Source organism: Granulicella sp. L60, from assembly GCF_009765825.1.
In the GTDB taxonomy this organism is placed as follows: domain Bacteria; phylum Acidobacteriota; class Terriglobia; order Terriglobales; family Acidobacteriaceae; genus Edaphobacter.
Genome location: NZ_LMUR01000018.1, coordinates 1,815,591 through 1,868,486, shown reverse-complemented (window position 1 = coordinate 1,868,486; position 52,896 = coordinate 1,815,591). Strand labels below are relative to the sequence as shown.

Sequence of the window (52,896 nt, the reverse complement as noted above, 5' to 3'; positions counted from 1 at the left end):
GGGGGGGCGGGTGCGGTGGAGGGGTTGTCGGGGGTGGAGGAGTCGGCCTCGATGGCCTGGGCGGACTCGCTTCCGAAGTGGACGGGGATGTCGTTTGGCGGGGGTGCGGAGGCTTCGGCTAGCTTGACTTCGGCTTGCTCTTTGGAGGACAGGGCGGGGAGGGCGTAGATCTCGATGGCGTCGGCGTGGACGACGGCGAGGGAGAGGCCGTCGGGAGCGAGGGCGAAGTTCTGGCCGGCGCGTTCGACGGGGGAGCACTCGGCGCGGAGGATCTGTTTGCCGGAGTTGGTCTGGTAGACGACGACGGTCTGGGACTGGATCTCGTCGGCGCTGACGGGCTGGTCGGGGACGAGGGTGGAGTGGGCGAGGATGCGGCTGAAGGCGAAGCGTCCACTGGCGGGGGCGAAGACGAGGGAGGGGGCGAGGTAGTCTCCGTAGAGGTTCTGCTCCCACATCTCTTCACCGCGCATATTGAAGCCGCCGAGGACGTGGAGGCCCTGGCCTTCGTGACAGGCGAAGGCGATGAACTCGCTGTGGCTGACGAAGAGGGGGGCTGGGGGGCAGGTGGAGTCGAGCGGGGCGAGCTCGTCGATCTTGCCGGTGTAAGAGTGGAAGTCGAAGGCGAAGTGTTGGCGGCCCTGGTCGACGATGGCGAGATAGCCGGAGGCGGTGGCGGGGATCATGCCGGTGGATCGGGTGACGACGCGGCCGGCGGATTTGGGGATCACGGTGTCGTCCTGCCAGAGGAGACGGTAGAAGTTGACCTGGACGGGAGCGCGGTAGGGTTCGCGTTCGATGAGTCCGGTCTGGCGGGGGGTGGAGAGCGGGTCGACAGGCTTGGGCGCGGGTGGGGTGCGTTTGCGGGATTCGATGATGAGGAGGTCGGCGTCGGGCGAGAGGAGGATGGTGGCGATGGTGCGGTCGACGGAGTTGAGGAACTTGCGCTCGGCGAAGGGCTGGCCGGAGACGAGGTTGGCGAGGGGCGCGAAGAGGGTGAGGGAGTCGCGGACGCGGAGGATGAATTGGCCGTGGCCAAGGCTCCAGAGGTACTGGCCGTGATCGTGCAGGCGCCAGGTGGTGCGGGCGAGGATGTGGCCTGAGGGAAGCTCGAGGAGGACGGCGTCGACGTTGCGGTCCATGTCGTCTTCGGGCTCGTCGGGCAGGCGGGTCATGAGGTGGCGGGCGTTGAAGGTGATGAGGAGGTGCTGGCCGTCGACGTAGTGGAGCGTGAGCATGGAGCTGCCGCTGAGGAGGAATTGCGGGGAGAGACTCTGGAAGCCGAGGCTGTCGAGGGGGATGCGCTGGGGGGCGGCGGGGCCTTTGGCGTGGAGTGGGGCTGAGGCGAGGATGCCGAAGAGGATCAGACTGAATAGGGACAGACCGGGCAACGGGAGACGGGAGCGGCGGTGTGGGGTCGAATTTGGGTGCGTGGGAACCAACATGGCGGAGGGCGCGTATCCCTGTTTATTCGATCGTTCGTACACTAATGTTTCACAGACGAAGGAACTGCGCCAAGGTGTGCATCGGGAGCCGTGAAGTTGGTGGGTGGTATGGGCCAGGTGATACAAAAGCTTTGTAGCAAATAGGAGAAGAAATGATGATTGGACGGGAGTTAGCGGCAGGCAAGGACGGACGCCGGGCTGCGTTGCGTGTGGCGGTTGCGTTGATGGCGGCTGGAGCTTGGAGCACGGGCGTTGCGCAACGAGTCGAGATCGCGGTCGACAGCAGCAAGCCGACGCAGGTTTATCTGCCCGTTCCAGGCTTCGATAAGACGTCGATTGATACGACGGTGGACCCCTGCAACGACTTCTACAAGTTTGCGTGCGGAAAGTTTGCGGCGAACCATCCGATTCCTGCGGACCAGGCGGGAGTGGACCAGTTTTATGAGCTGTACAACGTGAATACGCAGTCGCTGAATGGGATTTTGAACAAGGCGGCGGCGGGAGGCGCGGGCCGGTCACCGGATGAGCAGAAGATCGGCGACTACTACAAGGCGTGCATGAATACGGACCTGATCGAACAGAAGGGACTGGCTCCGGTGGAGCCTCTGCTGCATGAGATCGATGCGTTGAAGAGCAAGGACCAGCTGCCGGCGGTGGTGGGCAAGCTACAGCGGATGGGCGTGACTGTTTTCTTCGGCTATGGCGAACAGCAGGACCTAAAGGATGCGGCGAAGCAGATTGCGGCAGTGCAGCAGGGCGGGCTGGGATTGCCGGAGAGGGACTACTACCTGCGCACGGGCGCGAAGGATGTAGAGCTGCGGCAGCAGTATGTGGACCATGTGGCGAAGATGCTGACGCTGGCGGGAAGCACGCCGGAGCAGGCGAAGAAGGATGCCGACGCGATGATGGCGTTTGAGACGACGCTGGCGAAGGCTTCGATGACAGTAACGGAGATGAGAGATCCGGAGAAGACGTATCATCTGCAGCCGATCGCTACGTTCGAGGCGACGATACCGGGCGTGGACTTTGGGGCGTTTCAGGATGCGGTTCACTCGCCGCGTGTGAGCGAGTTGAACAATGCGACGCCGGATTTCTTCCCTGCGCTGGTGAAGGAGGTCAACGCGACGGACCTGGAGACGCTGAAGGCTTATATGCGGTACCAGTTGCTGACGGCGATGGCTGGGCGGATGCCGAAGCGGTTCGATGAAGAGAACTTCGACTTCTATGGCCGCAAGCTTGAAGGACAGCCGGAGCAGGCGGCACGATGGAAGCGCTGCTCGAACTCCGTAAACGGCGCGCTGGGCGAGGCGCTGGGCAAGGTGTATGTGGCGCAGTACTTTGCTGGAGACAGCAAGGCGAAGATGCTGGAGATGGTTCATGACATTGAGGCCGCGATGGAGCAGGACATCGACCAGAGCGAGTGGATGTCGGCTGAGACGAAGGTGAAGGCGAAGGAGAAGCTGCACCTGGTGGCGAACAAGATCGGCTATCCGGACAAGTGGAGAGACTATACGAAGCTGGAGATTAAGCCGGAAGATCCGCTGGGCAACAAGATACGCGCGGATGAGTTTGAGAACGACCGTCAGCTGGCGAAGATCGGCAAGCCGGTGGACCATGGCGAGTGGGGGATGACGCCGCCGACGGTGAACGCGTACTACGATCCGAGCATGAATGACATCAACTTCCCTGCCGGGATTCTGCAGCCGGCGTTCTATGACTCGAAGGAAGACGATGCGGTGAACTATGGACACATCGGTGCGGTGATTGGGCACGAGCTGACGCATGGGTTCGACGATGAGGGCAAGAAGTTCGACGGCAAGGGCAACCTGAACGACTGGTGGACGGCGGACGATACGAAGAACTTCGTGGCGCGCACCGACTGCCTGGTGAACGAGTACGGCAGCTTTACGGCGGTCGATGATGTGAAGGTGAACGGCAAGCTGACGCTGGGCGAGAACACCGCGGATAACGGTGGGCTGGTGCTGGCGTATATCGCTTATCTGGACCGGGCGAAGAAGGAGGGTGTGGACCTTGCGGCGAAGAAGGACGGCTATACGTCTCCGCAGCGGTTCTACATCGGCTTCGCGCAGAACTACTGCGAGAACTCGCGGCCGGAGCAGGTGAGGAATCAGGTGCTGACGGATCCCCACTCTCCAGACCACTTCCGCGCGAATGGCGCGATTGTGAATCAGCCGGGATTTGCGGCGGCATTTGGATGCAAGAAGGGTTCGCCGATGGTGCCGGTGCAGAGTTGCAGGGTCTGGTAGCGGCAGCTTAGAGACTAGTAGCTTGGTTGTGATCGGGAGAGCGGCTTCGGCTTGCTCTCCCGTTTTCTTTTGTGGGGTGTGCGAGAGTGAATGTATGGCGGTTTTAGAGAAGAGGCGGGCGCTGGGGTTTGCGGCGTGCGCGATGGCTAGTTCGTTGTGGGGGTGCGGATTTTTCTTCGGCAAGATTGCGCTGATGGAGATGGGCTTCGCGCATATGGTACTGTACCGGTTTTTGTTTGCGCTGGTGGTGCTGCTGCCGTTGCTGGTGACGCATCGGCCGGGGTTGAACGGGGGCGAGTGGGGATTGCTGCTGATCGCTTCGTTTCTTGGGGTGCCGCTGCAGTTTCTGATTCAGTTTTATGCGCTGTCGATTACGACGGTGAGCCACGCTTCGCTGATGGTGGGGACGATGCCGGTGCTGTTGGCGGTGGGGGCGGCGGCGTTTGCGCATGAGCGGATGGACCGGGTGGGATGGATGGCGCTGGCGGGGTCGACGTGCGGGGCGGCGCTGATTGCGCTGGGAGGAAAGCATGGTGTGGGCGGGGCTTCGTTGAAGGGAGATCTGCTGGTGGTGGTGTCGCTGACGATTGCGCTGTTCTGGATTCTGCTGAATAAGCGGTTGATGGAGAGGCACTCGCCGGTGGTGGTGACGGCGTATGGGTTGCTGCTGGGGACGTTGATGCTGATGGTGTGGGTGCCGGTGAAGTATGGGATGCCGCCGGTGCATGGGGTGTCGGTGAAGGCGTGGCTGGCGTTGGCGGGGAGCGGGGTGTTGTGTACGGCGACGACGACGCTGCTGTGGAACTGGGGGATGACGCAGGTTCCGGCTTCGCAGGCGGGTGTGTTGTTGAATATGGAGCCGCTGATGGGGAGTCTGCTGGGGGTGTTTGTGCTGGGAGAGCGGCTGGGGCCGAGTGCTTGGGTTGGGGGAGGATTGATTGTGGCTTCGGCGGTGACATTGACGACACGGTCGAAGACGCGGGTGGGGCTGGAGGTTGAGGGGCTGGGGCCTTAGGTTGCGGCTTTAGATTTTTGAGAGTTGGTGGGGGAGGGTGGCGCGGAGTTTTTTGGTGGTGTGGCGCCAGGTGGCGGTGAGGGTAAGGCCGGCGACGACGAGTCCGGCGCAGAGACCGAGCCAGAGGCCTACGGCTCCGTAGTGGAGGCGGAAGGCGAAGAGGTAGCCGATGGGGAGGCCGATGATCCAGTAGCCGACGATCTGGATGTAGAGGCCGGCGTGGGTGTTGCCTGCGCCGCGGAGGGCTCCGGTGGCGGTGATCTGGAGGCCGTCGAAGAACTGGAAGATGGCGGCGACGAAGAGCAGGGGGACGGTGGCGGCGATAACGGCCTGGTCGGTGGTGAAAGAGCCGGCGATGGCGCGGGGGAAGGTGAGGAGAACCGCGGAGAAGATGGCCATGGCTGTGGCTCCGAGGAGGATGGCGGCCCAGCCTGCGGAGGCGGCTTCGGTGGGTGCTTTGCGTCCGATGGCCTGGCCTACGCGGACGGCGGCTGCGGCGGAGATGGCGAAGGGGACCATGAAGGTGAAGCTGGCGCAGTTGAGGGCGATCTCGTGGCCTGCGAGCGGGAGTCGGCCCATGGTGCCGATGAGGAAGGTGACCATACCGAAGATGGAGATTTCGACGAAGATCTGGCTGCCTGCGGGTGCTCCGAGGAGCGCGAGGCGGCGGAGGCGGTGGGGTTCAAAGTGGAGCTGCATGCTGCGGAGGCCGTAGTGGTGGCGGCGTTCGATGCGCCAGAGGCCAAGGACCATGAAGAGGGCGAGGTAGCAGCGGGAGATGGAGGTGGAGAGGCCGGATCCGGTGACGCCGAGAGCGGGGATGTGGATGGGGCCGAAGGAGTGGCCGTAGATGAGGAGCCAGTTGCCTACGACGTTGATGAGGTTTGCGGTGACGAGAGCGAGGGCGATAGGGCGGACGTGGTTGAAGGCCTGGAGGTAGCGGCGGAGGGTGAAGTAGAGGAAGAGTGCGGGGGTGCCGTAGTTGAGCGCGCGGAGGAAGGCGACGGAACCGGTGAGGACCTGGTGGTCGATGGGCAGGCGCAGCATGAGGATGGGGGCGCAGAGGACGATGAGGATGAGGGTGAGGGCAAGACCGGCGGCGAGGATGAGGCCGTGGAGAAGCCAGCGGTTGGCCTCGTCGAAGCGGCCTGCACCGTGGGACTGGGAGAGGAAGGTGTCGAGGCTGAGGAGGACGCCGGAGATGCCGAAGGCGATGGTGTTGTAGAGGACCTGACCGAGGGCGGCGGCGGAGATGGCGAGGGCTGGGTTGGCCATGTGTCCGACCATGACGGTGTCGACGATGCCCATGGACATCCAGCCGAGTTCGGCAAGGATGAGCGGGAGGGCAAGGGTGAGCACCGGACGGATTTGCTGGCGAACGGACATGATGGTGCGGGTACTCCCCTCCCTACTTTGGTGTGTAAAGTCTTCGAAACAGGTGATTTGACAGTGTACTTCGGATGCAGACGGATGGGGGAATCTTCTTGTGGAGGATTCGCGACCAACGCCCTGGGTGGTATCGACCTATAGCACGATGCGGAACTGTTCCGGATGTGGTGCGAGATGAGGAGAGAGTATTGGCACGCCGAGTCCATTGCAGGTCCTTCGACTGCGCCTCTCGCGATGAAACTGCGAGAGGGCTCCGCTCAGGATGACGCTTCTATATCAATCCATCACTTACGATCCATCACTTTCTAATATCAGTCCATCACTTCCGCTCAGGCTATATCTCGATACTGCCTTGGGTAAAACGAAGAAGCCCCGGTGATGGCCCGGGGCTTCTTCTGTTCCTGTATCCTGTATAGCTGTCGGAAGGTATCTTCTACGCCACGTGATTGGCCGCGACTGGCGCGGGGTTGGAGGGTTTCGGGGCTTGACAGCTACTCCGATTTGGTGACTGGCCGCTCGGCGGGGGCGAGGCGGGCGGCACCCTGGAAGGGGAGCATCCAGCCGGGGTACTCGGGTGGCAGGGCGCTGACCTGGTCGAGCTGCTTGAGCTCGTCGGGGGTGAGCTTGAGTTCGATGGCGGCCAGGTTGTCGGTGAGTTGGTCGAGGCGCTTGGCTCCGATGATGATGGAGGTGACGACGGGCTTGGAGAGCAGCCAGGCGAGGGAGATGCGGGCGGGGCTGCAGTCGTGAGCTTTGGCGATGGGGGCCATGGCGTCGAGGATCTTCCAGGTGCGCTCCTTATCGACGAGGGGGAAATCGAACTCGGAGCGGCGGGTGCCTGCGGGTTTCTGGTTTTCGCGGCTGAACTTGCCGGAGAGGATGCCGCCGGCGAGTGGGCTCCAGACGAGGAGGCCGGTCTTTTCGGCTTCGAGCAGGGGAACGAGATCGCGCTCGAGATCGCGGCCAGCGATGGAGTAGTAGGCCTGAAGGCTGTCGAAGCGGGCGAGGTTTTTGAACTCGGAGATGCCTAGGGCTTTGGCGATCTTCCAGGCCTGCCAGTTGGAGACGCCGATGTAGCGGACCTTGCCTTGCTGGACGAGGGTGTCTAGGGCGCGGAGGGTCTCTTCGACGGGGGTGACGGTGTCGTTGCCGTGGATCTGGTAGAGGTCGATGTGGTCTGTCTGGAGGCGGCGGAGGCTGGCGTTTACGGCGTCCATGATGTGTCCGCGGGATGCGCCAACGTCATTGCGTCCGGGGCCGACGCGACCGTAGACCTTGGTGGCGATGATGACGTCTTTGCGGGCGATGTTGAGGTTCTTGAGGGACTGGCCGAGGGCCTTTTCGCTCTCGCCTTCGGAGTAGACGTCGGCGGTGTCGAAGAAGTTGATGCCGGCGTCGATGGAGGCCTTCATGAGCTCGTCGGCTTCGGCCTGGCTGGCGGTGCCGACGACCTTCCAGAAGCCGTCGCCGCCGTGGAAGGTCATGGTGCCGAAGCAGAGGGTGGAGACGAGGAGGCCGGTGTTGCCCAGGGTTTTGTATTCCATGATGATGTGGATCCTTTGGCCGAGAGGGTCGGCACCTTGGCGTTAGATGGTGGGCGGAAGAGTGACGATTCAGCGTGGGGATGGGGCTGCGGCCTATGTGTACGCGAAGGTGCTACATTCACGCGGCGTTCACATTTGAAGGGAGGTTATTCCATAGACTTTGATCCATGCGCGATGAACCTTTGACTTATAGCTTTACCGATGGACGGAGTGAAGGAACGAAGATTCTGAAGCTAGACGGGCCGCTTACGCTGTCTACAATGTTTGCGTTGCAGGATGAGCTGCGGGCGCTGAAGCCGCAGAGGATGATCGTGGACCTGAGCGATACGCCGTATATGGATTCGGCGGGGCTGGGGTTGATTATGAACAGCTATGTGTCGGCGGAGAGCCATGGGGGATCGGTGGTGCTGGCGGGGACGAACGAACGGGTGGCATCGCTGATCGTGATGACGAAGGTAGATATGGTTCTGAAGAGCTTTGCTACGGTGGATGAGGCTGAGGCTGGTCTTTAGGCCAGCCCCGTTCTCGAATCTTCTGTTTTGCGACGCTGATTATTGCGGTGTGATGATGCCGCCGACGGGCATGCTGGTGGGGAGCGCGGTGGGGCGGCGAAGGTGCATGGCTTCGGCGGTCATGTCGGTGTACTTGAGGCCGGCGCCGGTGTTGAAGAGGACGACCTTGTCGGTGGGCTTGAGTTCGCCTGCGGCGAGGAGCTGGTCGTAGGCAGCGGTGGCGGCTGCGCCCTCGGGTGAGAGGAAGATGCCTTCGTGGCGAGCCCAGTCGAGTATGCTGGCGAGGATGACCTCGTCGGTGGAGGCGAGGGCTTTGCCTCCGGACTTTTCGAGGATGTCGAGGATGATGGCATCGCCGTAGGGCTTGGGGACGCGGAGGCCAGCAGCGAAGGTGGATGCGTTCTGGAAGAACTCGCTGACGGGCTGGTGCTGGTCGTAGGCTTTGACGATGGGAGCGCAGCCTGCAGCCTGGAGGGCGTACATCTTCGGGCGCTTGCTTCCCTTCTCGACCCAGCCGAGTTGCTCCATCTCTTCGAAGGCCTTCCACATGCCGATGAGGCCTACGCCGCCGCCGGTTGGGTAGAAGACGGCGTCGGGATAGGTCCAGCCGAGCTGCTCGACGAGCTCGTAGCCAAGGGTTTTTTTGCCTTCGACGCGGAAGGGTTCTTTGAGGGTGGAGACGTCAAACCAGACCTGGCTGGCGGGGGTATTGGCTTCGCGCTGGGCCTTGATGTTTTCGCCGACCATGCGGGCGCAGTCGGAGATGAGACCGTCGACCATGGTGACGTCGGCGCCGTAGAGGACGCCTTCGAGGTAGTTGGCGAAGGGGACGTCCTGCGGCATGAATATGTGGGCGGAGATGCCGGCGGCGGCGCAGTAGGCTGCGAGTGCTCCGGCGGCGTTGCCTGCGGAGGGAACGGCAAGGTGCTGGAGGCCGTAGTGACGGGCCATGGTGACGGCGAGTCCGAGGCCGCGGGCTTTGAAGCTGCCGGTGGGGTTGGCTCCTTCTTCTTTGACGTAGAGGCCGGGGTAGCGCTTGCTGTGGAGCATGGGCGTCCAGCCTTCGCCGAGGGTGACAGGGGTGACGTCGGGCAGGACGCTGGAGTAGCGCCACATGCCGAGGCTGGCGGGTGAGGCGGCGGCGCGGGCGGTGATGTCTTCACGCCGGGCGGTGCGCTTGAGCTGGTCCATGTCGTAACGGACATAGAGGGAGCCGGAGCAGAGGGGGCAGAGGGTTTGTGGTGTGTCGGCGGAGAGCTGGTGTTGGCAACGGACACATTCCAGAAAAGCAATCGCGGGCATATATCAGATGTTACCGGAATTATTTGCAAAAGAATTTTAATGCTGTCGACGAGTGTCCGAAGGCAGCGGGATTAGAGGTTGAGAGACAGGGATTCGACAGCGAACTAGTGACGCTTGAGCCAGCGGCGAGACGAGAAGTCGGTGGCGATGCTGGCGGCGAGCAGAAGGAGGCTGATGGTGAAGGCGCTGACGACCCAGTTGAGTTCCATGCGGCCCTTGAGCATGAAGCGGTCGAGGAGAGCCAGTACGAGGACCAGCACGGCTGCTTCGGCGAAGAAGGAGGAGCACCGGTGCGCGGCGATGGCGACCAAATCGAAGAGTGGGGATGGACTCTTTTTAGGGGCTCCGCCGCCAGGGGGAAGGAGGATAAGTTGCGGGGCGGTGGTCTGGACTGACTGGAGTTGCTGGGATGGAACACTCCGGAGGGAGCTTAGAACATTTTTGTGAAACATAAACAAGCCTTTGTGGTGCCTGCTTTCAGTCTGCGGGGGGCGTGGATGAAAGTCCAGTGAATTTCCTGTAAATGCATGTTTTTGAACGGGTTATGGATATTTATGCAGGACGAATGAGAGAATATGCAGAAGTTGAGGTGGCTATGCGGCTGATTGCGGTGGACATGGACGGGACGCTGGTGGGGCCGGATGGCGGGGTGAGCGCGCGGAATCTGAAGGCGATGAAGGCGGCCGAGCGGGCGGGTGTGGAGGTGGTGGTGGCGACGGGGAGGCGGCACTCGTATGCGATGCGGGTGTTGCGGGGGTTGGGGCTGCGGGAGGAGGATGCGCTGATCAGCTCGAATGGGACGGTGACGAGGACGATTGGGGGGAGGCTGGTGGAGAGGACGCTGTTGCCGGTGGAGACGGCGCGGTGGCTGTGCGGGCATCTGGATGAGTTTCGCAATGCGCTGGTGGTGACCTTCGATAAGGTGGGGGCGGATGGCGAGGACGCTCGCGGGGCGCTGGTGGTGGAGCGAATGGAGGAGCTGACGGCGAGTATAGGGCGATGGATGGCGGCGAATGAGCCTTATATTGTGCGGATGGTTCCGATTGAGCAGGCGCTGGAGGGCGATGCTCCGATACAGATGATGCTGTGCGGGACAATTGAGCGGATGCGGCGGGCGGAGGCGAGGCTGCTGGAGCATCCGGGGGTGTCGGCTGTGGGGGTGACGCCGCTACGGAGGGATGAGGTGCGGAGGCTGGAGAGCCTGGGGCGGGCGGAGGGCGGGATCTCGCCGCAGGAGCGGGCGCCGGGTGCGGAGGCGGCGTTGCATCGGACGGAGTATCCGGAGAGGGATTTGAGTATTGTGGATATTTTGCCGGCGGGGTGCAGCAAGGGTTCGGCGCTGCTGCGGCTGGCGGAGGGGCGCGGGATTGGGGCCACGGAGATTCTGGCGATTGGGGATAACTGGAACGATGTGTCTATGCTGGAGATTGCGGGGCAGGCGGTGCTAATGGGGAATGCTCCGGAGGATCTGAAGGCTGCGGCGGCGGAGCGTGGGTGGAGGATGGGGCTGCGGCATGATGAGGATGGGGTGGCGGAGGCGATTGAGTCGGCGTTGGCGGGGATTTAAGGCTGGTTTACTGATTTTTTAAAAGATAGGTCCTGCCGGACGGGCCTCCTGCACGGAGGGTGGTCACTTCGTGACTTGTATACCCCTTCGGGTGCGGCTCCCGTTGGTCGCTTGAGAATTTTTGTGCCGACCATCGGGAGGATCGTGCGAAGCGGTATACGCTCCACGAAGTGGGCGCTCGGTGCGCAGGCGCTTGGGTTTGATGGCACGAAGGTGGGAGTTTTGTGCGGGCCGTGGCGGGGTGGACGGTGGTAGCCTTTGAAGGTGGCGATGTTATCGAGATTTCGACTTGGCGCGATGGGCTTTGGGCTGGTGCTGACGGCGGTGTGTCCGCTGGCGCGCGGGGCTGAGCATGTGACGCTGAGGAACGGGTTTGAGCTGGATTGCGTACGGCGCGAGATGGTAGGGGATAAGGTTCGGCTGTATCTCGCGGATAAGGGTGTGGCGGCAGCGGACGACACGAACTATCTGGAGGTCGCAGCCGATGCGGTAGTGAGGGTGGAGACGGTGCCCGATGTTCCGGAGCCGGTGAGTGCGGTGAAGGTGCCTTCGCCGACGGCGGTGATGACTGCTCCGACAAAGGAAGAGATGCACGAGATGTTGGCGCATGCGGGTGCGGCACACCACATCGATGAAGATCTGCTGGCGAGCGTGGTGCGGGCTGAGAGCGGCGGGCAGGTGAGGGCAGTGTCGCGGACAGGTGCGCAGGGGCTGATGCAGTTGATGCCTGGGACGGCGAGTGCGATGGGAGTGGAGGATGCGTTTCGGCCGGAGCAGAATATTGCGGGCGGTACAGCGTATCTGGATGAGCTGCTGACGCGGTATCGCGATAATGTGGCGCTGGCGCTCGCGGCTTATAACGCAGGGCCGGGGGCGGTGGATAAGTACCATGGGGTGCCTCCGTATCGGGAGACGCGGGAGTATGTGGCTCGGGTGATTCGCGAGTTCAACCGGCGGAAACAGATGGCGCTGATGGCTCAGGCGAAGTAGATTCATCCACGGATGTACTGCGCTGGTGTTCAGGTTGCGCTGGCTTACCCATTGCCGAAGTTTCATAGAAGAGAGAGACGATGACGAAGCGGAGTGCGGTTCTGTGGTCGGTGGCGGTCGTTGCGCTGGTTGTGCTGGTGTTTGTGTTTCGAAGCAGGGTGCAGTTTGACTGGGGGACGTTCTGGCAGCAGCTGCGGCTGGTGAGCGTAGGGCACATCGTGGCTGGGATTGTGCTGATTTATGTCACATATTTTTTAAGGGCTTTGCGTTGGTCGGTGTTTGTGTCGCCGACGAAGAAGGTGTCGCCCACTTCCCTGCTGGGGTCGCAGTTTATCGGATTTACGGCGGTGGCGCTGTTTGGGCGGCTGGCGGATCTGACGCGGCCTTTTCTTGTTGCGAGGCGGATCAGTCTTCCGCTGAGCTCGCAGATTGCGGTGTACACGATTGAACGGATGTTCGATCTGGGTGCGGCGGCGCTGATCTTTTCGAGTGCGCTGGCGTTTACGCCGAAGGGTCTGCCGCACCATGAGGTGTTTGTGAAGGCGGGCGTGGTGAGCATGGGATTGACGCTGGCGATTGCGATCTTTGCTGGCGTGGTGCGGACGGCGGGTGGTACGGTGGCGTCGTTTGCGCGGGGGACGGTGGGCCTAGTGTCGAAGGCCGCGGGAGAGAGTCTTGCGACGAAGATTATTGGGTTTCGCGATGGGTTGAATGCGCTGTCGTCGGTACGGGACTTTGGCGTGGTGGTGGCGATTTCGCTGACGATGTGGGTGATGATCGGGTTTGCGTATATGCAGACGGCGCATGCGTTTGTGCATACTCCGGAGCTGGCGGGAGTGACGTTTTCGCGGACGATGCTGTTGATGGCGGCGAGTATTGGCGGGTCGTTGCTGCAGTTGCCGATTATTGGGTGGTTTACGCAGATTGCGATTACGGCGGCGGCGATGCATACGTTCTATGGGGCTCCGATTGAGGCGGCTACGGCGTGTGGAGCGATGCTTCTGGTGGTTACGTTTATCTGCATCATTCCTGCGGGGCTGGTGTATTCGCGGGTGGAGCATGTGAGTTTGAAGAAGGTGGCTGAGGAGAGCGAAGCTGCGGGGGCGGCGGAGTTGTAAAAGATATGTCCTGCCGGACGGGCCTCCTACACGGAGGGTGGTCACTTCGTGACTTTTGTACTCCTTCGGGTGGGCCTCCCGTTGGTCGGCAATAAAGATTATGCCGACCAACGGGAGGATCTTTGTCGCTTGCGCGGGCTTGACAAGGTATACGCGTCACGAAGTGACCTCACGCTGAGTAAGCGGCCCGGCCGGCAGGACATGATCTTTAAACGCACTGTTAGAATCGGTATATTCCGATGAAGTGCCCCTACTGTGGTTTTGCCCAGGACCGAGTTGTCGATTCACGCGAGAGTAAAGACGCGGACTCGATACGCCGGCGACGGGAGTGCGAAGGCTGTAACAAGCGATTTACGACGTACGAGCGGATCGATGAGATTCCGTACATGGTAGTGAAAAAAGATGGGCGGCGGGAGAAGTTCGATCGGCAGAAGGTGCTGAGCGGGCTGCTGCATGCGTGCGAGAAGAGGCCGGTGGCCGCGGTGAATCTGGAACGGATTGTGGATGAGACCGAGGCGTATGTGGTGGATTCGCCGGAGCGGGAGCGGACGACGAATGAGGTCGGCGAACTGATTATGTCGCGGCTGAAGGATATCGATACGGTTGCTTATATCCGGTTTGCGAGCGTGTATCGCGACTTCAAGGATGTGCGTGAGTTCAAGGCGGAGCTGGAAGAGTTGTTGGATGGAAAAGACCCCAAGAAAAGGCGGTAGTGGATGACGGCAGCAAAGAAGACGCACAGGATTACGTTGATTCCGGGAGATGGAATCGGGCCCGAGGTTTCGAGCGCGGTAGTAAAGATTCTGGAGGCCGCGGGTGCGGCTACGGGCGTGGCGTTTGAATGGCACCCGTACGATGCGGGAGCGACGGCGTTTGAGAAGACGGGTGAGTACATCCCGAAGGTGCTGTACGACTCGATTGAGAAGAACAGGGTGGCTCTGAAGGGGCCGGTGACGACGCCGATTGGCGGAGGGTTTGCTTCGATCAACGTGACGCTACGGAAGAAGTTCGAACTGTTTGCGAACTTCCGGCCGGTGAAGAGTCTGCCGGGGTTGAAGACGAACTATCCGAATCTCGATCTGATGATTGTGCGCGAGAACATGGAGGACCTGTACGCGGGACTGGAGCACGAGGTGGTGCCGGGCGTGGTTCAGGCGTTGAAGATTATTACGGAGAAGGGTTCGACGCGGATTGCGAAGTTTGCGTTCGACTATGCGCGCAAGCATGGACGGAAGAAGATTCATGCGATTCATAAAGCGAACATTATGAAGCTCTCGGATGGATTGTTTCTGAAGTGCTGCAGGACGGTGGCGGAGGGCTTTCCCGAGGTGGCGTACCACGAGCATATTGTGGACAACACGTGTATGCAGCTGGTGATGAATCCTTACCAGTACGATATTTTGCTGACGGAGAATCTCTACGGCGATATTCTGAGCGACCTTTGCAGCGCGTTTGTGGGCGGGCTAGGGCTGGTTCCGGGCGCGAACCTGGGGACGGAGTGCGCGATCTTCGAGGCAGTGCATGGGTCGGCTCCGGATATTGCGGGCAAGGATATGGCGAACCCGACGGCGCTGCTACAGAGCGCGGTGTTGATGCTGCATTATATCGACGAGCCGGAGACTGCGGAGCGAGTGCAGAACGGGCTGGAGCTGGTGTATCGCGAAGGTAAGACGCTGACGAAGGATGTTGGCGGTACGAGCGGGACGAAGGCGTTTGCGGATGCGGTGCTGGCAGCGATGGAGGCTCCGGTTCAGGCTTAGGTTGTTGCCATGACGACAGAGCGTAGTGCAGGATGGTCCGGTGCGCTTGGAGAGACTTCGGTTTTTCTGAGCGCACCGCGATGTTTGAGATTGAGTTGGAGTGAGGTTGTATGAGGCGGATGTGCGGTGGTTGGATGACGATGTTGGCGGTGGGTGCGGTGCTGGCAGGTTTGGCTGGATGCAAGCCGAGTGATGCGGTGAAGCAGGCGCAGGTGATCGGCAACGGAACCAAGGATGCTGCGCCGCCTGCGGTTGCGCCGATTGTGCCGCTGGATCAGGCGACGGAGGGCATGGTGAGCGGGACGGTGCACTTTGCGGGGAAGGCTCCGGAGCGGGTGAAGATCGATATGAGCATGGACCCGGTGTGCTCGATGATGGGCGGGGATAACTACTCCGAGCAGTATGTGGTGGCGGATGGCAAGCTGGCGAATGTGTATGTGTACATCAAGAGCGGGCCTCCGGCGGCGATGATGGCGGGAGGACCGACGCCTGCGCCGGTGGTGATGGACCAGGTGGGGTGTAAGTATGTGCCGCATGTGGTCGCGGTGACGAGGGGCGGATCGGTGGAGTTCCGCAACTCGGATGGGACGATGCATAACATCCACACCATGCCTACGGCGGAAGGGGCACATGCGGTCGATATCTCGCAGGGAGCAAAGGGCGCGCCGCAGGTGAAGCAGTTTAACCAGGTGGAGACGATGATTCCGGTGCGTTGCAATAACCATCCCTGGATGAATGCGTTCATCAATGTTTCGGCTACGCCGTTTTTTGCGGTGACGGATAAGGATGGACACTTCGGGATCAGCGGGCTGCCGGCGGGGACGTATACGATTGTCGCGGTACACGAGAAGATGGGCGAGCAGGTGATGACCGTGACGGTTGACGCGCATAAGACGGTCAAGGCGGATTTCAGCTTCAGCTCGAAGTAGAGGACTTGAAATAAAGGACGGGGGCGCGATGAGTGCAGGACTGGCGATGTTGGCGGTAGCGGTGCAGGAGCATGTGCAGTTCCGGCTCGAGTTTGTGGTGCACCGGCTGCCGTTCTGGTTTTTGGTGTTTGCGCTGTTTCTGCCCAGGCTGACGCTGGTAGTGGCGTGGTTTCAGGGTGTGCTGGTGCCGTTTCATCTGGAGAGCTGGCTGGCGCCGTATCGCCTGCAGGGTTGGCTGGTGCCGCTGCTGGTGTGGGCGCTGCTGCCGCGTGCGCTGGTACTGTTTCTGATCTATCTCGACCAGGGGGTGAGCCTGTGGTTCCTGGTTCATCTGGTGGTGGCGGTGCTGGTGTGGGGTGGGTCGGGTGGGTACCACTCGAGACGCAGACGCGATAACTGATTCGCCGGTTCGCAGGATGAGGATTGCGAATGAAGACTCTGGACAAGGCGCCGTGTTGCGAGGAGATTCTGAAGCGGATTGAAGAGCTGACCGTGTTGGATAGGCCGCGATGGGGAACGATGTCGGCGCATGGGATGGTATGTCATCTGTCGGACGCGCTTCGATTGACGCTGAGGGAGAAGAGTGCGGAGGATGCGTCGAGCTGGTTTCTGCGGACGGTGGTGAAGTGGGGCGCGCTGCGGGTTCCGATGAAGTGGCCGAAGAATGTACCGACGCGGCCGGAGTTGAAGCAGGGTGGGGGCGGGACGTGCCCGACGGAGTTCGATGCGGATCGGCGGGAGCTGCTTGCGCTGGTGGAACGGTTTAGGCGGACTCCGGTGGAGGCGATGCCGGGTCATCCGATGTTCGGCAGGATGACGGAGTTCGAGTGGAGGCGGTGGGGATATCTGCATGCGGACCATCATCTGAGGCAGTTTGGGCGGTGAGGGGTGTTCGCGCGCGGCATGGCGCGTTATTCTAAATGGATAACCAGATCGCACTTTGGGGCGTGAAGCAATGGAACGGCGTAAGGTTGGGATTCTTGGCGCGACCGGCATGGTCGGGCAACGATTCATTCAGTTATTGAGCAATCATCCGTGGTTCGAGATTGCGTGGCTGGCAGCGAGCGATCGGAGCGCGGGTAAGACCTACGCCGATGCGTGCCGGTGGAAGCTGGACACTCCGCTGCCTGCGGGGATTGCGGCGATGACGCTGCAGCCGAATGTTCCTGAGGGCTCGGCGGTTGAGCTGCCGAAGATTATCTTTGCTGCGCTGGACTCGGATATTGCGCGGGAGCTGGAGCCGAAGTTTGCCGCTGCGGGATGTGCGGTGATCTCGAACTCGAGCGCGTTCCGGATGACCGAGGATGTGCCGCTGGTGGTACCGGAGGTGAATGCGGATCACCTGGCGATGCTGGAGACGCAGAGCTGGCGGCGGGAGAGCGGCGGATACATTGTGACGAATCCGAACTGCAGCGCGATTGGGCTGGTGCTGGCGCTGAAACCGCTGGAGGAGAGGTTCGGGATTGAGAGCCTGTTTGTGAGCACGATGCAGGCGGTGAGCGGTGCGGGATATCCGGGCGTGGCTTCGCTGGATATTCTAGGGAACGTGGTGCCGTTTATCAAGAATGAGGAAGAGAAGCTGCAGGAGGAGGTCGGCAAGCTGCTGGGTCGTTTGAACGGCGCGAAGGTTGACCTGCTGGATGCGAAGGTGAGTGCGCACTGCAATCGCGTGGCGGTGGAGGATGGGCATACCGAGTGCGTAAGTATCAAGTTCAAGAAGAAGGCTACGCGCGAGGAGGTTCTGGCGGCATGGAGCGAGTTTGCGCCGCTGGAGGGACAGCATCTGCCTACGGCTCCGACGCAGCCGGTTGAGTTCGATGCGGGTGTGGATCGTCCGCAGCCACGGCTGGACAGGATGCGCGGGAGTGGAATGGCCGCGACGGTGGGGCGGTTGCGCGAGTGCACACTGCTGGACTGGAAGTTCGTGGTGTTGTCGCACAATACGATTCGCGGGGCAGCGGGAGCGGCTGTGTTGAACGCTGAGGTGCTGGCGCGCATGGGGAAGCTGGATAAGCTTGGGGTGCCGGTGACCGGGGCGACGCAGCGGGCAGTGGCGGTGACGGCTTGAGCGTAGAGCGTCGGAGTCTGGTGGTGATGAAGTTTGGCGGTACGTCGGTGGAGGATGCGCCGGCGATGAAGCGGACGGCTGAGATTGTTCGCGGGCGACGGGATAAGGGGCTGGAGGCTGTCGTTGTGGTATCGGCGATGGCGAAGGTGACGGACCTGTTGCTGGCTGCTGCTGCGGCGGCGGGACGTGGAGATAAGGCGGGCGCGCTGGCAATTGGTGCGCGACTGCGGCATCGGCATATCGATACGGCGGCGGCGCTGCTGGAGACGGAACGGTTTGCGAAGTTGCAGCTTGCGCTGCATGCGGAGTTCGATGCGCTGGATGATCTGCTGCGAGGAATTTCCGCGGTGGGCGAGTTGACGCCGAGGACAAACGATCTGGTGGTGAGTTTCGGGGAGCGGCTTTCGAGCAGGGTAATGGCCGAGGCTCTGCAGGAGCGCGGGATGCAGGGCGCGCATGTGGATGCTCGACGTTGCATTGTGACGGACGCGAACTACGGCAAGGCGGCGCCGGTGGAGAGTGCGATTGAGGGCAAGCTGGCAGAGGTAGTGCTGCCGCTGATCGAGGCTGGGAAGACTCCGGTGATGGGTGGGTTTATCGGAGCGACGGTGGAGGGCGTCACGACGACGCTGGGGCGCGGCGGAAGCGACTACACGGCGGCGCTGGTGGGTGGCGGGATGCATGCCGGTGCGATCGAGATCTGGACGGACGTGAACGGGATTATGACGACCGATCCGCGGATCTGCCCGGATGCGCTACGGGTGAAGACGATCAGCTTCGAGGAGGCGGCGGAGCTCGCGTACTTTGGCGCGAAGGTGCTGCACCCGGCGACGATTTTGCCGGCGGTGCAGAAGAGTATTCCGGTGTGGGTGCTGAACTCGCGCAATGCGGCGAATGAAGGCACGAAGATTACGGCGATGGCGGATAAGTGCGCGAGTCCGTTCAAGAGCATTGCGGCGAAGAAGAGACTGACAATTGTGGATGTGGTCGCGAGCCGGATGTTGATGTCGCATGGATATCTGAAGGCCGTGTTCGATGTGTTCGATAAGTACAAGTGCGCGATTGATATGGTATCGACGAGCGAGGTGAGCATCTCACTCACTGTGGACAGCAATCAACAACTGCCGGAGATCTGCTCTGACCTGAGCAAGATTGCGGATGTGAAGATGGAGGGCAATAAGGCGCTGGTGTGCCTGGTGGGCGAGGATATTCGCGGACACAACGGGATTGCGGGGCAGGTGTTTTCGGCGATCAGCCATGTGAATGTGCGCATGATCTCGCAAGGTGCGAGCGAGATCAATATGAGCTTCATGATCGATGAGGAGGATGTAGAAGAGGCAGTACGGAGTTTGCACAAGCACTTCTTCACGAACCCGGATGAGACCGTGTTTGACGTAACGGGCAGGGATAATGCGAACCGGATAGAACAAGAGAGCAAGGCTTAGGAAGGCACACGATGCGGGTATTGGTTTTGGGAATGGGTAAGACGGGCAAGCTGGTGGCGTCGATTGCGGCGGAGCGCGGACATGGTGTGCATGTACTGGATGCGAAGGAGAACGCGGGCGCTTCGGCGCTGACGCCTCCGTTCGTTGCGGGGTTCGATGTGGTGATTGATTTCACGACGGCTGAGTCTGCGGTGCAGAATATGCGTGCGTGCCTGGCGACGGGCGCGAAGATGGTGATTGGAACGACGGGCTGGTACGACAGGCTTGGGGACATGCGTGCACTGGCGGAACGGAAGCAGGCGGGCCTGTTGTATGGCACGAATTTTTCGGTGAGCGTGCAGGTAATGATGCAGATGGCGGCCATGATGGGCAGGGCGCTGAAGAACACCGGGTACAAGTTTTCGATCGTCGAGACGCACCATACGAGCAAGCTGGATTCGCCTTCAGGAACGGCGATCAGCCTGGCGAAGGCAGTGACGTCTGAGACTGGTTCAGAGGTGCCGATTGAGGCCATCCGTGACGGCGATGTGATGGGATTGCATACGCTGGAAGCGCGGAGCGAGGCGGATCGGCTGGTGCTGACGCATGAGGCGTTTTCGCGGCGAGGGTTTGCCGAGGGCGCGGTGCGTGCGGCCGAGTGGCTTGCGACGCGTACGGGATGCTATGACTTTCGGGATGTTTACACAGAGATTTAGCGGAGTGGAAGGATTGACTATGAGCGTTGCGGCAGTGGCGGATAAGACGAAGTTTGCGAGCCTTACGTTCGAGGAGAAGCTGGACCGTCTGGCCGAGGTTGCGGTGAAGGTGGGGCTGGGATTGCGCGCGGGGCAAGAGCTGATCATGTCTGCTCCTATGGAGGCGTTGCCGCTGGTGCGCAGAATTACAGAGTACGCGTACAAGGCCGGGGCGCTGTTGGTGACTACGTTCTACTCCGACGATCCGAGCGTGCTGGCGCGGTTTGAGTATGCGAGTGATGCGAGCTTCGACTATGCGCCGGTGTGGCTGCAGGATGGGATCGCGGCGGGTTTTCGCAGTGGCGCGGCGCGGCTGGCGATTGCGGGAGCGAACCCTGCGCTGCTGGCGAAGCAGGATCCGGCGAAGGTCTCGCGGGCGAATATTGCGGCGTCGAAGGCGGGTAAGCCGGCGATGGAGTTAATTACAAAGCACGAGATTAACTGGACGATTGTGGCTTATGCGACGCCGGAGTGGGCGAAGCTGGTGTTTCCGGGAGAGCAGGAGCATATCGCCGTCGCGAAGCTGTGGGAGGCGATTTTTGTGGCCTCGCGCGTGGCGGTGGACGATCCCGTGCAGGAGTGGCGGGAGCATGGGGCGCGGCTGAAGAAGCGGATGGATCTGTTGAATGCGAAGCGATTTTCGGCGCTGCACTTCAAGGGGCCTGGCACGGACCTGACGGTTGGGTTAGCGGACGATCATCTGTGGGCGGGCGGTGGGACTACGGCGGGGAATGGAATCTACTGCCAGCCGAATATTCCTACGGAAGAGTGCTTTACGACGCCGCATAAGGATCGCGTGGACGGCACGGTGCGGGCTTCGAAGCCGCTGTCGCACCAGGGAACGCTGATTGAGAATATTGCGGTGCGGTTTGAAGGTGGCAGGATTGTGGAGGCCACGGCGACCGCGGGCGAGGATGTGCTGAATCGGCTGATCAGTACGGATGATGGAGCGCGACGGCTGGGTGAGGTGGCGTTGGTGCCGCACTCTTCGCCGATTGCGCAGAGTGGCGTGCTGTTCTGGAATACTCTGTTCGATGAGAATGCGGCGAGCCATATTGCGCTGGGACAGGCTTACTCGACCTGCCTGATCGGCGGCGAGAAGATGGATGCGGAGCAGCTGGCGGCGCTGGGTGCGAATGCAAGCCTGATCCATGTGGACTGGATGATCGGGTCTGGCGAGATGGATGTGGATGGTATTGCAGCGAGTGGCGCGGCTGAGCCTTTGATGCGTAAAGGGGAGTGGGTTTAGTCTTCGGTTGATGGAAGATGCTGTCCTGCCGGACGGGGCTCCTACGTGGAGGGCGGCCATTCCATGGCTCTTTTCCTTGTTTGCAGGGGTGAGCGACGAGTGCCCTCCCGTTGGTCGGGATTAGGGATGTTCGTTCGTGATTCGGTGCGCCGCGTGTTCGCATATTCTTCTTGAATTCTTGTGGCGTTCGCGAGAAATTCGCGGTACATTGAAACTCAATCGGACCACGGTTCGTCTTCACATACAGTTCCCAAAGAATTTGCCTGCAATACCCTGCCCTTTTTGCGGGGATTCTGTAGCTAATCCTCAGTTGGCGTCTTCCATCTGTCGTAGCAGACCTGCATTCGCACACATCTTTTTCAGGAGAACTCTATGAATCCCCATTTGACGCAAGGCGTTTCGCGCAGGTCGTTCATGCGTATTCTGGGCGCGGCTTCGGCAACGGCCGTCTCATTTCCCGCGTTCGCATCGACGCAGCAGGCCGGTGCAGGGCAACATCCCCATGCGCACGAGATGGGCGAGATGCCGCCCGATACGGTGATCATCAGCTCTAACGAAAATCCGCTTGGACCGGCGCAGTCTGCGCTAACGGCGCTATGTAGTACGGCATCGATGGGCGGGCGGTATCACGAGGAAGAGACGATGAAGACGGTCGCGGTCTTCAACGAACAGTTTGGATTGAAGCGCGGATATGTGGGTCTGTTTCCAGGCTCCAGCGGACCGCTCGATCTGGCGTTGATGTCCAACATTGGACCGGATAAGCCGCTAGTGTACGCAGACCCAAGCTATGAGCAGGGACCCCGAGCGGCTGAGACGATGAAGGCTCCGAAGTATCCGGTGCCGCTGACGGCGAACTATGCGCACGATGTGAAGGCGATGGTGAAGGCGCATCCTTCGCCGGGCGCTTACTACGTGGTGAATCCGAATAATCCTACGGGGACGATGACGCCGCGAGAGGATATTGTGTGGCTGGTGAACAACAAGCCGGCGGGGTCGGTCGTGATCGTGGATGAGGCGTATCACCATTTCTCGAACGACGACTCGGTGATCGATCTGGTGGCGCAAGATAAGGACATCATCGTGCTGCGGACGTTCTCGAAGATCTATGGCATGGCTGGGCTGCGGGCGGGCTTTGCGGTGGCGCGGCCGGACCTGCTGCAGCGATTCAAGACGGTTGCTCCTCCGGCGCGCAGCCTGGCGAGTATCTCGATCACAACCGCTGCGGCCGCTCGTGCAAGTCTGGAGGATAAGGGCCTTGTGCCTCTGCGGAAGAAGATCAATGCGGATATCAGGGCGGATACGCTCGAGTTTCTGACGAAGAAGGGTTACAAGATCGTGCCGGGATCGCAGGGAAACATGTTCATGGTGGATGTGCAGCGTCCGGGGCGGGAGTTCCAGATGGCGATGATGAAGGAGAACGTTGCGATTGGACGGACGTGGTCCGCGATGCCGAACTATGTGCGGGTGACGGTTGGAACGAAGGCCGAGATGGAGAAGTTCCAGACGGCGTTTGTGAAGTGCATGGATACGGCGCCGGGAACAGTAAATGGAGCTGCGGAGCTGCATGTGCCGGAGTTTCATGTGCCTTCGGAGCTGTATCGCGGAAGTTATGCTTAGAGGTTTAGCTGGTTTTAGCTAAACAAGGTTGTCTGTGGGAGGCGACCTGTTCAGCGCGTGTGACTTGTCTTTTGTTTGTCACACATTTGTCAAATCACGTCATAATCCTGTTTGCTTTGCTGACAAGCAGTCAGACAAAAGCGGATCATTATTTCAAGCCAATATGACTTTCTGCAGTGCTCGAACGGCAATCTAGAGCCTATTCGCAGCGAATCTGTAGGCTTGGTCAAGCCGCGAACGAACGCAGAATCACTTCGCTCTCAGGAGCCGCAATGCCAGTTAGTTTAATGCCGAAACAAACGTCCACTCCCCATCGACGCCGGCTGCTCAAGCCCGCGCTCTGGATCGTGATGGCGACGGCAACTCTTTACATCGTCCTTCACGTCGAAGCACCCCTCCTCCTCCATCAACACACCGAGCGAGCGTACCTCCGCACCATTCCGTTCCTCATCTTCCCCCATATTGCTGCGGGCGTTCTCGCGTTACTATGTGGGCCGCCGCAGTTCTCCAGCCGCCTCCGCAGTCGCAGCCCAAAGTTTCATCGCGTGCTTGGCAGGATCTATGTCATCTCTGTGCTGATAGCCGCACCGCTAGCGATCATCCTCGCCTACCATCGCAACACCCCCCACACCATCCCGTACTTCTTTCTGGCGAGCAGCCTGCAGGCGTCCACATGGATCGTCACCACCGTCGCAGCGTTTCTGACTGCGCGCAATCGACAGATCCAGCAGCACCGCCAATGGATGGTTCGCTCCTACGCCGTCACGTTTACCTTCATCGGCGTCCGCGTCCTGATACAGTTTCCCTTCGCGGTCCCGCACACCGGCGCCAGCTTTTCGCTGGAGATCGTCTTCGTCTCCTTCATGGCGATTCTCCTCTCGGATATCGGCTTGAGCTGGCACGAACTCTTCCACCCCCGCTCATGATCCGCCGTGACTGACGTTGTATCGCGGAAGTTATGCACAAAGGTTTAGCTGGTTCTAGACGAGACAAGGGCGCCTGGTCCGCGCCCTTGTTTGTGTTCAGGACTTTCTGTCGGAGATGGCTCTGGGTCCTTTACTTCGACGCGACGACGTTGTTCTTCTGGGCGATCTGTTCGATCATTTGCAGGTGCTGGTTGATGACCTGTGCGCCCTGAAAGGCGACTTGTTTCAGAGCGGGAGTGGATGCGCTCTGCGACTCCTGCTTGAAGTCTTTCTCATCTTGCTGGTGATCCTTGACCATGTCCTTGATGTAGGCCTTGTCAAAGGCATCGCCGTCGAAGGCCTGCAACTTCGCTATGGTCGCTTTGTCTTTGGAGGTGGGTGAGTCCGGCACCTTTACGCTGAGCTGCTGGGCAACCTGCTTCATTTCGTCGCCGAGTTTGGTGTGGTCGTCGATCATCTTTTGAGCGAACTGTTTTACGTCGCTGTTGTTACTCTTCTGGAGGGCGAGCTGACCGAGTTGCACCTCAGCTGTGCCTCCTTGAAGAGCTTTGCGGACGAAGGACTTGTCCATCATCATCTCGGGGCCGTTGGGATCCAGGCCTGAGGCCTGATCCATTGCACCCATCTGTGAGCCGGGTGACTGCTGGGCGCCAGTGCTTTGTGGTGAGGGCGAACTCTGTTGCGCTCCACCCTGCATCTGCGCCAGAGATGGGGCTACTGCGAGGATTGCAGCGCTGGCGGCGACAAGAATTTGAAGGCTGAATCTTCTGTTATATCTGCTTGTAATTGGGCTCATGGCTTGCTCCTAAGATAGGTTGGGGAGGACTAGCTCCGCGGGAGGCGCGCGTGAGTTACGTTCGCGATCCATGACGTACAAAACGCTCTTTGTAGGGGGCATAGGAGCGGCGGCGCGTTGCCTGTATCCTCGCCCCAGGATCTGGTTTTAGGGTGCGTTTTTTTCGATCTTTTTGCTTAGGAACAGGGCGGAGATGAGAAGTGGGATCGGACGCGGTAGACTTGAAATCATTATGAATTTGATGGGTTGTGGAACGGCGCTGGTAACTCCCTTTCGCGGGGACGGCGGTGTGGATGAACCGGCGCTGCATGGGCTGGTGAACTGGCAGATCGAGAGCGGAATCGACTTTCTTGTGCCTTGCGGGACTACGGGCGAGGCCTCGACTTTGACCCAGGCGGAGTGGCTGCGCGTGATCGAGCTGGTGGTGGCCACGGCGGCGGGGCGGGTTCCGGTGTTTGCGGGCTGTACGCACAATGCGACGCATGAGGTGGTGGGGCGGGTACAGAAGCTGTCGCAGGTGACTGGATTGACGGGAGTTCTGACGGCGAATCCGTACTACAACCGTCCTGGGCAGGAGGGACAGTATCAACACTTCCGAGCGATCGCCGAGGCGACGGATCTGCCGGTGCTGTTGTACAACATTCCTTCGCGCACGGGAGCGAATCTGGAGCCGGCGACGGTGCTGCGGCTGGCGGAGCTGAAGAACGTCATCGGGATCAAGGAGTCGAGTGGGAATATCGCGCAGATTACGGAGCTGCTGACGTCTGCTCCGCGAAGCTTCAAGGTGTTTGCCGGCGACGATGGGCTGGCGCTGCCGGTGCTGGCGCTGGGCGGGGCGGGGTTGATATCAGTGGCTTCGAACGTGATTCCGGGACAGATGTCGCGGATGGTGCGGGCGGCACTCGATAACGATTGGGTGGATGCGCGGAGGATCAATCGGCAGTTCTTCCGGCTGATGCAGGCGCACTTCTGGGAAGCTAGTCCTGCTCCGGTGAAGGCGGTGCTGCAGATGCTGGGGCGCGGCGAGGATGTGCTGCGACTGCCGATGGTGCCGGTGTCGGAGGGAACGCGGAGAAAGCTGGAGCGGATGGTGGGCGAGTTGGGGATGCTGGTTGGGGTTCCTGCTTCGGGCGATAATCTGAGGATGTTTTAGAGGACATTTGCCTGCACGTTGGGTTAGGTTGGGTTTGATTTCGAGTCGGTGAAAGAGGATATGTGAGTTTGAAGGGGACGTTGGAAGAGCAGATTGAGCACTGGTTTTCGCTGGGTGCGGAGGCTATTGGAAGTGCGGAGGCGGAGGCGGCGTTCTTTGAGCTGCGAGGAAAGCTGGAGGCTGGAGAGCTTCGGGCTGCGGAGCCGGATGACACGTTTCCTTTGGGATGGCGCGTGAATGCGTGGGTGAAGCGTGGGATTTTGCTGGGGTTCCGGATTGGGACGATGATGGAGATGGGCGGAGAGACGCTTCGCTTTGTCGATAAACATACGTATCCGGTGCGGAAGTTCGTGGTTGCAGATGGTGTGCGGGTGGTGCCGGGAGGGGTGAGTGCCCGGAGCGGCGCGTATGTTGCGAAAGGGGTTGCGCTGATTCCGCCTTCGTATGTGAACGTCGGGGCGTATGTAGATGAGGGAACGATGGTGGACTCCCATGCGCTGGTGGGGAGCTGTGCGCAGATCGGGAGACGGGTGCACCTGAGTGCGGCGGCGCAGATTGGCGGGGTTTTGGAGCCGGTGAGCGCTTCCCCTGTCATCATTGAAGACGACTGTTTGATTGGCGGAAATACTGGGGTTTATGAAGGAACTGTGGTGCGCAGGCGAGCGGTTCTGGCTGCGGGAACGGTGTTGACGCGGGGAACGCCGGTGTATGACGTGGTGAAGGGCGAGATTTATAAGGGTACTGCGGAGATGCCGCTGGTGATTCCCGAGGGCGCGGTGGTGGTTCCGGGGTCGCGGGCGATCTCGAAGGGGAAGGGCGCGGAGTGGGGGCTTAGCTTGGCAACGCCGGTAATTATCAAATATCGGGATGAGAAGACGGAGCTTTCGCTGGTGTTAGAGGATATTTTGCGGTGATTTTTTGTTTGATGGCTCGATAGCCGGTCTGCTGAGGCCCTGTGGGTTGAGACGTGTCACACGTTACGATTCACGGGGCAATCGCATGACGATGCTAAGATTGGAGGTTGATGGCACAAGATAAATTGAAGATGATTCCGCTGGGTGGCCTTGGTGAGTTCGGTATGAACTGCATGGCCCTCCGCTGGCAGGATGACATTATCGTCATCGATGCCGGTCTGATGTTTCCTGAAGAAGAGTTGCTGGGTGTGGACATTGTTGTCCCGGATATCAGCTATTTGACTGAAAACCGCGAGAAGGTTCGCGCGATCCTTTTGACGCATGGGCACGAAGACCACATCGGCGGACTGCCGTGGATTCTGTCTGAGCTGAACGTTCCGGTGTACGGGACCGAGTTCACGCTGGCGTATGTGGAAGGCAAGCTGGAAGAGCATCGCCTGCTGGATGATGCGGATCTGAACGAGATGATTCCCGGCAAGCGATTTACGCTGGGGCCTTTTTCGGTGATGCCGATCCGGGTGACGCACTCGCTGGTGGACTGCGTGGCGCTGGCGATTCATACACCCGTGGGCGTGATTCTGCATACTGGCGACTTTAAGATCGACCTTTCGCCGCCGGACAACAAGCCGTTTGACCTGCACTCGTTTGCCGAGCTGGGCAAGCAGGGTGTGCTGGCGCTGCTGCAGGACTCCACCAACGTGGACCGCAACGGATATACGCCGAGCGAGCGTGCGGTTCGGCCTAAGCTCGACGAGATCTTTTCGCAGACGAAGAAGAAGCTTTTCTTCAGCTGCTTCTCCTCTTCGATCCACCGGATTCGGCTGGCGATGGAGCTTGCGGCGCAGCATGGACGCAAGGTCGCGGTGATCGGGCGTTCGCTGGATAACTCGACCGAGATTGCGCAGGACCTTGGCTATCTGGATGTGCCGCAGGGATTGATTATCAATCCAGGGCAGATTAGGGATATGCCGCCGAACAAGCTGCTGATCATGATCAGTGGGACACAGGGCGAGCCGATGAGCGCGCTGAGCCGGGCGGCGGTGAACAACCACAAGTTCGCGCATATCGATGCGGGCGATACGGTGTTGCTGAGCTCGCGCGTGATTCCGGGTAATGAGAAGTCGATCTATAGGATGATCGACCATCTTGAGCGGCGCGATGCGAAGGTGATTCATGATGACGGCCAGTCCGGGCTGATCCACGTGAGCGGACATGGGAGCCAGGAAGAGCTGCGGTTGATGATCAACCTGGTGAGGCCGAAGTTCTTTATCCCGGTGCATGGAGACTATCGCCACCTGAAGCGGCATGCGGAGCTGGCGGGTGCGATGGGCGTGGTCGAGAAGACGATTCTGCTGGAGGACGGCGACGTTCTGGAGCTGGATAAGGGTTCAGCTACGAAGACGGGCAAGGTCACGGTGGGTCGGGTTTGTATCGACTCGGGTGGAACCTCGACCGACGTGGTGGAAGACATCGTCATTCGCGACCGGAAGCACCTGAGCGAAGACGGCATTGTGCTGCCGATTATTGCGATCAACAAACGGACAGGATTGCTTGAGAATCCGCCGGAGATCGTGATGCGCGGTATGGCTGTTCCTGAGGAGGGCCTGATTGCGGAGGCTCGGCAGGTGGTGCTGAGAACGCTGGAGGGTTCGTCGTCTGAAGAGAAGGCGGACTATGGCGTGATCAAGGAAAAGATCCGGAATGACCTGAAGCGGTATATCCAGAAGAGCACAAGCCGGCGGCCTTTGATTATGCCGGTGATTCTGGAGATCTGATTTCGAAGTAAGAGTGTAAGAAGAGGCGCCCTAACGGGCGCCTCTTTTGTCTTCAGTTGGACTTTGGCGATGGACCGGCAGATGGTTTGGGCTGGACCTGAGCGGTAACGCCACTCAGGTCGGCGTTGATGATGATGGGCTGCTGCTGCGGATCGTATTCGCGAATCTTCTTTTCAACGATATGAAATGGCGGAAAGCTCCCTGGAGGATAAGGAACCTCTTCGCGGCTTACATCGCGTGCGTCGGTGATCTTTAGGGTGTATTGGCCTTCGGGAACGTAGAAGAAGCGGAACGAGCCGTCGTCTTCGCTGATTTTAGTGGAAACAAGCTGGGTGTCATCGTCGGGATAGACGATGGCGACGTTCCCTGCGTTGACGGTGTGGCCGGTTCTGGCTGCGAGCAGGCTGCCAGAGACAGAGTGCAGCTTCGAGAGAGGAATGGTGATATCTGCGGAGGTTGACTCTTCTCCTTCTGAGAGCTTGATGGAGGTCGCGTCTCGCCTGCGAAAGCTATCGCCGGAGTAGAGGTCAAGGGAGTATTTGGTTTCGTTCGCGATGCCACCGTTTTCGGCATAGACCTCACTCGTGACAATGTTGATGAGCGCGAGGGAGGTTTGGACCAGGTATTCCCCCGCGGGCAGACCACTGATGCGATAGTGACCCTGGTCGTCAGTAGGCGTACCCTCAAACGGGCCTGCGATTAATTTGGTACGAAACGAGACCCACTTGCCGGTCTTATCTTTGTTGAGAAGATGGATGGGGGCGTTAGCGTCTGGGATGCCATCATCGAAGCGGATAGTGCCGGAGATGGCAGCGCCTTTCAAGATGCGTACCTCTGCGTTGGAGGTGCGATTAGCCACCACCGTCACGGGCGTGAGCAGTTTGGAGATGAGATCCGCCGTTTCAGGCTTCGGGTGATCGAGGTCTTCGCGCGAGATCGAGGCAAAAGGAGAGAGATAGCCAGGCTTTTCGACGAAGATGTAGTAGTCGCCTGGGGCCACGTTAGGAATGGTAAAACTGCCATCGAGAAGAGTCGCAGAGAAGACAGAGATTGCCTGGGTTGGCTGTTCCCCTTTGGGCGCCTTCGTAGTTTGGGATTTGTCGACAACGGCCTGCAGGAGAACGTGGGCGTTGCGTGCGGGAAGATTGGTGTCGGCGCAAAGAACATGGCCGGTTACGGTGCCGGTGGCTTCGGGCCGTTGTGCTGAATAGAAGATCGTGAGGCAGAGAACAAGAGCAGCAATGCGCGCAGAGAACATGCAATCTCCGGGTCCTGGTTGTCGAGCGTGGAACAGAGAAGTTATGTAGTAAACGGAAGTGGCTGACTATGCAGATTTTAGAGTGCGTATCAGGAGACGGCAATCGTTCCCATTGAGAGAGGCGTGATCCCGCGCGCGGGGATGATTAGAGTTGTGATGCGGGAGGTTTGAATTATTTAGTCGAGACTGATTGCCGACATAGGATTGGAACGGTACACAGTTCTGGGCGAGGCCTTCCACGATGGGTTTTATTTACGCGGCCAAGACGTCTCGAAGATACTTTGGAGTTCTTTCACTGTTGGGGCTGCTCGCGGCACACGTGACTGGCCCGACGGCGCAGGCGCAGAAGCCGGTGATTGAGCCGCCGACGAGGCAGAGGATCGGGCTGGTTCTGGAAGGCGGCGGGGCGCTGGGGTTTGCGCATATCGGGGTGATCCAGTGGATGGAGGAGCACCACATTCCAGTGGACGATGTGGCTGGGACGAGCATGGGTGGGCTGGTGGGTGGGCTGTATGCCTCGGGCAAGAGTCCGCAGGATATTACGGAGTTTGTGGGCGGCATCAACTGGGCTGCGGTGCTGAGCGGGCAGGTACCGTTTCCGGCGCTGAGTTACAGGCGCAAGGAAGACAGGCTGGCGTTTCCGAACCGGCTGGAGCTTGGGTTGAAGCATGGACTGAGTCTGCCGAATGGGTTGAACTCGGGCGCGGCGGTGGGGCTGCTGCTGGATCGGGAGATGCTGCCTTACTACGATCTGAAGAACTTTGACGACCTGCCGATTCCCTTTCGGTGCGTGGCGACGGATATTACGACGGGCAAGGAGCATGTGTTCAAGGATGGATCGCTGGCGCAGGCGATGCGGTCAACGATGTCGATTCCGGGCGTGTTCGCGCCGGTGACGCATGGGACGCAGATCTACTCGGATGGCGGCGCGGTGAATAATCTACCGGTAGATGTGGCGCGGTCGATGGGCGCGGATATTGTGATTGCGGTGTTTCTGGATACGGGGCCGGTGGATCCGGCGAGCTTCAACTCGCTGGTGGGGGTGGCGGGCAGGAACGTAGCGATCATGGTTGCAGCGAACGAGCTAAACAGCATGAAGAATGCGAACATTCTGCTGAAGGCGGACGTGAGCAAGTTTACGTCGAGCGACTTTGAGAAGAGCGACGATATTATTCCGCAGGGGATGAAGGTGGCCGAGGAGCATGCGGCGGAGCTGGAGAAGTATGCGCTGAACGATGCGGACTGGGCCAAGTACGTGGCGGAGCGGAATGCGAGACGGAGGACGAAGATTCCGACGCCGCGATTCATCGATATCTACGGGATGAAGGGCGCGCAGCGTGCCCAGGTGGCGAACGAGTTTGAGAAGTATGTGAACAAGCCGCTGGATGAGAAGAAGCTCGAAGAGACGATCGCAGACTTGCAGGGGACGGGCTCTTACTCGAGCGTCAGCTACAACTTGGTGGATAAAGACAACGAGACGGGGTTGCTGGTGCGGCCGAGACTGAAGGAGTATGGGCCGCCGTTTCTGAATCTCGGACTCACGCTGTCTTCGAATGATTCGAATGATATTCAGTTGGGACTGGGTGGGCGAGCGACTTTCTTTGGGCTTGCGGGACCGGGATCGGAGCTGCGTGTGAACGCGGGTGTGGGGCAGGTGGCGGGAGCGACGGCGGAGTTGTACAAGCCGCTGATCGCGGGTCGACGGTATTTTGTTGCTCCTCGGATCTATTACCAGCACACGGTCTCATCTTTTTATTCGGGAAGCCAGGAGCTGTCGGAGTATACGGAGCAGAGGAACGGATTTGGCGCGGATCTCGGGTATAGCTTCAGCTCGAAGGCGGAGCTGAGGGTGGGCGAGGACTACCAGTGGTTTGGCGAGACGCTGCGCGTAGGACAGCCGATCGAGCAGGTGTTTCATCTGACGCCCTGGGTGAGCAATGTACAGTTTCAATACCTCGGACAAGATAGTGTGCAGGTGCCGACGAAGGGCACGGAGATGTTGACGCGATATACCTACTCGACGCAGCGACCGAACGGATCGAATGGGTACTCGCAGTGGAACTCGCGGGCGGCGCACTTTACGCCGGTAAAGACGCGAGGGATTATCTTTGGGACGATCGCGGGTGGAACAAGCTTTGGCGCGACGAATTTGGGGCTGGCGGGATTTTCGCTGGGAGGGCCGCTGCAGTTGAGTGCGTACGGACGCGGCGAGCTGCTGGGGAGCGATTACTTTCTGGGGCAGGTGGGGTATGAGTACCAGTTGACGAAGCTGAACCCAGTGCTCGGCGACTCGATCTATGCGGCAGGATTTTATGAGATTGGAAAGGTGTGGGATGGTGCCGCGGGAACGCCTAGCCTGCCGAACGATGTCTCAGGTGCGCTGGTCATTAAGACTCTGATTGGGCCGCTCTATGGCGGTGCGAGCATCGGGGATAGCGATCACCGGAAGTGGTTCTTTGGGTTGGGGCGGATCTTTTAGCGGCGACTGGTGCGGCTGTTCGCCTGGCGGTATCCTCTGGGTAGAGGACGCTGAGGGATGAACGAGTTTGTGACGTTAGAGGAGATTCGGGCCGCGAAGGAGCGGATTGCTGGGGTTGCGGTGAGGACGCCGCTGTATCGGGTGGAGCGGGCCCGGTTGCGGATGGGTGGGTTTCCGGAGCCGGAGTTCGATCTTTACATCAAGGCAGAGAGCGAGCAGCCGATTGGCAGCTTCAAGTTGCGTGGGGCTTACAACATGGTGGCGCAGTTGTCGGCGGAGGCGCTGCGGCGCGGGGTGATTACGTACTCGAGCGGCAACCATGCACAGGGTGTGGCGTATGCGGCGCGGGCGCTGGGGGCGAAGGCGGTGATTGTGATGCCGGCGAACGCTCCGGAGGTGAAGAAAGCTGCTACGAAGGCGCTGGGCGCGGAGATTGTGGAGGTGGGACCGGCTTCGTCGGAGAGGCGAATGAAGGCGGAGGAGCTGGTGGCGGAGTTTGGCTACGCGATGATTCCGCCGTATGACGCAAGGGAGATTATTGCGGGACAGGCTACGTGCGGGCTGGAGATTGTGGAGCAGCTGCCGGGTGTGGAGCTGGTGATGTCGCCGGTGAGCGGGGGTGGGCTGCTGAGTGGGACAGCGACGGCGGTGAAGCTGGCGGCGGAGGCTGGGTTGGTGGATGCGGCGGTGAAGGTGTGGGGCGTGGAGCCGGAGCTGGCGGCGGATGCGAAGGAGAGTTTCTACTCGAAGACGCTGGTGGAGTGGCCGGCGGCGAAGACGACTCGGACGATTGGAGATGGATTGCGGACGCAGAGTATGGGAGTGCTGAACTTTGCGCATGTGATGAAGTTTGTGGATGGGATTGTGACGGTGTCGGAGGAGGAGATACTGGCGGCGATGCGGGTGATGTTAGGGGCGACGAAGCTAGTGCCGGAGCCGAGTGGGGCGGTGACGCTGGCGGCGGCGCTGTTTCATGCGGAGGAGCTGCCAAGGGCCAGGAAGGTTACGGTGGTTTTGAGTGGGGGGAATCTGGAGTCGGAACTGAGAGAGAGGTTGGAGGGGGAGTTGGCTGCGGGGAGGGCTTAGTTGCCGCCGTTTGATGGGTTGGACTTGATCAGGAGAGAGTCCTGGTTTGATTCGATTGGTAGGGCGAAAGATGTTTAGTGCAACCGCAGATCCCTACGGGATGACAAAACAAAAGAGCAGGCAACAGCAAGAACAGGAACAACAACAAGACCAATAGCAACGCAAAGGTTACGGTAAGGCGAACTTGTTACGGCTGCGGCGATGCTCCTAGTGCTTCTGCTTCTGGTAGCGGTTGAGGACGTCCTGGAGGGTCACTGTGCCTTCGAGGGATCCGCGCATGGCTCGGTTGGTAACGGGGAGCAGGGGCCAGCGTTGGAAGTGCGGCAGGGCGCTTGACAGGGGTAGGTCTGGAAAGAGGACAGGGGTGCGTTCGGGGCCGAGGCGTTCGGAGAGAGTGTGGGCTTCGAAGCCGGGCGCGGGGTGGGGATCTGTGATGGGATGATCGCTGGAGCTGAGGGCTTCGAGCTCTTCTCTTGTGGCGGCGTACCAGAGGCCGTCGCTGCAGTGGATGAGGAAGACGGGGGTGGATCGGATGTCTTCGTACTGGGCGAGTGAGCGGAGGGTCTCGGCGATGGTCTCGCTGCCTTGGAGGACCGGGGCTGTGACGGGTTGCATGGCGTCTTCGAGATGGAGGTTGCTCTCTTCGCGGAGCTCCTCCATGGAGGGCAGATCGAGGCCGTCCTGGTGGGTGAACTGCTCGAGGATGGGGATGGGCTGCAGGACGCGCGAGATGAGGTAGGCGATGGTATTGGCGAGGATGACGGGAAGGACGATGGAGTAGTTGCCGCTGACCTCGAGCACCATGAAGACGGAGGTGAGCGGAGCTCGAAGGAAGGCGGCAAAGAGGACGCCCATCCCGACGAGCGCGTAGGAGCCGATGGAGCCGGTGAGGTGTGGGAAGTAGAGCTTTTCGAAGGTACCGACGGCGGCGCCGAGCATGGCTCCGATGAAGAGGGTGGGGGCGAACATGCCGCCGGGGGTGCCGCTTGAGAATGACAGGGTGGTGGCGATGATCTTGAAGATGGCGAGGAGCAGGAGCATGCGCCAGGCGAACTGAGAGTGCATGGCCTGGTCGATCGCTTCGTAGCCTGCTCCCATAACCTGCGTGAGGCCGAAGAAGCCGATGCTTCCGACGAGGAGCCCTGCCAGTGCGGGTTGGATGAGCTGCGACCAGGGAGGCAGGCTGCGAAGTTTGGGGCGGAGGTAGCTGAGAGACTTTGCGAAGACGAGAGAGGCGAAGCCACCGACGACACCGAGGGCGGCGTAGGCGAGGAGCTCGCGGGAGTCGCGCAGGTCGATGACGGGGATGCGGAACATCGGTTCCGATCCCCAGAAAGAGCGGGCGACGACGACACTGGAGATGGCGGAGAGGACGATGGAGCCGAGGACGGCGGCGCTCCACTGGCCGATGACCTCTTCGATGACAAAGAGGATGGCGGAGATGGGGGCGTTGAAGGCTGCGGCGAGTCCGGCGGCGGCTCCGATGGGAGCAAAGATGCGGAGCTTTTCTTTCGACATGCCGAGACGGCGGCTGATGAGGGAGGCAACGCCGGCGCCGATCTGGAGCGATGGATCTTCGGGGCCGAGGGAGTGCCCGCTGCCGATGGCGAGTGCTGAGAGGAGGAACTTGCCGATGACCGTACGGAAGGAGATGTAGCCGTTGCTGATGTAGAGGGCGGCCTTGGTCTGGTTGATGCCGCTACCGCGGACCTTGGGAAAGACGTAGCGGGTGAGGACGGCGATGACCAGACCGGCAGCGGCGGGAACGATGATGAGACGCGGCTGGTGAGGGTTTGGAGAGGAGCCGAGCAGAAGGACGCTGAGCCACTCTATGGCCATGCGGAAAGAGACGACCAGGAGACCGGAGATGACACCGATGAAGATGGAGAGCAGAAGGAAGATGCGCTCTTCGCGCAGGGGTGCGATGCGCGCGATGACCTGTTCGTCGCCGATGTTGGCGAGGGCGGGATCTTTCTCTACGAGGGTGGGCTGCGTATCCATTTTTCGGTCAGAGTTCCGTTCTCACGTCTACGGTTCCAGCGCGTTCGATCGTTGGGCGAGCAGCAGGAGCAGCGCGTCGTCGCCTGTGGGTGGGCCGCAGATGCGAGCGGTTTGGGTTTCGGTGTCGAAGACCAGTTGCATGGTGGCGTCTTGCTGGGTCGGGTCGTTGGTCAGGTTGGAGCGGCTAAGGGAGGCTTGCGGGCTCGACCATTGCGTGCTGAGATGCTGCAGGGGTGCCGAGAGGCCGCTGGCGGCGGAGATCTGGGCATTGCAGGCGTCGAAGCGCTTTTTCGCGAGGTCGCGCGCCCTGAGGATGCGCGCTACGCGCTCGGTGGTGGGGAGATGCTTCGAAGGCTCGAGGGCGAGGATCTGGGTGGAGTTTTCAAGCATGGTCTGCATTGTGGGGGCGAGAGCTTCGTCCGCGGGCGTGTGGCTCTGGATGGCTTGCTGGAGCATGCGATGGGCGTCGTCGAAGTGTCCGGCGTCATAGTGGAGGCGGCCGGCGGCGAGTAGAGCGGTTTGATTCTTCGGTTGCTGAGCGAGAACTTTGTCGTAGAGGGTTAGGGCGTCGCGAGGAGAGCCTGCCTGTTCCAGTAGGCTGGCGAGGGTGAGGGTCAGGGACGCGTCGTCGGGGGCGTTGCCAGCGGCGATGAGGATTTCGGTGCGGGCGGTAGCCGGGTCGTGATGGGCGAGGAGGAAGCGTGCGAGCTCCAGGCGGACCTCGCGCCGGCGGAGGACACCGTCGCCCTCCCAGGTGCCGTAGATGGAGGCGCGGTAGTAGTTGATTGCGGCCTGGGGATCGTTCTTTTTCGCGGCGATGCGGGCGAGGCTGAGGTTGATGAAGCCGTCGCCGGGCTGGGTCTCCCAGAGTCCGAGGAAGTAGTTGTAGGACTCTTCGGTGTGGCCTGCTTCGCCGAGTGCCTGGGCGAGGAGAAGCTCGTAGGAGCGCTGGCCGGGGGTGTAAGAGAGTGCGGTGCGGAGAGCGATGATGGCCTGGTCGGGGTGGCCGGACGAGAGAGCGGATTGGCCTCGGGCAGACCAGCGCAGGGCGAGTTCCTGACGGTGAGAGGCGAAGGAGCGGAAGAGGAACAGAGTGACGAGAAAGAGAACCACGGTGACAAGCAGGAGCGTCAGGAAGGTGAGGGCATCGCGGAGGATTAGCCTTCGCTTGAGGCTCGAATAGTCGTCTGTCTGCAAGGTCATAAGGCGTTCGGGCATGCTTGCCCGCAATATGCGCGGCGATGTTCCCTTAGTTTATAGGTTGGATGCAAATAACGGGAGTGGAGCTGGTGCTGGTGGTTTCATGATGTCGGTGGATGACTTGAGGGTGGAACGCTTAGACTGAACGGTATTCTGCAGCGGGAGAGGATAATCTCGGCGCTGCGGTTGCGGGGTGATTGAGGCTTATGCGGGTTTCTACTTTGTGGCGGTCTAGCGGGATGCGGGTTGTGACGGCTGTGCTTCTGGTGTGCGGCGCAGGGGTTGAATGGGCGGGAGGGCAGCAGCAGGCGCAGGGATACGACAAGTCGGCGGCGAGAGCTACTGTACTACACGATGCGAATGTGTATGTAGCGGCGGACGCGGACTCGCAGAAGGTTTCGCTGGTGACGCCGGGGCATGAGGTGGTGATCGTTGAGCGGAATGGGCCGTGGGTGAAGGTATTTGCCAATACAGATGTGGGCGACGACGCGAACGAGGATAACAAGAACACGCCGGAGTTTGGTGAAGATGCGAATGTAACGCCGGCTTCGGGATGGATTCGGGACAAGGGGATTGTGGGCGGAAGCACGGCGGGCGGCGACGCGATTCTGTATGGGGCAGCGGCGAACTTCGAGGATGAGGCGACGCATCCGAATGCGCCGAAGGGTGCTGCGGGGTCGGCACATCTGTTGTACAAGCGTGTGGTCGAGTACTTTCCTAATTCCGATCTGGCTGGGGCGGCGGCTTGGCGGGCGGCGGATATTCGCTGGCAACTGGACAAGCTGGATGCGAGTACGCTGCCGAGCGCGAAGGAGCAAGAGGCGTACCTGAGGCCTCAGTTGTACGAGGGCGAGTTAAAGAAGGTGATGAAGAGATATCCGGGCAGCGGGTATGCAGCGATGGCCGCGTACGATCTGTTGGACAACAAGCTGTGCGGGGACTGGCAGGGACTCCCGAAGTGTCCGGAGATGGAGACGGGGCTCTACCAGAAGTATGCGCAGCAGTACCAAGACAGCCCGAAGGCGGCGGAGGCTTTGTATAACGCGGTGTATCGACAGGGCGTGGCGGTGACGATGTATATGGTGCAGGAGGATCGTAAGCGGTCGGACGAGGCGGCAAAGAGGACCCTGGCGCTGGCGGAGGATCTGAAGACGAGGTATCCGAAGTCGGACTATGCAGCGCGGGGAGCGAGTATAGCTTTTCGGGTGTCGCAGGGGATTCCGGTGTATGGGAGCGATCGGGATTGAAGTCGAATCGCGGGTACCTTTGGCGGGTCGGGACGATTTCGAATTTACCGTTTACACATGCGGACGCTTTAGGATGGAGGTATGTCGATCTTTAAAGTCATCCTCCTTGCTATTGTGCAGGGGCTTGCTGAGTTATTGCCGGTGTCCAGCTCCGCGCATGTGGTGGTTGCGGGGAAGCTGATGCACCTGAACATGTCTTCGCCACAGATGACGCTGATGCTGGTGATGCTGCATACGGGAACGATGTTTGCCGTGATTGTCTACTTCTGGAACCAGTGGAAGCGGACGTTCTTTTCCAGTGCGGACGCTTTCAAGCGGTTTGCGATTCGCGCAATCTGGGCGACTTTGCTTACGGGTGTGATCGGTGAGGCGATCAATAAGTTGATAGAGAAGACGATGTTCAAGGGGTCTTCGAAGGCTGAGATTGAGCTGCTGTTCGATCGTCTCGATCTGATCGCACCGGCGCTGGCGGCGGCTGGAGTGATTATCCTGATCGCCGGGCTGATGGAGAAGAGACGCATGGGCGCGCATGAGCAGGTCTATGGCGACAGTGTGACCATGCGGCAGGCGGGTTGGATCGGGGCGGTTCAGGGGCTTTGCCTGCCGTTTCGCGGATTCTCGCGGTCAGGTGCGACGATCTCGACCGGAATGCTGACGGGTGCAAGCAAGGAGCGGGCGGAGCGGTTCAGCTTTGCGCTTGCGGTGGTGTTGACGCCGGCTGTGTTGGGGAGAGAGTTCTTGCGGCTGGTGAAGGCTTCGCATGAGGCGACTGCAGCGGGCGTGCCGATTGACTTTCATGGCAGCGTCGTCAGCAGTTTGCTGGGCGCGGTGTTTTCGTTCTTCGCTGGATTGGTGGCGCTGAGATGGCTGAGCAGTTGGCTGGAAGAGGGACGCTGGTATCTGTTTGGGATTTATTGCCTGGTGGCTTCGGTGGTGGTGTTTGGGCTGTATCACGCGGGCTACTAAAGCTCGAACTGTTAGTTTTTTGTGTAGAGCCATGCCCAGTAGATGAGTGGGATTTGCAGGGGGATGCGGAGCCACTGCGCCCAGCTTTGTCCCATGACGCCGGGCATGGTGAGGTGGGAGGTTGCCATGTATATGTTGGCTGGCCAGACTGCGATGAGCAGCGCAACTAGTCCCCAAGCAGCTGCGTGGCGCGTGGGTCGCATGAAGAGGCCGAGACCGCCGAGGATCTCTGCGACTCCGCTGATGTAGACGATGGCGAGCGGGGCAGGCAGGATGGGTGGAACGATCTTGAGGTAGAGCCTTGGAGCGATGAAGTGCAGGCTGCCTGAGAGCATGAAGAGAACGGCGAGGAGGATGCGTCCGATCATGCTGTTGATTCTCTCCCTGTCAAAATCGTAGGGCACAAAAAAATGCGGCGAGTGTTGAGACTCGCCGCGGATCGAATGATTTTTACGCCATCTGATAAGTATCTTGCGGATGTGTTTACTTGCTTACGAGCGCGTCGCGATGGTTGCGGACGTAGTCGTGCGAGGTGAGGACATGAGCCTGCTGCTCGGCGATCAACTGGCGTACGGGCAGGGGTAGGTCCTGATCGAGGGCATCCGCATAAGCTTTCTTGGCCTCGTCTTCGCCCTGCTCTGCGGTCTCGAGAAGGGTGTGGTCGCCGCCGCCCATCTTTGCTTTGAGATCGCCCCAGACGCGGTGAACGGTACCTGCGGTGGTGCCGGACTCCTTGATATCGTGAACGCCGTTCTGGTGGAGAACCTCTTCGAGATCGCCACGAAAGCTAGCGCGCTTGAGTGATTCGGCGAGGAAGTAACGCTTCAGGGTCTCATCCTTGAGGTGCTCGCCGATATCTGCGAAGCCTTTTTGGCTGTCGAGAAGTGTGCTGATAAGGGAGTTGATGGCGCGCTGCATTTCGTGCTGCTTGCCTGTATCTGTCGACATAGAAGACCTCAATCTTTTTGGAGTTTTTACTTTCCGGTTGGAGCAGGGTCCGTCGGCTGTGCGCGATTCTCCTCCGCCGACGGCAAGCAGGAGAAATCGCGAAAACCCCACGCCCCTGCCAACCGGTACTAAGGTCCGCCGGGAGAAACTGGCCCGGCGGCGGATATGGAGAGATAGATGCACGGAATGGGCTGTGGGTTTGTATTCGGATACCCCGAAGCAGGTTTTCCGAGTTTCCCGCCGGGGCGGGGATGCGGTCTGGGATAATCGAAGGTGCTCTGGTGGTTCGCGGACTTGATCTTCGCCCGGGGTGCAGCGACCCTGCGCCTGGCGTGTGAGAGTCCGCGCGTCCCCCACCCTCTATGAAGGCCCCCATGAAAACTTTGAGACTTGTTTCGACCCCGTCGCGCAATCGCCGCCTGAACGAGATTATCGGCATGGTTGTGCTGGTGTCTGCCGGGCTGCTGCTGCTGGCGCTGGCGAGCTATACGCCGACGGATCCCTCGTTCAATACAGTGGGAAGCTATGTGACGGGGAGGCCCGCACATAACTGGACTGGCATGGTTGGCGCTTACTTCGCCGATGGGACGCTGCAGTTGATTGGGGTGGCTGCGTTCTTTCTTCCGCTGGTGCTGGGACGGCTGGGGGTGTGCTGGATGCGGTCGCGTCCGGCTGGGTCTCCGCTGGCGAAGACGATTGGGATGGCGATGTGGGTGGTCTTCGGGCCAGCGGCGATTGCACTGCTGCCGGGTGCGATGGAGTGGAGGCACTCGCTGCCGGTGGAGGGTACGACGGGGCGGCTGCTGGCGGACTTCATGGTGCACTACCTGAACCTGCCGGGTGCGGCGATTGTGCTAACGCTGATGGTTGCCGTGTCGCTGTATCTCGCGACTACGTTTACGTTCAATACGGCGCGGGAGTGGGCGACGATCCGGTTTGGGTTTGTGCAGCGGCTTTGGGAGTGGTGGTCGCAGCGTCGGAGCAGGCGCGCAGGTGCGATGGCTGCCATGGAAGATTCGTACGGGAGCAAGCGGGAGCAGGCTGAGGCGAAGGCGCGGCGGGCGCGAGAGCTGGTGGAAGAAGTCGAGCGGAAGAGGATGGAGCCGGAGAGCACGACTCTGCTGAGCGGACTGTTTGGATGGTTGAGCAGGAAGAAGCGTATCGATCCGATCTCGGTTGCGCCGGAGGAGATTGCGGCTGCGGGGCATCCGACTTCCATCTTCCAGGCTATGCCTCGGACGCTGGTGGATGCTCCTCCAGTGACGGCTTTTGGTACGGCGGCGGCGGCGGCGGCACCTTTTGCTGAGGTGTTGGCGAAGGCTGCGGCGCCGATGCATGCGCTGGACGATGACTCTAACTTCAACGACCGGAGCTTCAACTTCGGGATGGAGGACCAAGTACAGGCGCAGCCTCCTGCTGCGGTGCGGGCTCCTCGTAAGGTGGTTGAGCAACCGGCTGCGGCTGCGTTTGCTCCGGCGGCGATGGCTCCGTTACAGCGGTTGCCGGAGGGTATCTCGTTTGGCAAGCGGGCGGATGCAGATATCAAGCCGGTGACGATTGTGCCGAAGAGTGTTCGCGGGTACAAGTTGCCGCCTTCGTCGCTGCTGTATCGCAGTGAGGAGCACGCTGTGGTTCGGGAGGATGCGCTGCGCGAAGAGGCGCGCATTCTGGTGGAGAAGTCGGCGGAGTTTGGCGTCGATGGACAGGTGACGCAGATCAATCCGGGTCCTGTGGTGACGACGTTCGAGTTCAAGCCTGAGGCTGGTGTGAAGGTCGCTCGGATTACAGGATTGGCCGATGACCTTTGCCTGGCGATGGCTGCGGAGTCGATCCTGATCGAGCGGATGCCGGGAAAGAGCACGGTTGGAATCCAGGTGCCGAACCATGAGCGGGAGACAATCTGGCTGCGCGATGTGGTGGAGTGCGAGAGCTTTGCACAGTCGAAGTCGCGGTTGGCGATTGCGTTGGGTAAGGACATCAATGGGCGGATTGTGACGGCAGATCTGGCGAGCATGCCGCATGTGCTGATCGCTGGTTCGACTGGTTCGGGTAAGTCGGTGGCGATCAACGCGATGATTATGAGCGTGCTGTTCAAGTCGACTCCTGAACAGGTGAGGATGATTCTGGTTGATCCGAAGCGGGTTGAGCTTGGGATGTATGAAGGGATTCCGCATCTGTTTACGCCGATCATTACGGAGGCGAAGCTGGCGGCGAATGCGCTGCGCAATGCCGTCCGCGAGATGGAGCGAAGGCTAAAGTTGCTGGCTGCGAACCATGTTCGGAACATCGATCAGTTCAATAAATTGTTCGACCATGGCAGTGAGTACCTGTTCGAGGATGTGAACCAGGAGCCGCTGCCGTACATCATCATCATCATCGATGAGCTGGCTGATCTGATGATGCTCGATCGGTCGAACGTGGAAGAGTCGATCACGCGGCTGGCGCAAATGGCTCGTGCGGTTGGGATACATCTGGTGCTGGCGACGCAGCGGCCTTCGGTAGATGTCATCACCGGGTTGATCAAGGCCAATGTGCCGACGCGTATGAGCTTCCGGCTGGCGACGAAGGTGGACTCGCGGACGATCATCGATTCGAACGGTGCGGAGAGCCTGCTGGGGCGCGGCGATATGTTGTATCTGCCGCCGGGAACGAGTAGGGTGCAGCGGGTGCATGCGCCGTTTGTGACGGAGAAGGAGATCTCGGCTGTGACGGCGTTCTGGAAGGCGCAGGGCGAGGCTGAGTATGTCCATGGCTTCCTAGAAGGGCCGAAGGAGGATGCGGGCACCGGCAAGGATGGGGACGGCGGCGAGGGGTCGGAGGATAACGATCCGATGTACGACGATGCGGTGCGGCTGGTGTACGAGTTTGGCAAGGCGAGCACTTCCCTGCTGCAACGGCGGCTGCGGATTGGGTATGGGCGTGCGGCTCACCTGATCGACATGATGTACAACGACGGGCTGGTGGGGCCGGCGGATGGTTCGAAGCCGCGGGAGATTTTAAAGGCCCAGGGTTGGATGAGCGAGGTGGATGCGGCGCTTCGGTAAGCCAACCGGGGTACCCCCTCCCCTGGGGGTGGGTGTGCCTAAGTCTTTTCTATTGAGCGACTTGTGATTTTTTCCTCCTGCAAAATATTCATTCGAAATGGGTTACGAGTAAATATCTGTTTCTAAAAGAGAAAGCCCCGGCGGGATGGCCGGGGCTTTCTTTTTAACTCTCTGTATCCAGTATAGCGGGGTGGGGATAACTACTACGCCACGCGAATGGCCGCGTGTTTGTTGGAGATTTGTGTTTTTGGGGGTTGACAGGCTTTTGTCCTGCCGGACGGCCCACTGCTCGTGGTGAGGTCACTTCGGGACTTGTATACCCCTTTGGGTGGGCCTCCCGTTGGTCGGCGATGATCTTTGTGCCGACCTACGGGAGGAGCGACCGAAGGTTTAAAGAGGCGTGCGAACGCCCACCCTCCGTGCAGGAGGCCTGTCCGCACGGACATTTCTTTAGGGGTGGATGGTGCGGGAGGAGCGGATGGCGATGACGGCGAGGATGCAGAGGACGATGAGGAGGGCGATCCAGAGGAGGTGGGGGTGGCGTTCGGTGAGGGCGCGCGTGTCGGGCCGGGAGCGGTAGGCGGGATTGAACTGCTCGGGGCCGAGTTGGGCGGTGTGGAAGGCGGCGGATTGCGAGAAGAGACGGTCGTAGTCGTATACGGGAGCGGTGAGCGCGGGGTCGCCGTAGAAGAGGGTGAGGGGCTGGGTGGAGGCGGCTTCGAAGCAGATCTCGCGCTGGCGGGTCTCGAGGCGGACGGCGGTGATGGCGAGCGGGGCGTCGTCTCCGTTGTCGACCATGACGGAGACGATGGCGGAGCTCTGCATGTTGGAGCCGAGGGTGGCGGGGACGCTGAGTTGCTGCTGGCGAATCTCGCGGCCAGCTTGAGTGAGGTTGACGCGGAGGATGGTGCCGGGGAGAGATTCGGCGGGGCTGTCGGGAGGGTTGTCGGCGGGGTGGTCGGTGATGTGGACGTCGCGGCTGAAGTTGGATTTGTAGGTGGGGGCGATGTCGAAGGAGACGCGCTCGATGGGGATGCGCTCGGGGAGGTTGAAGGTGGCGACGCTGAGCTGGTGGTTGTGCGTGATGGTGGTGGTGCGGACGGCGGTGGTGTAGAGGGACTGGGCGTCGCGGCTGGGAGGGACGGTGACGCCTTTGACGATCTTGAGGAGGACGTCGGGGTTGGTGAGCGTCTGGCTCGATAGGTGCAGGGATGACCGGTGCTGGGGGGATGCGGTGGAGATGCCGGTGCCGGGGGCGGAGGAGAGGGTGAGTTCGATGTGGAGGTAGGGGAGGCTGGTCTCCTGGAGGTGGAGGGTGGTGTTGCGGGAGAGATGCTGGCTGGTGAGGTCGAAGAGGGTGAAGTCGCCGAGGTGGGTCTGGTTGGTGTAGTTGGAGTCGCGGGTGCCGGAGACGGTGGCGGTGGCGATGAAGTCCTGACCGGCGAGGTCGAGGATGACGTCGGTGTAGGGGCGGGCGGGCATCTCGACGTCGAAGACGATGGTGCGGGTTCGGAGGCCGAGGTTGCGGACCTGGGCGGTGTCGCTGTCTAGCTGCTGGGGTTCGCTGAGGGTGATGGCGTAGGGGATGGGCTGGCCGGACTGGAAGAGGCGGAGGTCTTTGAGGGAGGCGGCGGCGTGGGGGAAGAGCTGGGGATCGATGACGGCGCAGCTTTGGCCGGGGGCGGGGACGGTGATGGTGCGTTGGAAGCGGAGGTACTCGGGGTTCGGCGCAGGGGAGGCGGCCTGCCAGAGTAGGAGAGCGAGGAGGGCTGTCTTCATTGGACGCCTGCCTTTTCCTCTTCGGTATGGGAGGGTTGCGGTTCGCGCAGGGCCAGCCAGTCTTTCTGATAGGCGAAGCTGATGGCCATGAGGAGCGCGCCGAGGCCGAGGAAGCTGAGGACGCCGTAGCCCTGACTGAGGTTGCGGAGGTCGTAGAGGAAGGCTTTGCCGATGGTGAAGACGAGGAGGATGAGCGCCTGCCAGCGGAGGAAGGCGGAGCGTTTCCAGAAGCCGAGGGCGAGGAGGATTGCGCCGTAGAGGAGGAGGAAGGCGGAGATGGCGAGGGAGTTCTGAAGGTCGGCGTCGTGGTTGACGGTGCCGCGCCAGATGGTGTCGAGCTCGCGGACAAAGGCGAGGATGGCGGTGAGGTTGAAGGCGATGACGGAGCAGGCGGCGATGGTGAGCCAGTTTGGGGAGGACGTGGCGGGCTGGGCGGTGGGGTCGTTGTTGAGGCTGCCGATGCGCGAGGTGCGGAGGGCGATGATTGTGGAGAGGGCGAAGGCGGTGAGGCCTGCGAGTGCGGTGGCGAAGCGGCTGTTGATGAAGGCGGTTTCGACGGCGGGGTAGAACCAGAGCGGTTGGATGAGAAGGCCGCAGAGGCCGAGAGCGAGGGCGAGGATGGAGAGACGGCGGAGGATGCTGGTGCTTGTTTTGTTTGCGGGCGTGGAGCTGGCGAGGTGCGCGGAGGCCCAGAGGAGGGCGGCTCCTTCGGCGAGCCAGCCTATAGTGATCCAACGGCCGCTGGCTTTGAGCGGGATGGCGATGGTGAGGAAGACGACGGCGAGGGCCAGATGTACGGCGCGGGTGACGGTGGACTGCGGGAGACGCATGAGGCCGAGGTAGATGGCTGCGAGGAGGACGGCGATCCAGGCGAGGATAGGGTGGTGGCCGGCGTCTTCGAGGACAGAGTAGAGGGCGAGGGCGATGAAGGTGGCGTTGGCGAGTGGGAGAAGGATTTCGGTGATGGAGGAGTAGCGGGTGGACTCTTCACGGCGGGGGGAGAGCGAGGGGATAGTGAAGGCGAGGAAGAAGAGGGTGAGGGAGAACTCGGTGATGGCGACGGGCTGGTTGCTGCGATCGATGTTGAACCACACGACGTACCAGGCGATGAAGTAGGCCACGGTGGCGGGGAAGGCGCCGAGGAGGAGGCGCGGCCAGGACTTGAGGCGGACGAGGATGACTGTGGCGATATCGATAGCGAGGAGGTAGGTGAAGAGGAAGATCTCGTGGTTGCCTCCGGTGGAGAGCAGGGCGGGGGTGGCGAAGGCTCCGGCGAGTGCGTAGGCGGCGAGGAGTTCGCTGTCTTGCGACCACGCCATGAAGGCATTCCATGCGGTGACGAGGATCATGGCGCCGAGGGCGATTGGCGCCGGAAGCAGATGGTAGAGCTGGAAGGCGGCCCAGAGCGAGAGGTAGAGGGCTCCGGTGCCGATGGCTTTGAGTGCGTAGGCGAAGGGCCGGAAGCCCTGGCGGCGGAAGCGTTCGGACCAGAGGACGACGGCGGCTCCGGCGATGAGGCCGGCGAGGACTCGACCGATGGGGCCGATCCAGTGGTTGTCGATGGCCCATTTGAGAAAGAGGGTGGTGGCGATGAGGAGGGCGACGATGCCGATGCGGCTGAAGAGCTGGGAGCCGATGCGGTCTTCTAGGGAGGCTTTGGGTGTTGCGGTTTGCGCGTGGGTGGTTGGGGGCTTGGGTGGTGGAGGCGTGGTGAGTTGCGGGCTTTGGAGGTCGGATGGGTGGCGGGATTGAAGTTCGGCTAGCTGGCGCTCGAGGGCTTCGACGCGCGCGGAGAGGGAGGCGAGGTCGGCGGTGGCTTGAGCTTGCTCATGTGGAGGCTGCGGCTGCTGCTCGTCCGGACCCATGGCAACTACTTTACCGCCTATCGTGCCTGGAGACCTACTCGCGGGATTGGTACGGGAGGCTCACTGTTGATAGTCTTTGCGCTGAGGGCGGAAAAGGCGATGCCGGTTCGTGTGCTGATTGTGGATGACGACGAGCTGAGCCGAGAGGTGCTGGAGCTCCTGCTCGAAGCCGATGGGTATGAGGTGGAGACGGCGGCTTCGGCGGATGAGGCTCTGGCGTGCCTGCGGGCGATGCAGACGGCGCCCGATGTGGTGTTGACGGATATGCAGATGCCGGGGACGACAGGGAATGAGCTGGCTGGGCGGATACGCAAGTTATGCGGGATGGGAGCGACGCTGCTGGCAATGAGTGGGAGTGCGCCGCTGGAGGGCGTGGCTCGGGAGTTCGATGGGTTTTTGCTGAAGCCATTTTCGATGGAGGCGCTGGGGGCGGCGATTCGTGGGGGTTCGGCGGCGCGCGCGGATGTGGCTGGTGGCGGTGTGGCGGCTTTGGACGAAGAGATCTATGGGAAGCTGGCGGCGTTGATGGGCGTGGGGCGGATGGGGGAGCTTTATACGCTTTGCATCGACGACGTGGAGAGGCGTGTGATCGAGATGCGAAGGACGGCGTTGCAAGGGGAGGATGCGGCTTTCAGGCGGGAGGCACATGCGATCAAGGGCAGCTGCGGAATGGTGGGAGCAAAGGAGATGCAAACACTTGCAACATCAATGGAGGAGCGAGGATTGTGTGATGATCATGTAGCTTCGCTCGATGAATTGATACTGGCGGGCGAACGGCTGCGGCGTATTCTGATCGCACGCAAAACTTTGGACGATGCTGCTAGGGAAGTGTCAGGAGAAGACGCGGGATGAAGGAAGCCATGAAGAGATCTGACAGTGCAGGCGTTGGCGCGGCGCCCATCCGAATCGTAGTTGCGGACGATCATCCGGTGGTGCGGTTTGGCGTGAAGAACATGCTGGAGAGTGAGCCGGGCATGGAGGTGGTGGGCGAGGCCGAGGACGGCGATGTTGCGATTACGCAGACGCTGGAGTTGGAGCCGGATATTCTTCTGCTCGATCTGGCGATGCCGCGGCTGCCGGGATTGGAGGCTCTGCGAGCGATCATGAATAAGTCGCCGCGGGTGAAGATCATCATGCTGACGAGTACGATCTCGACGCAGCAGGTGATTGAGGCGCTGCAGATCGGCGCGCGCGGGATTGTGCTGAAAGATGCGTTCGCGGGGGATCTCTCGAAGTCGCTGCGGGCGGTGTTGTCGGGGGACTACTGGATTGGTGGGGAGCGCGTCGTCAACCTGGTAACTGCGTTGAATGGGCTGATGAAGCAGGCAGCGTCGATCCCGGAGCGGAAGACGTACGGGTTGACGCCGAGAGAGCTTGAGGTTGTGACGTGCATCGTGGAAGGCTGCAGCAATAAAGATGTCGCGAAGCAGTTTACGATCAGCGAGGAGACGGTGAAGCGGCATCTCTCGAATATCTTTGACAAGACGGGTGTGTCGACGAGGCTCGAGCTTGCACTGTTTGCGATCGCGCATAAGCTGGTGACGCTGGATAGCTAAAGGCCCACTGCTCGTGGGGAGGTCACTTCGTGACTTGTATACCCCTTTGGGTGGTCCTCCCGTTGGTCGGAATCATGATTTTGCCAACCGACGGGAGGACTGCCCGAAGGTTTTAAAAGGCGTGTGAACGCCCGCCCCACGCGTAGTGGGTTCGTCTGGCTTCAGTAGAATGAGGTCATGGGCGATGAAGAGATAGTTGACTTGATAGTGATTGGCGCGGGGCCGACTGGGCTGGCGTGCGCGATTGAGGCGCAACGGGCTGGGTTCACCGCAATGCTGGTGGATAAGGGCTGCCTGTGCAACTCGCTGTTTCACTACCCTTCGAACATGACTTTTTTTACGACGCCGGAGCTGCTGGAGATCGGGAACATGCCGTTCTCGAGCCCGAACCAGAAACCGAATCGTAACGAGGCGCTGGAGTACTACCGGAAGGTCGCTGAGCACTACAAGCTGGACATTCGGCAGTATGAAAACGTCGAGCGAGTGGATGGGCAGGACGGAAGTTTTTCTGTGCACACGATGGATCGTTTTGGACGGATGCTGAGGCATCGCGCGCGCAAGCTGGTGATCGCGACCGGCTACTACGATCTGCCGAACTATCTTGGCATTCCTGGGGAAGACCTAAATAAGGTGAAGCACTACTACCATGAGCCACACCCCTTCTATGGGCTTGAGGTCGTGGTGATTGGCGGAAAGAACTCGGCGGCAATTGCGGCGCTGGATCTTTGGCGGCATGGAGCGAAGGTGACGCTGGTGCATCGTGGTGCGGAGATGCACAGGCACGTGAAGTACTGGATTCTGCCGGACATTAATAACCGGGTGAAGAACGGCGAGATCGCGGCTTACTTCAGCAGTAATGTGACGAAGATCTCGGAGGATGATGTGACGCTGTCGACGCCAGAGGGTGAGGTGACGATTGCGAATCAGTTTGTCTTCGCCCTGACGGGATACCATCCGGACTTCAGCTTTATCGAACGGCTGGGAGTGAAGCTGGATGAGGCGAACGACCGGTGCCCGACGTGCGATCCGGCTACGCTTGAGAGCAATGTGCCGGGGATCTATCTTGCAGGCGTGATTGTGGCGGGCGAACGGACGAACGAGATCTTCATCGAGAATGGAAGATTTCACGGGCAGCTGATTGCGGAACATCTGCGTGGGACGCTGGCTTCGGTTTGATTTGTCCTGCCGGACGGGCCTCCTACGCGGAGGGCGGCCATTCCATGGCCTCTTTTCTTTTGCTGAGAGGAACGACGAGTGCCCTCCCGTTGGTCGGGATGGAGATTTGCAACACTGATAGGATCTTGCTTTAGCCGATGACGCGGCGGAGAAAGCCTCGAATACCGAGCCAGGTGAGCAGGCAGAGAGAGGCCACGAGCATGCCGACGATCAGAAACTGGTTCATGTGCGGGAGTGTGGGGGTAAGGGCGGCGCGGAGGCCTTCGCTCATGTAGACGATGGGGTTGATGAGGACCCCGATCTGGAGCCAGCGGATGTGGGTGAGCGCGGCCCAGGGATAGTAGACGCAGCCAAGAAACGTGATGGGAATGACGACGACGCCGAAGATGAGGCCGATCTGCTGCGGCTTGACGCTGGTGCCGATGGTGAGGCCGAGTGCGCCCGCGGTGAGGCTGGCGAGGACCACCACGAGGACGAGGAAGGGCCAGTTGGTGATGTGCGTGGTGGGATGAACGGCGGGGACGTAGTAGGCGAGCGGGTAGACGATGCACGCTGCGATGACGCTCTGCACGGCGGAGAAGCAGATCTTTTCGATGGCCACAAAGGGAACGGGCAGAGGACACATGACGCGGTCGTCGATCTCGCGTGTGATGCCGAACTCCTGCGCGAGTGGGAGGGCGACGGCAGCGATGCCGCTGAACATGATGGCGACTGCCATGAGGCCGGGAAGGAGGACGGTTGAGAAGGCGCTGCCGGCCATACCGGCGGTGGGGTTCATGGCGGCGCCGGCGTTCATGTGGGGGATGACGTAGGTGAAGACGAAGAGGAAGAGCAGCGGGTTCATGCAGACGCGGATGACAAAGGGAAAGAGTTCGCGACGGAGGACATATAGGTCGCGAAGGAAGAGGCCGGCGAAGGCACGGGCATACTGCGTGAACTTTGCCGTTTCGTGACTGTCGTGCGCGGGTGTGGTTGCGAGTTCGGCCAGTGTGGTCATAGAGGTCTCGATGGTGATGGCAGCTACTCGCGGAGGTCGCGGCCGGTGAGACGAATGAAGACGGTCTCGAGGCTGGTCTCGGTGATGGTGAGGTCGCGGAGGCCGTAGGGGTTGGCTTGTTTTACGACGTCGGAGAGGAGGCCGTCTGCGCCGTGGGCGAATATGCGGACGCCGGTGGGTGTGGGCTCTGCGCTGACGACGCCGGAGATCTGCTGCAACTCCTGCACGAGGGCGGGGATGTTCTCCTGGCTGCGGAGGTCGAGGCCGTAGACTCGCTGTGCGCCGACGGAGCCTTTGAGCGCGGAGGGAGTGTCTTGCACGAGGATCTTGCCGTGGTCGATGATTGCGACGCGTTCGCAGAGTTCGTCGGCCTCTTCCATGTAGTGGGTGGTGAGGACGACGGTGATTCCCTCTTCGCGGAGGCCGCGGACGGCGTCCCACATGGCGATGCGGCTCTGCGGATCGAGGCCGGCGCTGGGCTCGTCGAGGAAGAGAACTTTGGGGCGGTGGGCGATGGCGCGGGCGATCTGGACGCGCTGGGCGAGGCCGCCAGAAAGCTGTGAAGGGTATGCTCCGCTGCGCTCGGTGAGATGAAACTGGGCGAGGAGCTGCTCGGTGCGCTGTTTGGCTTCTGTGCGGGAGAAGCCGAAGTAGAGGCAGTGGAAGTTGATGTTCTCGAAGATGGTGCAGGCGCGGTCGAGCGTGTTGTACTGCGGCACCACGCCGATGCGGCGACGGGCGAGTGCAGGGTGTTTGACGACGTCGATACCGGCGATGCGAACGCTTCCAGAGGTGGGCAGGGCGCGCGTGGTGCAGATGCTGATGGTGGTGGTCTTCCCTGCGCCGTTGGGACCGAGCAGGCCAAAGAGCTCGCCCTCGCGAACGCCGAGATCGATGCCGTCGACAGCGACTACACGCTGCTTGCCGTCGTAGATCTTTTGCAGGCCTTCAATCTCTACAATCACTGCGGATGAGTCCCCCCTGACGTCCTCCGATTATATGCAACGGACGCGTGGCCTGCGTGAATGCGCGGGGCTTGGCTTTCGCATGGTCAACAGACGCGAGTTGCGTAAGACTTTCGATTTAGAGACTGGCTAGGCGGATGACGATCTTGCCGAAGTGCGAGCCGGACTCCATGTGGAGGAAGGCTTGCTGAACCTGATCGACGGGAAAGACCTGGTCGATGATGGGGTGCAACGAAGACTTCGTAATGACTGCGTTCATCTGTTCGAACATGGCGCGGGAGCCGACGTAGATGCCCTGGATGCGCAGTTGTTTATGCAGGATGGGAGTGAGCGCGAGGGGATCTGCTGTCGATGCTCCGGAGAGTACGCCGATCTGTGCGATGGTACCGCCGACGCGGGCGGCGCGCAGGGAGTGGCTGAGGGTGACGGCGCCACCGACTTCGATGATGCGGTCGGCTCCTTTGCCTGATGTGGTTTCCATGACCCACTTCGACCATTCAGGAGCCTGTTTGTAGTTGCATGCTTCGTCGAGGCCGAGACTGCGTGCGCGTGTGAGCTTCTCGTCGCTCGATGAGGTTCCGAGTACCTTTGCGCCGAGGAGCTTTGCGAACTGCAGCGCGAAGATGGAGACGCCGCCGGTTCCCTGAATGACGATGGTGTCGCCGGATTGCGCGGGATTGGCGGGTTCGCCGGCGTGGTGGAGTGCGTTCCATGCGGTGACGGCGGCGCAGGGGAGGGTGGCGGCTTCTTCGAAGCTGAGGTGATTGGGAAAGCGAACGACGCCTTCGTGATGGAGGAGGGCATACGCGGCGAGCATGCCGTCGATGTCGCCGCCGAGGGCGGCTTTGGATTTTTCGGCAGTGAGTGGACCGTCGAGCCAGCGCTGCATGAAGATGCCGCAGACGCGGTCGCCGATGTGGACGTTGGTTACGCCTTCGCCGACGGCGACGACTTCTCCGGCTCCGTCAGAGCAGGGGATGCGGGGAAGGGACATCTTGGGGTTATAGAGTCCACCGACCATCCTGAGGTCGCGATAGTTGAGCGAGACGGCGTGAACTTTGATGAGGACGGTGCCGGGTGTGGGTGTGGGCTGCGGGAGTTCGATCCGTTGGAGATGGTCGATGCCGAACTGGGTGATGGGATAGGCGAACATGCGAGTCCTCTGGTGGTATTGGATGATGCGTGCGGTAACAAGGAACGTGCGGCGAAACTAAATTTTCACCTGTTAATTGTGGGCGGCGTAGAATGAGGCTATGTCGCGAGGATGGGAGAGCAAATCGGTGGAAGAACAGCAACAGCAGGCTGGCGCTCCGAAACCAGTCGCCGTAGATGACAACGTAGCGGCGGCGGAACGCAAACGTAAACGGCAGTCGTTGGAGTTGCAGCGGGAACGGATTCTGTCTGAGCGGACCTCGAGCCCGCATCGGCGATCCGCGCTGACGATTGCGCTTGCCGATGTGGAAGAGAAGCTGGCCGAGCTGGGCTGGACGATCCACCTGTAGCGCGAGCCGAGCTGACTGCGCGGGTGGTATCGATGATGCCGAGTTGTTGATTAGCTGCGCCGGTTGAAGACGGTTGAGTTTGCCTGATCGATGGTCGTCATCACGATGGTGTGGATGTTGACGTGAGCCGGTCGGCTTGCGGCCCAGACGATAGAGTCTGCGACGTCTGCGGGCTGCAGTGGCGTTATGTTCTGGTAGACCTTTGCGGCTTTTTCTTCGTCGCCGCGAAAGCGCACTGAACTGAAGTTGGTTTCGACCATGCCGGGATCGACCGAAGTAACGCGGACGGGTGTGCCCATAAGATCGATCTTAAGA

45 protein-coding genes and 1 pseudogene are annotated in these 52,896 nt (G+C 60.7%); 29 read left to right on the top strand and 17 right to left on the bottom strand.

Going from position 1 to position 52,896, the window contains the following annotated elements:
- Positions 1-1,442: hypothetical protein (locus GSQ82_RS17995; RefSeq protein ID WP_158793535.1), on the bottom strand; the 1,442-nt coding region annotated here is incomplete at its 3' end.
- 152 nt (positions 1,443-1,594) lie between these two features.
- Between GSQ82_RS17995 and GSQ82_RS17990 the strand changes: the two genes are divergently transcribed.
- Together GSQ82_RS17990 and GSQ82_RS17985 are read left to right on the top strand one after the other, a co-directional pair.
- Complete coding sequence (locus GSQ82_RS17990) at positions 1,595-3,709, top strand: M13 family metallopeptidase (RefSeq protein ID WP_254061726.1); 2,115 nt, start codon at positions 1,595-1,597, stop codon at positions 3,707-3,709.
- Positions 3,710-3,803: 94 nt separating this feature from the next.
- The gene (locus GSQ82_RS17985) at positions 3,804-4,724 is read left to right on the top strand and encodes a DMT family transporter (protein ID WP_158793534.1); all 921 of its coding nucleotides are present in this window, start codon (positions 3,804-3,806) and stop codon (positions 4,722-4,724) included.
- Between the two features lie 9 nt (positions 4,725-4,733).
- On the opposite strand, the gene GSQ82_RS17980 is transcribed toward GSQ82_RS17985, so the two are convergent.
- Positions 4,734-6,110 (bottom strand): MATE family efflux transporter, encoded by a 1,377-nt coding sequence (locus tag GSQ82_RS17980; RefSeq protein WP_158793533.1) that lies wholly within the window; start codon positions 6,108-6,110, stop codon positions 4,734-4,736.
- Between the two features lie 494 nt (positions 6,111-6,604).
- On the bottom strand, positions 6,605-7,657 hold the full coding sequence (locus GSQ82_RS17975) for an aldo/keto reductase (protein WP_158793532.1): 1,053 nt from the start codon (positions 7,655-7,657) through the stop codon (positions 6,605-6,607).
- Positions 7,658-7,824: 167 nt separating this feature from the next.
- On the opposite strand from GSQ82_RS17975, the gene GSQ82_RS17970 reads away from it, so the two are divergent.
- Positions 7,825-8,169, top strand: a complete 345-nt coding sequence (locus GSQ82_RS17970) for an STAS domain-containing protein (protein WP_158793531.1) — start codon at positions 7,825-7,827, stop codon at positions 8,167-8,169.
- Between the two features lie 39 nt (positions 8,170-8,208).
- Here the strand turns inward: GSQ82_RS17970 and GSQ82_RS17965 are convergent, their stop codons facing one another.
- Entirely contained in the window at positions 8,209-9,471 is a 1,263-nt protein-coding gene (locus GSQ82_RS17965) for a threonine synthase (RefSeq protein WP_158793530.1), read from the bottom strand.
- Between the two features lie 104 nt (positions 9,472-9,575).
- Positions 9,576-9,923: a hypothetical protein gene (locus tag GSQ82_RS17960; RefSeq protein ID WP_158793529.1), complete on the bottom strand. Its 348-nt coding sequence runs from the start codon at positions 9,921-9,923 to the stop codon at positions 9,576-9,578.
- A gap of 113 nt (positions 9,924-10,036) precedes the next feature.
- Here GSQ82_RS17960 and GSQ82_RS17955 point away from each other — a divergent pair, with 113 nt between their 5' ends.
- The 14 genes from GSQ82_RS17955 (at position 10,037) to GSQ82_RS17890 (ending at position 23,874) form a co-directional block, all read left to right on the top strand.
- Positions 10,037-11,038, top strand: a complete 1,002-nt coding sequence (locus GSQ82_RS17955) for an HAD-IIB family hydrolase (protein WP_174243090.1) — start codon at positions 10,037-10,039, stop codon at positions 11,036-11,038.
- Between the two features lie 270 nt (positions 11,039-11,308).
- Entirely contained in the window at positions 11,309-12,028 is a 720-nt protein-coding gene (locus GSQ82_RS17950) for a lytic transglycosylase domain-containing protein (RefSeq protein ID WP_158793528.1), read from the top strand.
- Positions 12,029-12,108: 80 nt separating this feature from the next.
- Entirely contained in the window at positions 12,109-13,146 is a 1,038-nt protein-coding gene (locus GSQ82_RS17945) for a lysylphosphatidylglycerol synthase transmembrane domain-containing protein (RefSeq protein WP_158793527.1), read from the top strand.
- Positions 13,147-13,385: 239 nt separating this feature from the next.
- Entirely contained in the window at positions 13,386-13,859 is a 474-nt protein-coding gene (gene nrdR / locus GSQ82_RS17940; protein WP_158793526.1) for a transcriptional regulator NrdR, read from the top strand.
- Between the two features lie 3 nt (positions 13,860-13,862).
- Positions 13,863-14,906: an isocitrate/isopropylmalate dehydrogenase family protein gene (locus tag GSQ82_RS17935; RefSeq protein WP_158793525.1), complete on the top strand. Its 1,044-nt coding sequence runs from the start codon at positions 13,863-13,865 to the stop codon at positions 14,904-14,906.
- Positions 14,907-15,016: 110 nt separating this feature from the next.
- Positions 15,017-15,835 carry a carboxypeptidase regulatory-like domain-containing protein gene (locus GSQ82_RS17930; protein WP_254061725.1) on the top strand — a complete coding sequence of 273 codons (819 nt, stop codon included), beginning with the start codon at positions 15,017-15,019 and terminating at the stop codon, positions 15,833-15,835.
- A 28-nt stretch (positions 15,836-15,863) separates the two neighbouring features.
- On the top strand, positions 15,864-16,235 hold the full coding sequence (locus GSQ82_RS17925) for a hypothetical protein (protein WP_158793524.1): 372 nt from the start codon (positions 15,864-15,866) through the stop codon (positions 16,233-16,235).
- Between the two features lie 29 nt (positions 16,236-16,264).
- On the top strand, positions 16,265-16,720 hold the full coding sequence (locus GSQ82_RS17920; RefSeq protein ID WP_158793523.1) for a DUF1569 domain-containing protein: 456 nt from the start codon (positions 16,265-16,267) through the stop codon (positions 16,718-16,720).
- A 70-nt stretch (positions 16,721-16,790) separates the two neighbouring features.
- Entirely contained in the window at positions 16,791-17,903 is a 1,113-nt protein-coding gene (gene asd, locus GSQ82_RS17915; protein ID WP_158793522.1) for an aspartate-semialdehyde dehydrogenase, read from the top strand.
- 26 nt (positions 17,904-17,929) lie between these two features.
- The gene (lysC, locus tag GSQ82_RS17910) at positions 17,930-19,348 is read left to right on the top strand and encodes a lysine-sensitive aspartokinase 3 (protein ID WP_158793774.1); all 1,419 of its coding nucleotides are present in this window, start codon (positions 17,930-17,932) and stop codon (positions 19,346-19,348) included.
- Positions 19,349-19,359: 11 nt separating this feature from the next.
- Positions 19,360-20,043: a 4-hydroxy-tetrahydrodipicolinate reductase gene (locus GSQ82_RS17905; RefSeq protein WP_158793521.1), complete on the top strand. Its 684-nt coding sequence runs from the start codon at positions 19,360-19,362 to the stop codon at positions 20,041-20,043.
- A 19-nt stretch (positions 20,044-20,062) separates the two neighbouring features.
- Entirely contained in the window at positions 20,063-21,331 is a 1,269-nt protein-coding gene (locus GSQ82_RS17900) for an aminopeptidase (protein ID WP_158793520.1), read from the top strand.
- A 372-nt stretch (positions 21,332-21,703) separates the two neighbouring features.
- A complete protein-coding gene (locus GSQ82_RS17895) occupies positions 21,704-22,948 on the top strand; it encodes a pyridoxal phosphate-dependent aminotransferase (RefSeq protein WP_158793519.1) in 1,245 nt (414 codons plus the stop codon).
- Positions 22,949-23,220: 272 nt separating this feature from the next.
- Positions 23,221-23,874, top strand: coding sequence for a DUF2306 domain-containing protein (locus GSQ82_RS17890; RefSeq protein WP_158793518.1), 654 nt, complete (start codon positions 23,221-23,223; stop codon positions 23,872-23,874).
- A gap of 130 nt (positions 23,875-24,004) precedes the next feature.
- On the opposite strand, the gene GSQ82_RS17885 is transcribed toward GSQ82_RS17890, so the two are convergent.
- Positions 24,005-24,670, bottom strand: a complete 666-nt coding sequence (locus tag GSQ82_RS17885) for a DUF4142 domain-containing protein (RefSeq protein ID WP_158793517.1) — start codon at positions 24,668-24,670, stop codon at positions 24,005-24,007.
- 232 nt (positions 24,671-24,902) lie between these two features.
- On the opposite strand from GSQ82_RS17885, the gene dapA reads away from it, so the two are divergent.
- The 3 genes from dapA to GSQ82_RS17870 all read left to right on the top strand — a co-directional run bounded on the left by dapA (position 24,903) and on the right by GSQ82_RS17870 (position 28,512).
- Complete coding sequence (dapA, locus tag GSQ82_RS17880) at positions 24,903-25,823, top strand: 4-hydroxy-tetrahydrodipicolinate synthase (RefSeq protein WP_174243089.1); 921 nt, start codon at positions 24,903-24,905, stop codon at positions 25,821-25,823.
- A 62-nt stretch (positions 25,824-25,885) separates the two neighbouring features.
- A complete protein-coding gene (locus tag GSQ82_RS17875; protein ID WP_158793516.1) occupies positions 25,886-26,737 on the top strand; it encodes a 2,3,4,5-tetrahydropyridine-2,6-dicarboxylate N-succinyltransferase in 852 nt (283 codons plus the stop codon).
- 110 nt (positions 26,738-26,847) lie between these two features.
- Positions 26,848-28,512, top strand: coding sequence for a ribonuclease J (locus GSQ82_RS17870; protein WP_158793515.1), 1,665 nt, complete (start codon positions 26,848-26,850; stop codon positions 28,510-28,512).
- Between the two features lie 52 nt (positions 28,513-28,564).
- On the opposite strand, the gene GSQ82_RS17865 is transcribed toward GSQ82_RS17870, so the two are convergent.
- Entirely contained in the window at positions 28,565-29,770 is a 1,206-nt protein-coding gene (locus tag GSQ82_RS17865; protein ID WP_158793514.1) for a hypothetical protein, read from the bottom strand.
- 241 nt (positions 29,771-30,011) lie between these two features.
- Between GSQ82_RS17865 and GSQ82_RS17860 the strand changes: the two genes are divergently transcribed.
- Both GSQ82_RS17860 and GSQ82_RS17855 read left to right on the top strand, forming a co-directional pair.
- Positions 30,012-32,249 carry a patatin-like phospholipase family protein gene (locus GSQ82_RS17860; RefSeq protein ID WP_158793513.1) on the top strand — a complete coding sequence of 746 codons (2,238 nt, stop codon included), beginning with the start codon at positions 30,012-30,014 and terminating at the stop codon, positions 32,247-32,249.
- 57 nt (positions 32,250-32,306) lie between these two features.
- Positions 32,307-33,335 carry a threonine/serine dehydratase gene (locus GSQ82_RS17855; RefSeq protein WP_158793512.1) on the top strand — a complete coding sequence of 343 codons (1,029 nt, stop codon included), beginning with the start codon at positions 32,307-32,309 and terminating at the stop codon, positions 33,333-33,335.
- A 207-nt stretch (positions 33,336-33,542) separates the two neighbouring features.
- Here the strand turns inward: GSQ82_RS17855 and GSQ82_RS17850 are convergent, their stop codons facing one another.
- Both GSQ82_RS17850 and GSQ82_RS17845 read right to left on the bottom strand, forming a co-directional pair.
- Entirely contained in the window at positions 33,543-35,336 is a 1,794-nt protein-coding gene (locus tag GSQ82_RS17850) for a chloride channel protein (RefSeq protein WP_158793511.1), read from the bottom strand.
- 27 nt (positions 35,337-35,363) lie between these two features.
- Positions 35,364-36,539, bottom strand: coding sequence for a lipopolysaccharide assembly protein LapB (locus GSQ82_RS17845; protein WP_158793510.1), 1,176 nt, complete (start codon positions 36,537-36,539; stop codon positions 35,364-35,366).
- A 236-nt stretch (positions 36,540-36,775) separates the two neighbouring features.
- On the opposite strand from GSQ82_RS17845, the gene GSQ82_RS17840 reads away from it, so the two are divergent.
- Together GSQ82_RS17840 and GSQ82_RS17835 are read left to right on the top strand one after the other, a co-directional pair.
- Positions 36,776-37,783, top strand: coding sequence for a hypothetical protein (locus tag GSQ82_RS17840; RefSeq protein WP_254061724.1), 1,008 nt, complete (start codon positions 36,776-36,778; stop codon positions 37,781-37,783).
- 81 nt (positions 37,784-37,864) lie between these two features.
- Entirely contained in the window at positions 37,865-38,749 is an 885-nt protein-coding gene (locus GSQ82_RS17835) for an undecaprenyl-diphosphate phosphatase (protein ID WP_158793508.1), read from the top strand.
- An 11-nt stretch (positions 38,750-38,760) separates the two neighbouring features.
- Here GSQ82_RS17835 and GSQ82_RS17830 read toward each other — a convergent pair whose 3' ends face one another.
- Both GSQ82_RS17830 and GSQ82_RS17825 read right to left on the bottom strand, forming a co-directional pair.
- Positions 38,761-39,117, bottom strand: coding sequence for a DoxX family protein (locus GSQ82_RS17830; protein ID WP_158793507.1), 357 nt, complete (start codon positions 39,115-39,117; stop codon positions 38,761-38,763).
- Between the two features lie 115 nt (positions 39,118-39,232).
- The gene (locus GSQ82_RS17825) at positions 39,233-39,697 is read right to left on the bottom strand and encodes a PA2169 family four-helix-bundle protein (RefSeq protein WP_158793506.1); all 465 of its coding nucleotides are present in this window, start codon (positions 39,695-39,697) and stop codon (positions 39,233-39,235) included.
- A gap of 374 nt (positions 39,698-40,071) precedes the next feature.
- Here GSQ82_RS17825 and GSQ82_RS17820 point away from each other — a divergent pair, with 374 nt between their 5' ends.
- On the top strand, positions 40,072-42,741 hold the full coding sequence (locus tag GSQ82_RS17820) for a DNA translocase FtsK (RefSeq protein ID WP_158793505.1): 2,670 nt from the start codon (positions 40,072-40,074) through the stop codon (positions 42,739-42,741).
- Between the two features lie 450 nt (positions 42,742-43,191).
- On the opposite strand, the gene GSQ82_RS25390 is transcribed toward GSQ82_RS17820, so the two are convergent.
- Positions 43,192-44,520: a DUF3999 family protein gene (locus GSQ82_RS25390; protein ID WP_158793504.1), complete on the bottom strand. Its 1,329-nt coding sequence runs from the start codon at positions 44,518-44,520 to the stop codon at positions 43,192-43,194.
- On the bottom strand, positions 44,517-46,385 hold the full coding sequence (locus tag GSQ82_RS17810) for a DUF2339 domain-containing protein (protein WP_158793503.1): 1,869 nt from the start codon (positions 46,383-46,385) through the stop codon (positions 44,517-44,519). Before GSQ82_RS17810 ends, GSQ82_RS25390 begins: the two co-directional genes overlap by 4 nt.
- On the opposite strand from GSQ82_RS17810, the gene GSQ82_RS17805 reads away from it, so the two are divergent.
- The 3 genes from GSQ82_RS17805 (at position 46,350) to GSQ82_RS17795 (ending at position 49,117) form a co-directional block, all read left to right on the top strand.
- The gene (locus GSQ82_RS17805) at positions 46,350-47,237 is read left to right on the top strand and encodes a response regulator (RefSeq protein WP_158793502.1); all 888 of its coding nucleotides are present in this window, start codon (positions 46,350-46,352) and stop codon (positions 47,235-47,237) included. The genes GSQ82_RS17810 and GSQ82_RS17805 overlap by 36 nt on opposite strands.
- The gene (locus GSQ82_RS17800) at positions 47,234-47,941 is read left to right on the top strand and encodes a response regulator transcription factor (protein ID WP_158793501.1); all 708 of its coding nucleotides are present in this window, start codon (positions 47,234-47,236) and stop codon (positions 47,939-47,941) included. Before GSQ82_RS17805 ends, GSQ82_RS17800 begins: the two co-directional genes overlap by 4 nt.
- 177 nt (positions 47,942-48,118) lie before the next feature.
- Positions 48,119-49,117 (top strand): YpdA family putative bacillithiol disulfide reductase, encoded by a 999-nt coding sequence (locus tag GSQ82_RS17795; RefSeq protein ID WP_158793500.1) that lies wholly within the window; start codon positions 48,119-48,121, stop codon positions 49,115-49,117.
- Positions 49,118-49,247: 130 nt separating this feature from the next.
- On the opposite strand, the gene GSQ82_RS17790 is transcribed toward GSQ82_RS17795, so the two are convergent.
- The 3 genes from GSQ82_RS17790 to GSQ82_RS17780 form a co-directional block, all read right to left on the bottom strand.
- Positions 49,248-50,114: an ABC transporter permease gene (locus GSQ82_RS17790; RefSeq protein ID WP_158793499.1), complete on the bottom strand. Its 867-nt coding sequence runs from the start codon at positions 50,112-50,114 to the stop codon at positions 49,248-49,250.
- Positions 50,115-50,137: 23 nt separating this feature from the next.
- Positions 50,138-51,079, bottom strand: coding sequence for an ABC transporter ATP-binding protein (locus tag GSQ82_RS17785; RefSeq protein ID WP_158793498.1), 942 nt, complete (start codon positions 51,077-51,079; stop codon positions 50,138-50,140).
- A 118-nt stretch (positions 51,080-51,197) separates the two neighbouring features.
- Positions 51,198-52,232, bottom strand: a complete 1,035-nt coding sequence (locus GSQ82_RS17780; protein ID WP_158793497.1) for an NAD(P)-dependent alcohol dehydrogenase — start codon at positions 52,230-52,232, stop codon at positions 51,198-51,200.
- A gap of 127 nt (positions 52,233-52,359) precedes the next feature.
- On the opposite strand from GSQ82_RS17780, the gene GSQ82_RS17775 reads away from it, so the two are divergent.
- The gene (locus tag GSQ82_RS17775) at positions 52,360-52,581 is read left to right on the top strand and encodes a hypothetical protein (RefSeq protein ID WP_158793496.1); all 222 of its coding nucleotides are present in this window, start codon (positions 52,360-52,362) and stop codon (positions 52,579-52,581) included.
- A 50-nt stretch (positions 52,582-52,631) separates the two neighbouring features.
- Here the strand turns inward: GSQ82_RS17775 and GSQ82_RS17770 are convergent.
- A pseudogene (locus GSQ82_RS17770) lies at positions 52,632-52,896 on the bottom strand (NAD(P)-dependent oxidoreductase); the annotation flags it as partial.

What these genes read in the sequence shown, in the direction of transcription:
- GSQ82_RS17990 (WP_254061726.1), top strand. Translation starts at nt 1,595, where the DNA reads ATGATGATTGGACGGGAGTTAGCGGCAGGCAAGGACGGACGCCGGGCT.
- GSQ82_RS17985 (WP_158793534.1), top strand. Translation starts at nt 3,804, where the DNA reads ATGGCGGTTTTAGAGAAGAGGCGGGCGCTGGGGTTTGCGGCGTGCGCG.
- GSQ82_RS17980 (WP_158793533.1), bottom strand. Translation starts at nt 6,110, where the DNA reads ATGTCCGTTCGCCAGCAAATCCGTCCGGTGCTCACCCTTGCCCTCCCG.
- GSQ82_RS17975 (WP_158793532.1), bottom strand. Translation starts at nt 7,657, where the DNA reads ATGGAATACAAAACCCTGGGCAACACCGGCCTCCTCGTCTCCACCCTC.
- GSQ82_RS17970 (WP_158793531.1), top strand. Translation starts at nt 7,825, where the DNA reads ATGCGCGATGAACCTTTGACTTATAGCTTTACCGATGGACGGAGTGAA.
- GSQ82_RS17965 (WP_158793530.1), bottom strand. Translation starts at nt 9,471, where the DNA reads ATGCCCGCGATTGCTTTTCTGGAATGTGTCCGTTGCCAACACCAGCTC.
- GSQ82_RS17960 (WP_158793529.1), bottom strand. Translation starts at nt 9,923, where the DNA reads ATGTTTCACAAAAATGTTCTAAGCTCCCTCCGGAGTGTTCCATCCCAG.
- GSQ82_RS17955 (WP_174243090.1), top strand. Translation starts at nt 10,037, where the DNA reads ATGAGAGAATATGCAGAAGTTGAGGTGGCTATGCGGCTGATTGCGGTG.
- GSQ82_RS17950 (WP_158793528.1), top strand. Translation starts at nt 11,309, where the DNA reads ATGTTATCGAGATTTCGACTTGGCGCGATGGGCTTTGGGCTGGTGCTG.
- GSQ82_RS17945 (WP_158793527.1), top strand. Translation starts at nt 12,109, where the DNA reads ATGACGAAGCGGAGTGCGGTTCTGTGGTCGGTGGCGGTCGTTGCGCTG.
- nrdR (WP_158793526.1), top strand. Translation starts at nt 13,386, where the DNA reads ATGAAGTGCCCCTACTGTGGTTTTGCCCAGGACCGAGTTGTCGATTCA.
- GSQ82_RS17935 (WP_158793525.1), top strand. Translation starts at nt 13,863, where the DNA reads ATGACGGCAGCAAAGAAGACGCACAGGATTACGTTGATTCCGGGAGAT.
- GSQ82_RS17930 (WP_254061725.1), top strand. Translation starts at nt 15,017, where the DNA reads ATGAGGCGGATGTGCGGTGGTTGGATGACGATGTTGGCGGTGGGTGCG.
- GSQ82_RS17925 (WP_158793524.1), top strand. Translation starts at nt 15,864, where the DNA reads ATGAGTGCAGGACTGGCGATGTTGGCGGTAGCGGTGCAGGAGCATGTG.
- GSQ82_RS17920 (WP_158793523.1), top strand. Translation starts at nt 16,265, where the DNA reads ATGAAGACTCTGGACAAGGCGCCGTGTTGCGAGGAGATTCTGAAGCGG.
- asd (WP_158793522.1), top strand. Translation starts at nt 16,791, where the DNA reads ATGGAACGGCGTAAGGTTGGGATTCTTGGCGCGACCGGCATGGTCGGG.
- lysC (WP_158793774.1), top strand. Translation starts at nt 17,930, where the DNA reads ATGAAGTTTGGCGGTACGTCGGTGGAGGATGCGCCGGCGATGAAGCGG.
- GSQ82_RS17905 (WP_158793521.1), top strand. Translation starts at nt 19,360, where the DNA reads ATGCGGGTATTGGTTTTGGGAATGGGTAAGACGGGCAAGCTGGTGGCG.
- GSQ82_RS17900 (WP_158793520.1), top strand. Translation starts at nt 20,063, where the DNA reads ATGAGCGTTGCGGCAGTGGCGGATAAGACGAAGTTTGCGAGCCTTACG.
- GSQ82_RS17895 (WP_158793519.1), top strand. Translation starts at nt 21,704, where the DNA reads ATGAATCCCCATTTGACGCAAGGCGTTTCGCGCAGGTCGTTCATGCGT.
- GSQ82_RS17890 (WP_158793518.1), top strand. Translation starts at nt 23,221, where the DNA reads ATGCCAGTTAGTTTAATGCCGAAACAAACGTCCACTCCCCATCGACGC.
- GSQ82_RS17885 (WP_158793517.1), bottom strand. Translation starts at nt 24,670, where the DNA reads ATGAGCCCAATTACAAGCAGATATAACAGAAGATTCAGCCTTCAAATT.
- dapA (WP_174243089.1), top strand. Translation starts at nt 24,903, where the DNA reads ATGAATTTGATGGGTTGTGGAACGGCGCTGGTAACTCCCTTTCGCGGG.
- GSQ82_RS17870 (WP_158793515.1), top strand. Translation starts at nt 26,848, where the DNA reads ATGGCACAAGATAAATTGAAGATGATTCCGCTGGGTGGCCTTGGTGAG.
- GSQ82_RS17865 (WP_158793514.1), bottom strand. Translation starts at nt 29,770, where the DNA reads ATGTTCTCTGCGCGCATTGCTGCTCTTGTTCTCTGCCTCACGATCTTC.
- GSQ82_RS17860 (WP_158793513.1), top strand. Translation starts at nt 30,012, where the DNA reads ATGGGTTTTATTTACGCGGCCAAGACGTCTCGAAGATACTTTGGAGTT.
- GSQ82_RS17855 (WP_158793512.1), top strand. Translation starts at nt 32,307, where the DNA reads ATGAACGAGTTTGTGACGTTAGAGGAGATTCGGGCCGCGAAGGAGCGG.
- GSQ82_RS17850 (WP_158793511.1), bottom strand. Translation starts at nt 35,336, where the DNA reads ATGGATACGCAGCCCACCCTCGTAGAGAAAGATCCCGCCCTCGCCAAC.
- GSQ82_RS17845 (WP_158793510.1), bottom strand. Translation starts at nt 36,539, where the DNA reads ATGACCTTGCAGACAGACGACTATTCGAGCCTCAAGCGAAGGCTAATC.
- GSQ82_RS17840 (WP_254061724.1), top strand. Translation starts at nt 36,776, where the DNA reads ATGCGGGTTGTGACGGCTGTGCTTCTGGTGTGCGGCGCAGGGGTTGAA.
- GSQ82_RS17835 (WP_158793508.1), top strand. Translation starts at nt 37,865, where the DNA reads ATGTCGATCTTTAAAGTCATCCTCCTTGCTATTGTGCAGGGGCTTGCT.
- GSQ82_RS17830 (WP_158793507.1), bottom strand. Translation starts at nt 39,117, where the DNA reads ATGATCGGACGCATCCTCCTCGCCGTTCTCTTCATGCTCTCAGGCAGC.
- GSQ82_RS17825 (WP_158793506.1), bottom strand. Translation starts at nt 39,697, where the DNA reads ATGTCGACAGATACAGGCAAGCAGCACGAAATGCAGCGCGCCATCAAC.
- GSQ82_RS17820 (WP_158793505.1), top strand. Translation starts at nt 40,072, where the DNA reads ATGAAAACTTTGAGACTTGTTTCGACCCCGTCGCGCAATCGCCGCCTG.
- GSQ82_RS25390 (WP_158793504.1), bottom strand. Translation starts at nt 44,520, where the DNA reads ATGAAGACAGCCCTCCTCGCTCTCCTACTCTGGCAGGCCGCCTCCCCT.
- GSQ82_RS17805 (WP_158793502.1), top strand. Translation starts at nt 46,350, where the DNA reads ATGTGGAGGCTGCGGCTGCTGCTCGTCCGGACCCATGGCAACTACTTT.
- GSQ82_RS17810 (WP_158793503.1), bottom strand. Translation starts at nt 46,385, where the DNA reads ATGGGTCCGGACGAGCAGCAGCCGCAGCCTCCACATGAGCAAGCTCAA.
- GSQ82_RS17800 (WP_158793501.1), top strand. Translation starts at nt 47,234, where the DNA reads ATGAAGGAAGCCATGAAGAGATCTGACAGTGCAGGCGTTGGCGCGGCG.
- GSQ82_RS17795 (WP_158793500.1), top strand. Translation starts at nt 48,119, where the DNA reads ATGGGCGATGAAGAGATAGTTGACTTGATAGTGATTGGCGCGGGGCCG.
- GSQ82_RS17790 (WP_158793499.1), bottom strand. Translation starts at nt 50,114, where the DNA reads ATGACCACACTGGCCGAACTCGCAACCACACCCGCGCACGACAGTCAC.
- GSQ82_RS17780 (WP_158793497.1), bottom strand. Translation starts at nt 52,232, where the DNA reads ATGTTCGCCTATCCCATCACCCAGTTCGGCATCGACCATCTCCAACGG.